General features: G+C 40.7%; 58 protein-coding genes, 1 tRNA gene and 1 riboswitch (1 of these 60 cut by a window edge). Of the genes, 43 read left to right on the top strand and 16 right to left on the bottom strand.

Annotation, left to right across the window (positions count from 1 at the left end; translation table 11 throughout):
- Positions 1 to 165, top strand: the 3' end of a protein-coding gene (gene treC, locus EP1_RS02365) for an alpha,alpha-phosphotrehalase (RefSeq protein WP_067622856.1). 1458 nt of this gene lie to the left of the window's left edge; 165 of the gene's 1623 nt are visible here — the last part of the coding sequence; the start codon falls outside the window, past its left edge; its stop codon occupies positions 163 to 165.
- A 28-nt stretch (positions 166 to 193) separates the two neighbouring features.
- Here treC and EP1_RS02360 read toward each other — a convergent pair whose 3' ends face one another.
- The 4 genes from EP1_RS02360 to EP1_RS02345 form a co-directional block, all read right to left on the bottom strand.
- Positions 194 to 700, bottom strand: a complete 507-nt coding sequence (locus tag EP1_RS02360; protein ID WP_067622853.1) for a QueT transporter family protein — start codon at positions 698 to 700, stop codon at positions 194 to 196.
- Positions 701 to 819: 119 nt separating this feature from the next.
- Entirely contained in the window at positions 820 to 1572 is a 753-nt protein-coding gene (locus EP1_RS02355; protein ID WP_067622849.1) for a 3-oxoacyl-ACP reductase, read from the bottom strand.
- Positions 1569 to 1790 carry a DUF2829 domain-containing protein gene (locus tag EP1_RS02350; protein ID WP_067622845.1) on the bottom strand — a complete coding sequence of 74 codons (222 nt, stop codon included), beginning with the start codon at positions 1788 to 1790 and terminating at the stop codon, positions 1569 to 1571. Before EP1_RS02350 ends, EP1_RS02355 begins: the two co-directional genes overlap by 4 nt.
- A gap of 211 nt (positions 1791 to 2001) precedes the next feature.
- The gene (locus tag EP1_RS02345) at positions 2002 to 4386 is read right to left on the bottom strand and encodes a transglycosylase domain-containing protein (protein ID WP_067622842.1); all 2385 of its coding nucleotides are present in this window, start codon (positions 4384 to 4386) and stop codon (positions 2002 to 2004) included.
- 329 nt (positions 4387 to 4715) lie between these two features.
- Between EP1_RS02345 and tyrS the strand changes: the two genes are divergently transcribed.
- The 3 genes from tyrS (at position 4716) to EP1_RS02330 (ending at position 7947) form a co-directional block, all read left to right on the top strand.
- Entirely contained in the window at positions 4716 to 5978 is a 1263-nt protein-coding gene (gene tyrS / locus EP1_RS02340; RefSeq protein ID WP_067622837.1) for a tyrosine--tRNA ligase, read from the top strand.
- 145 nt (positions 5979 to 6123) lie between these two features.
- Positions 6124 to 7032 carry an AEC family transporter gene (locus EP1_RS02335; protein ID WP_067622834.1) on the top strand — a complete coding sequence of 303 codons (909 nt, stop codon included), beginning with the start codon at positions 6124 to 6126 and terminating at the stop codon, positions 7030 to 7032.
- 24 nt (positions 7033 to 7056) lie between these two features.
- Entirely contained in the window at positions 7057 to 7947 is an 891-nt protein-coding gene (locus tag EP1_RS02330; RefSeq protein ID WP_067622830.1) for a deoxyribonuclease IV, read from the top strand.
- A gap of 117 nt (positions 7948 to 8064) precedes the next feature.
- Here EP1_RS02330 and EP1_RS02325 read toward each other — a convergent pair whose 3' ends face one another.
- A complete protein-coding gene (locus EP1_RS02325) occupies positions 8065 to 9315 on the bottom strand; it encodes a glutamate-5-semialdehyde dehydrogenase (RefSeq protein WP_067622827.1) in 1251 nt (416 codons plus the stop codon).
- Positions 9308 to 10117, bottom strand: coding sequence for a glutamate 5-kinase (proB, locus tag EP1_RS02320; RefSeq protein WP_067622824.1), 810 nt, complete (start codon positions 10115 to 10117; stop codon positions 9308 to 9310). Before proB ends, EP1_RS02325 begins: the two co-directional genes overlap by 8 nt.
- Before the next feature lie 242 nt (positions 10118 to 10359).
- On the opposite strand from proB, the gene EP1_RS02315 reads away from it, so the two are divergent.
- The 9 genes from EP1_RS02315 to EP1_RS02275 all read left to right on the top strand — a co-directional run bounded on the left by EP1_RS02315 (position 10360) and on the right by EP1_RS02275 (position 19734).
- Complete coding sequence (locus EP1_RS02315; protein ID WP_010740033.1) at positions 10360 to 10578, top strand: YneF family protein; 219 nt, start codon at positions 10360 to 10362, stop codon at positions 10576 to 10578.
- Positions 10579 to 10743: 165 nt separating this feature from the next.
- Positions 10744 to 11658, top strand: coding sequence for a thioredoxin-disulfide reductase (gene trxB / locus EP1_RS02310; protein ID WP_067622821.1), 915 nt, complete (start codon positions 10744 to 10746; stop codon positions 11656 to 11658).
- 177 nt (positions 11659 to 11835) lie between these two features.
- Positions 11836 to 13560, top strand: coding sequence for a phospho-sugar mutase (locus tag EP1_RS02305; protein ID WP_067622818.1), 1725 nt, complete (start codon positions 11836 to 11838; stop codon positions 13558 to 13560).
- Between the two features lie 13 nt (positions 13561 to 13573).
- Positions 13574 to 13861: an ArsR/SmtB family transcription factor gene (locus tag EP1_RS02300; RefSeq protein WP_067622815.1), complete on the top strand. Its 288-nt coding sequence runs from the start codon at positions 13574 to 13576 to the stop codon at positions 13859 to 13861.
- Between the two features lie 126 nt (positions 13862 to 13987).
- Positions 13988 to 15277 carry a homoserine dehydrogenase gene (locus EP1_RS02295; protein WP_067622812.1) on the top strand — a complete coding sequence of 430 codons (1290 nt, stop codon included), beginning with the start codon at positions 13988 to 13990 and terminating at the stop codon, positions 15275 to 15277.
- A gap of 3 nt (positions 15278 to 15280) precedes the next feature.
- Positions 15281 to 16339, top strand: a complete 1059-nt coding sequence (gene thrC / locus EP1_RS02290; protein ID WP_067622809.1) for a threonine synthase — start codon at positions 15281 to 15283, stop codon at positions 16337 to 16339.
- Positions 16336 to 17199 (top strand): homoserine kinase, encoded by an 864-nt coding sequence (gene thrB / locus EP1_RS02285; RefSeq protein ID WP_067622806.1) that lies wholly within the window; start codon positions 16336 to 16338, stop codon positions 17197 to 17199. Before thrC ends, thrB begins: the two co-directional genes overlap by 4 nt.
- A gap of 330 nt (positions 17200 to 17529) precedes the next feature.
- A complete protein-coding gene (locus EP1_RS02280; RefSeq protein ID WP_067622802.1) occupies positions 17530 to 18801 on the top strand; it encodes an O-acetylhomoserine aminocarboxypropyltransferase/cysteine synthase family protein in 1272 nt (423 codons plus the stop codon).
- A gap of 3 nt (positions 18802 to 18804) precedes the next feature.
- Positions 18805 to 19734 carry a homoserine O-succinyltransferase gene (locus EP1_RS02275; RefSeq protein WP_067622798.1) on the top strand — a complete coding sequence of 310 codons (930 nt, stop codon included), beginning with the start codon at positions 18805 to 18807 and terminating at the stop codon, positions 19732 to 19734.
- Between the two features lie 2 nt (positions 19735 to 19736).
- Here the strand turns inward: EP1_RS02275 and EP1_RS02270 are convergent, their stop codons facing one another.
- Positions 19737 to 20591 carry a pyruvate, water dikinase regulatory protein gene (locus tag EP1_RS02270; protein ID WP_067622795.1) on the bottom strand — a complete coding sequence of 285 codons (855 nt, stop codon included), beginning with the start codon at positions 20589 to 20591 and terminating at the stop codon, positions 19737 to 19739.
- 82 nt (positions 20592 to 20673) lie between these two features.
- Between EP1_RS02270 and EP1_RS02265 the strand changes: the two genes are divergently transcribed.
- From EP1_RS02265 to recO, 9 genes are all read left to right on the top strand, one after another.
- On the top strand, positions 20674 to 21111 hold the full coding sequence (locus EP1_RS02265; RefSeq protein ID WP_067622792.1) for a Fur family transcriptional regulator: 438 nt from the start codon (positions 20674 to 20676) through the stop codon (positions 21109 to 21111).
- A gap of 137 nt (positions 21112 to 21248) precedes the next feature.
- The gene (rpsU, locus tag EP1_RS02260; protein WP_002356740.1) at positions 21249 to 21425 is read left to right on the top strand and encodes a 30S ribosomal protein S21; all 177 of its coding nucleotides are present in this window, start codon (positions 21249 to 21251) and stop codon (positions 21423 to 21425) included.
- Positions 21426 to 21446: 21 nt separating this feature from the next.
- Positions 21447 to 21893, top strand: a complete 447-nt coding sequence (locus EP1_RS02255; RefSeq protein ID WP_067622788.1) for a GatB/YqeY domain-containing protein — start codon at positions 21447 to 21449, stop codon at positions 21891 to 21893.
- A 313-nt stretch (positions 21894 to 22206) separates the two neighbouring features.
- The gene (locus tag EP1_RS02250; RefSeq protein WP_067623180.1) at positions 22207 to 23121 is read left to right on the top strand and encodes a PhoH family protein; all 915 of its coding nucleotides are present in this window, start codon (positions 22207 to 22209) and stop codon (positions 23119 to 23121) included.
- 21 nt (positions 23122 to 23142) lie between these two features.
- The gene (locus tag EP1_RS02245) at positions 23143 to 25347 is read left to right on the top strand and encodes an HD family phosphohydrolase (RefSeq protein ID WP_067622785.1); all 2205 of its coding nucleotides are present in this window, start codon (positions 23143 to 23145) and stop codon (positions 25345 to 25347) included.
- The gene (gene ybeY / locus EP1_RS02240) at positions 25347 to 25820 is read left to right on the top strand and encodes an rRNA maturation RNase YbeY (RefSeq protein ID WP_067622780.1); all 474 of its coding nucleotides are present in this window, start codon (positions 25347 to 25349) and stop codon (positions 25818 to 25820) included. The genes EP1_RS02245 and ybeY overlap by 1 nt, the downstream gene beginning before the upstream one ends.
- Positions 25798 to 26193 (top strand): diacylglycerol kinase family protein, encoded by a 396-nt coding sequence (locus EP1_RS02235; RefSeq protein WP_067622776.1) that lies wholly within the window; start codon positions 25798 to 25800, stop codon positions 26191 to 26193. The genes ybeY and EP1_RS02235 overlap by 23 nt, the downstream gene beginning before the upstream one ends.
- A gap of 35 nt (positions 26194 to 26228) precedes the next feature.
- Positions 26229 to 27128 carry a GTPase Era gene (gene era / locus EP1_RS02230; protein ID WP_067622773.1) on the top strand — a complete coding sequence of 300 codons (900 nt, stop codon included), beginning with the start codon at positions 26229 to 26231 and terminating at the stop codon, positions 27126 to 27128.
- 89 nt (positions 27129 to 27217) lie between these two features.
- Positions 27218 to 27997, top strand: coding sequence for a DNA repair protein RecO (gene recO / locus EP1_RS02225; RefSeq protein ID WP_067622769.1), 780 nt, complete (start codon positions 27218 to 27220; stop codon positions 27995 to 27997).
- A gap of 27 nt (positions 27998 to 28024) precedes the next feature.
- Here recO and EP1_RS02220 read toward each other — a convergent pair whose 3' ends face one another.
- On the bottom strand, positions 28025 to 28393 hold the full coding sequence (locus EP1_RS02220) for a hypothetical protein (RefSeq protein ID WP_067622766.1): 369 nt from the start codon (positions 28391 to 28393) through the stop codon (positions 28025 to 28027).
- Between the two features lie 319 nt (positions 28394 to 28712).
- Here EP1_RS02220 and hisG point away from each other — a divergent pair, with 319 nt between their 5' ends.
- From hisG to glyS, 11 genes are all read left to right on the top strand, one after another.
- Positions 28713 to 30272 (top strand): ATP phosphoribosyltransferase, encoded by a 1560-nt coding sequence (hisG, locus tag EP1_RS02215; RefSeq protein ID WP_067622762.1) that lies wholly within the window; start codon positions 28713 to 28715, stop codon positions 30270 to 30272.
- Positions 30269 to 31549: a histidinol dehydrogenase gene (hisD, locus tag EP1_RS02210; RefSeq protein ID WP_067622759.1), complete on the top strand. Its 1281-nt coding sequence runs from the start codon at positions 30269 to 30271 to the stop codon at positions 31547 to 31549. The genes hisG and hisD overlap by 4 nt, the downstream gene beginning before the upstream one ends.
- A complete protein-coding gene (hisC, locus tag EP1_RS02205; RefSeq protein WP_067622755.1) occupies positions 31546 to 32604 on the top strand; it encodes a histidinol-phosphate transaminase in 1059 nt (352 codons plus the stop codon). The genes hisD and hisC overlap by 4 nt, the downstream gene beginning before the upstream one ends.
- Entirely contained in the window at positions 32601 to 33194 is a 594-nt protein-coding gene (gene hisB / locus EP1_RS02200; protein WP_067622752.1) for an imidazoleglycerol-phosphate dehydratase HisB, read from the top strand. The genes hisC and hisB overlap by 4 nt, the downstream gene beginning before the upstream one ends.
- A 14-nt stretch (positions 33195 to 33208) precedes the next feature.
- Positions 33209 to 33835: an imidazole glycerol phosphate synthase subunit HisH gene (gene hisH / locus EP1_RS02195; RefSeq protein WP_067622749.1), complete on the top strand. Its 627-nt coding sequence runs from the start codon at positions 33209 to 33211 to the stop codon at positions 33833 to 33835.
- Positions 33832 to 34554 carry a 1-(5-phosphoribosyl)-5-[(5-phosphoribosylamino)methylideneamino]imidazole-4-carboxamide isomerase gene (gene hisA / locus EP1_RS02190; RefSeq protein ID WP_067622746.1) on the top strand — a complete coding sequence of 241 codons (723 nt, stop codon included), beginning with the start codon at positions 33832 to 33834 and terminating at the stop codon, positions 34552 to 34554. The genes hisH and hisA overlap by 4 nt, the downstream gene beginning before the upstream one ends.
- The gene (gene hisF / locus EP1_RS02185) at positions 34551 to 35309 is read left to right on the top strand and encodes an imidazole glycerol phosphate synthase subunit HisF (protein ID WP_067622743.1); all 759 of its coding nucleotides are present in this window, start codon (positions 34551 to 34553) and stop codon (positions 35307 to 35309) included. Before hisA ends, hisF begins: the two co-directional genes overlap by 4 nt.
- Positions 35310 to 35406: 97 nt before the next feature.
- On the top strand, positions 35407 to 36039 hold the full coding sequence (gene hisIE, locus EP1_RS02180; protein ID WP_067622740.1) for a bifunctional phosphoribosyl-AMP cyclohydrolase/phosphoribosyl-ATP diphosphatase HisIE: 633 nt from the start codon (positions 35407 to 35409) through the stop codon (positions 36037 to 36039).
- A 114-nt stretch (positions 36040 to 36153) separates the two neighbouring features.
- Positions 36154 to 36981, top strand: a complete 828-nt coding sequence (locus EP1_RS02175) for a histidinol-phosphatase HisJ family protein (protein WP_067622736.1) — start codon at positions 36154 to 36156, stop codon at positions 36979 to 36981.
- A 691-nt stretch (positions 36982 to 37672) separates the two neighbouring features.
- Positions 37673 to 38560: a glycine--tRNA ligase subunit alpha gene (glyQ, locus tag EP1_RS02170; RefSeq protein WP_067622731.1), complete on the top strand. Its 888-nt coding sequence runs from the start codon at positions 37673 to 37675 to the stop codon at positions 38558 to 38560.
- Between the two features lies 1 nt (position 38561).
- Complete coding sequence (glyS, locus tag EP1_RS02165) at positions 38562 to 40640, top strand: glycine--tRNA ligase subunit beta (protein WP_067622727.1); 2079 nt, start codon at positions 38562 to 38564, stop codon at positions 40638 to 40640.
- Between the two features lie 67 nt (positions 40641 to 40707).
- Here glyS and EP1_RS02160 read toward each other — a convergent pair whose 3' ends face one another.
- The 4 genes from EP1_RS02160 to EP1_RS02145 all read right to left on the bottom strand — a co-directional run bounded on the left by EP1_RS02160 (position 40708) and on the right by EP1_RS02145 (position 45190).
- Positions 40708 to 41649, bottom strand: coding sequence for an AEC family transporter (locus EP1_RS02160; RefSeq protein WP_067622722.1), 942 nt, complete (start codon positions 41647 to 41649; stop codon positions 40708 to 40710).
- A gap of 42 nt (positions 41650 to 41691) precedes the next feature.
- Entirely contained in the window at positions 41692 to 43644 is a 1953-nt protein-coding gene (locus EP1_RS02155; protein WP_067622719.1) for a fructose-bisphosphatase class III, read from the bottom strand.
- A 92-nt stretch (positions 43645 to 43736) separates the two neighbouring features.
- Positions 43737 to 44549 (bottom strand): pyruvate, water dikinase regulatory protein, encoded by an 813-nt coding sequence (locus tag EP1_RS02150; protein WP_067622716.1) that lies wholly within the window; start codon positions 44547 to 44549, stop codon positions 43737 to 43739.
- 11 nt (positions 44550 to 44560) lie between these two features.
- Positions 44561 to 45190 (bottom strand): helix-turn-helix transcriptional regulator, encoded by a 630-nt coding sequence (locus EP1_RS02145; RefSeq protein ID WP_067622711.1) that lies wholly within the window; start codon positions 45188 to 45190, stop codon positions 44561 to 44563.
- Positions 45191 to 45390: 200 nt separating this feature from the next.
- Here EP1_RS02145 and EP1_RS02140 point away from each other — a divergent pair.
- The 5 genes from EP1_RS02140 (at position 45391) to EP1_RS02120 (ending at position 49480) form a co-directional block, all read left to right on the top strand.
- Positions 45391 to 45462, top strand: a tRNA-Glu gene (locus EP1_RS02140).
- Between the two features lie 452 nt (positions 45463 to 45914).
- Positions 45915 to 46388, top strand: coding sequence for a hypothetical protein (locus EP1_RS02135; RefSeq protein ID WP_067622707.1), 474 nt, complete (start codon positions 45915 to 45917; stop codon positions 46386 to 46388).
- A 3-nt stretch (positions 46389 to 46391) separates the two neighbouring features.
- Positions 46392 to 47597 (top strand): efflux RND transporter periplasmic adaptor subunit, encoded by a 1206-nt coding sequence (locus EP1_RS02130; RefSeq protein ID WP_067622703.1) that lies wholly within the window; start codon positions 46392 to 46394, stop codon positions 47595 to 47597.
- Positions 47598 to 48284 carry an ABC transporter ATP-binding protein gene (locus tag EP1_RS02125; RefSeq protein ID WP_067622699.1) on the top strand — a complete coding sequence of 229 codons (687 nt, stop codon included), beginning with the start codon at positions 47598 to 47600 and terminating at the stop codon, positions 48282 to 48284.
- Positions 48281 to 49480 carry an ABC transporter permease gene (locus EP1_RS02120; RefSeq protein WP_067622696.1) on the top strand — a complete coding sequence of 400 codons (1200 nt, stop codon included), beginning with the start codon at positions 48281 to 48283 and terminating at the stop codon, positions 49478 to 49480. Before EP1_RS02125 ends, EP1_RS02120 begins: the two co-directional genes overlap by 4 nt.
- A 45-nt stretch (positions 49481 to 49525) precedes the next feature.
- Here EP1_RS02120 and yidC read toward each other — a convergent pair whose 3' ends face one another.
- Both yidC and EP1_RS02110 read right to left on the bottom strand, forming a co-directional pair.
- Positions 49526 to 50458, bottom strand: a complete 933-nt coding sequence (gene yidC / locus EP1_RS02115; RefSeq protein WP_067622691.1) for a membrane protein insertase YidC — start codon at positions 50456 to 50458, stop codon at positions 49526 to 49528.
- Positions 50459 to 50563: 105 nt separating this feature from the next.
- Positions 50564 to 50836, bottom strand: coding sequence for an acylphosphatase (locus EP1_RS02110; protein ID WP_067622688.1), 273 nt, complete (start codon positions 50834 to 50836; stop codon positions 50564 to 50566).
- Between the two features lie 192 nt (positions 50837 to 51028).
- Here EP1_RS02110 and EP1_RS02105 point away from each other — a divergent pair, with 192 nt between their 5' ends.
- The 4 genes from EP1_RS02105 to efp all read left to right on the top strand — a co-directional run bounded on the left by EP1_RS02105 (position 51029) and on the right by efp (position 53924).
- Positions 51029 to 51790 carry a TrmH family RNA methyltransferase gene (locus EP1_RS02105; RefSeq protein WP_067622683.1) on the top strand — a complete coding sequence of 254 codons (762 nt, stop codon included), beginning with the start codon at positions 51029 to 51031 and terminating at the stop codon, positions 51788 to 51790.
- Positions 51791 to 51919: 129 nt separating this feature from the next.
- Entirely contained in the window at positions 51920 to 52417 is a 498-nt protein-coding gene (locus EP1_RS02100) for an HD domain-containing protein (RefSeq protein WP_067622679.1), read from the top strand.
- Between the two features lie 86 nt (positions 52418 to 52503).
- On the top strand, positions 52504 to 53157 hold the full coding sequence (locus EP1_RS02095; RefSeq protein ID WP_067622676.1) for a YczE/YyaS/YitT family protein: 654 nt from the start codon (positions 52504 to 52506) through the stop codon (positions 53155 to 53157).
- A gap of 203 nt (positions 53158 to 53360) precedes the next feature.
- Complete coding sequence (gene efp, locus EP1_RS02090) at positions 53361 to 53924, top strand: elongation factor P (RefSeq protein ID WP_067622673.1); 564 nt, start codon at positions 53361 to 53363, stop codon at positions 53922 to 53924.
- Between the two features lie 42 nt (positions 53925 to 53966).
- Here efp and EP1_RS02085 read toward each other — a convergent pair whose 3' ends face one another.
- Positions 53967 to 54866, bottom strand: coding sequence for a WaaS/CpsH family glycosyltransferase (locus EP1_RS02085; protein ID WP_067622670.1), 900 nt, complete (start codon positions 54864 to 54866; stop codon positions 53967 to 53969).
- Between the two features lie 326 nt (positions 54867 to 55192).
- Positions 55193 to 55732 carry a folate family ECF transporter S component gene (locus tag EP1_RS02080; RefSeq protein WP_115873350.1) on the bottom strand — a complete coding sequence of 180 codons (540 nt, stop codon included), beginning with the start codon at positions 55730 to 55732 and terminating at the stop codon, positions 55193 to 55195.
- Positions 55733 to 55758: 26 nt separating this feature from the next.
- Positions 55759 to 55855: riboswitch (THF riboswitch) on the bottom strand.
- A 177-nt stretch (positions 55856 to 56032) separates the two neighbouring features.
- Here EP1_RS02080 and EP1_RS02075 point away from each other — a divergent pair.
- Positions 56033 to 56797 (top strand): formate/nitrite transporter family protein, encoded by a 765-nt coding sequence (locus EP1_RS02075; protein WP_067622665.1) that lies wholly within the window; start codon positions 56033 to 56035, stop codon positions 56795 to 56797.
- Positions 56798 to 57517 lie beyond the last annotated feature (720 nt).

Below are 57517 nucleotides of genomic sequence, written 5' to 3'. Positions count from 1 at the left end.
GAACAGAGCTTGTTAGTTCTCAATAATTTTTATCCACAAGAAACAACAATTGAGTTACCGGAAGAATTTTTAACTGGAGAAATTTTGATCAACAACTATCCAAACGAAAAGTTAATTGAAAAACTAACGTTGAAACCCTATCAAACCGTAGCTATATATCGATAAAAAATGCGTGAGCGAAAGCTCACGCATTTTATTTTGTCAAATCAAGCCGTTTATTTAAGAGATAGATCAGAATACCACCAAGAGTCATTGAAAGTAGCTCACCTAAACCGATAATCAGCCAGTTAAAGAAAAAAGGTGCTTGATAAAAGAAAGTCAATTGACCAGCCACTGTAAACATAGAAAAAGCGAAAATCAAGGCGGTAATAATCATTTTTTTCTTTAAATTTTTTATTTTTTTGGTAATGGCTCGACAAAGTAGTAAAACTAGCCAAGTCGAAAGACTCCCAAAAAGGACATCGACGATTCCTAAAGGTGAGGCTAAATTAGCAATCGCAACCCCTAATGTGACTGCAATGGTATAACGTTTGTTGAAAAGGGGTAAATAGTTGAACATTTCCGAGAGTCGGAGCTGAATCGCGCCAAAGCTGATGACGGATAAAACGAGGGTGACAGCAACGTAGAGTCCGGTTACGACAGCCATTTTTGCTGTGTCAGTGGTGGTCCAGCGTTGCGCTGAACTTTTTTCAAGATGCATAGTATCATTCTCCTTTACAAGAACTTGTCTTGTTAATAACTGCGACCAAAGGATTGAAGTGTCACAGTGCGATTATTCGCTAATAATCATCATAATGGAATGAGAAAAAAATGCAAGAGCTATTTTAATAGCCAGCCACCGTCAACCGGTAAAATAGTCCCCTGAAGATAACGTGCTTCATCACTGGCTAAAAAGAGGGTGGCATAAGCGACCTCTTCAGGATTGGCCCAACGTTTTATTGGGGTTTCTTCTGCAACCCATTGGGCCATTTTCCCATCACCAGCAAAATCGGCTTGATTCATGGGGGTTTTGATTGCACCTGGAGCAATTGCGTTAACATGTAGTCCTTGTGGGGCATAGTCTAAGGCTAGTTGCTTTGTAAAGCCAACGATGGCATGTTTACTCGTGGTATAAGCGATCCCGCCACCGCCGCCCACTAGCCCGGCGATTGAAGCCATATTGATGACTGTTCCTTTATTTTTTAACAACTCAGATAAGAGGAGTTTTGTTAGTAAGAACATACTGTTTAGATTAGTCGTTAAAATCATTTCCCATAAAGATTCTTCTGTTTCGGCTAAGGGAAGATAATCATCCAGTCTACCGGCCGTGTTTAGTAAAATATCCACTGTACCGAAAACTTCATGACAGTCTGCTAGTGCGGCTTGTAGCTGGGTTTTATTTCGGACATCACCGATCATAAAGGCTAATTGTTCTGGAAAGTTTTTTTTCAGGTCTAATAAATGCTGCTCTTGGCAATCAAAAGCATAAACAAACGCATTAGCTTTTAAAAAAGCCTCAGCTTGAGCTGCTCCGATTCCCGATGCGGCTCCGGTAATAAAGACGATTTTATCAGTAAAATCAAAGGTTATCATGCGACGATTTTCCAATCTTCAGCTAAAATATCGCAAACGGTTGGCGCAAAGCTAGAGAATCCTTCATCGGCCGTTTTAATTAGAAAGTAGGGTGTTACAGGAGCACCATCAAAATTCTGTTCTTTGACTAAAGTCACATAGAGTTCAAAACCGCTCCAGCCTTCACGAATAATTTTGGCGCCTTTTTTTAATTCAGGTAAAATTTCTTCAAAAGTCATGTGTTATTCCTCCCTAAAATACGTTTTCTTTCGCTAGAATACCAAAAAGCTGGAAGTCTCACAAGAGGAGACTGAGAGGGAACTAATGGTTATGTTGCGATTAAGAAATATTGTTCGATTTTTCTTCGTTTTCTTTTGGTTGCCAGGCTAAATCAAATAAAAGATGAAAAGACCGCTCAACCTGTCAAGTTGAGCAGTCTTTTTAAACGAATTAGTCATCCGTTTTTTCTTCGTCTGTTTTATCGTCCTTATTTTTAGCATTAACCTTGTTGCGGGTATTCCAATAAGTCTTATAGTTATCCGCGTTGCCGCCAATACCAAATTCATAAGTGTTATCGGCAGGACCGTCTTTCGCCCACAGTGAGGTTGATTCGCCACTAGGCACTTGATAATTTGTCCCGTCATGACTAACTTTTCCAGGCTTCAAGCCAGTAAAGTTAGAAACTTCGACTTGTTTGACATCATCTGCTAATTCGAATTTTTGATCTTCGCCAAAAATAGTTGGGTTGACTTGATAAATTCGTCCAGCAAGATAGGCCATGTAAGTCGCTGTCCGATTTCCTGCGCCGTCATTCATCGGTTTATTGTCATCTCGACCTGTCCAGGTTCCTAAAGTAATAGAAGGGGTAGAGACCACTAGCCAGTTGTCCGCATAGTTATCGGTTGTTCCGGTTTTACCAACCCAATCGGCGGTACTTAACGGATAATTTACACCACTTAAAATAGATTTGTAAGGGGTTGTGTGCTGTTCATTGATCACACTGCGCATCATATCGTTCATGATTGATGCTGTGGCTTTTGAAAATACTTGAACAGGAGCATCTTTGTGTTTATAAATTTCTTTTCCAGTACTATCGGTAATCGAATCAATCAGATAGCCTTGTTGATAGACACCACCATTGGCCAATGTTTGAAATCCGTTGACTTCAGTCACGGTTGAAACATTGGTTGTCCCAAGTGGTGCGGCTTCCACTCCCCAGTCGTGAGAAGCAGGATAATTCATTTTCTTCAGATAGTTATCATAAGCAAATTGATCGGAGCCTTTTTTAGCCAACATGTCTTGATAAACGTGGTAAGCAGGAATATTGGTTGACTCCACTAACGCTTCCCGCGCTGTTTGGAAGGTTTTGGAACCTTTATTCTCAGCATTTTTTAGTTCTTTGCCAGCATCTTCGCCCCGTTGATATTTCATTGGGAAATCAGCAATTCGCGTGGCGCTACCTAATAGTCCTTGGTCGATTGCAGGCCCGTAAACCAACATCGGTTTAATGGATGAACCTGCTTGACGAGAAGTATCAAAGGCATGGTTATTTTGGTTAGTATTATAATCGCGACTACCAACAAAGCCATAGATTCGGCCAGTCTGATTATCCATCATAACGGTCCCAGCTTCAACCGTCGCATCAGAACCGTCATCTAAATACTGTCCGTATTCAGCCACCCCTAGCTGCATGGCATCATAAATATTTTTATCAATCGTTGATTTTACAATCAAGCCTTGATTTTGCATCTTAACTTTAGCTTGTTCAATGTAACGATTCTGAACGTCGCTCTTAGCGTATTCTTCATCCTTTACACCATCGTCTTTGGCTTGTTGTTTAGCTACGATACTGATGGCTTCATTATAAACTGTGTAATAAAGGAAGCCGTGTTGTTGCACTTCGATGTCTTGACGTGGTTGGAAGTCTTTGGCAAGATCATATTTCTGAGCATCTTCGTACTCTTTTTTTGAGATGACTTGTTCGCGATACATGTTGAACAGTACATCGTCTTTTCGATCCATCCCCATTGAGTAATCTTGCTTCAAATCGCCAGTGTTCGTGTAAGGGCTGTAGACGATCGGACTCTGCGGCAGTCCAGCAATAAAAGCAGATTGTGGTAAGTTGAGATCTTTTGCATGGATGCCAAAAATACCAATCGCAGCTTCCTCGACCCCAGCAATATTTTGTCCTTTATTATTTCGACCAAAGGGTGAAACATTCAGATAAGCAGTCAAAATTTCATCTTTGCTTAAATATTTTTCCACATCTAAAGCTAGAACAATTTCATTGGCCTTACGCTTGAAGGATGTTTCATTGGTTAAAACTTGCTGTTTAATCAGCTGTTGCGTCAGGGTGGATCCACCAGAACCAGCCCCAAAGCCAACGACCTCACCTAATAAAGCCCGAACGACCGCTTTAGGAACGACTCCTGGGTGTTCATAAAAATTTTCATCTTCAGTGGCAACTAGGGCTTTTTTTACCCAGGGAGAAATAGCATCAGAACTTATTTTTTCACGAATCGGATCCGCCTGAATCGTAGCCAACTCTTGCTCATCAGCATAAAGCAGTTTGGATGACTCCGCGATGTCGCCAACTTTTTGCTTCATTTCCGATTTTGTCGGCGTTGGTGTACCTTCAACTAAATGTGCGAAATAACCAGCCCCGATACCGACCGCCAGCATGCCTCCTAAAAAAAGCACAACAATGAAACCAAGTAGCAACGATTTGATTACTCGTAGTGAAACGTTGAGTGCAAAAAGACCGCCTAGGTTCGATCGTGCTTTGCTCTTGCCGTTCTTTTTCGGTTGCTTATTTATTTTCTTCTTGCGAGCCAAAAAGTCCACCTCTAAATTCTATTCATTTTAATTATCTGTTGAATTATAGCAAAGTTTTGCTTCTATTAACAAGCGGATACAATGTTTGTAATCAAAACTTCAACTAATTGTTAACTAATACAAAACAAACATTATTATATTGCGGTCTTTTCTTGGTCCGCTTGATTTTTATTCAGGCCGAACTTTAAAGAAATCTAGCGAATGGCTTTTATTTCCAGTTTTTTTCAGTTAATATGGGGGAGTATGTATCATTGGAAATGATACGCTTAATCAGTATCGGCCCAACTGATTATAGTAAGGGTCATTAATAAAATTTAGGAGGACAAGAAATGAGTTCAGACTTTTTTCAAGAACTAAAAGCCCGTGGCTTAATTTTTCAAGTAACCGATGAAGCAGCTTTAGAAAAACAATTAAATGAAGAGTCTGTTAAACTATATATCGGCTTTGATCCAACTGCCGACAGTTTGCACATTGGTCACTTGCTACCAATCTTGACGTTGCGTCGTTTCCAACAAAATGGTCACGTGCCGATTGCTTTGGTCGGTGGCGGAACCGGTATGATCGGCGATCCTTCATTTAAAGATGCCGAACGACAATTAAATACTTTGGATACTGTTCAAAGCTGGTCGCAAAGTATCAAGAATCAGCTTTCAGGGATCATTGATTTTGAGAATAAAGAAAATCCAGCGATCGTTGCCAATAACTATGAATGGTTAGGCGAATTGAAACTGATCGACTTTTTACGAGATGTCGGCAAAAACTTTACAATTAACTACATGATGAGTAAAGAAAGCGTGAAGCGTCGGATCGAATCCGGTATTTCTTACACGGAGTTTGCGTATCAATTGTTGCAAGCTTACGATTTCTACGAGTTGAATAAGCGCTACGGTTGCTTATTGCAATTAGGCGGTAGCGATCAATGGGGCAATATTACGTCAGGGATTGAATTGATCCGGCGGGAAGAAGGCAAACAAGCTTTTGGTTTGACTATGCCGTTGATCACTAAAGCAGATGGAACAAAATTTGGAAAGACCGAAGGCAATGCCGTTTGGTTAGATCCTAAAAAAACATCGCCTTATGAATTTTACCAATTCTGGATCAATACAGATGACCGCGATGCCGTTAAATTCTTAAAATACTTTACTTTCTTAAGCTTGGAAGAGATTGCTGCGATTGAGAAAGCATTCACTGCGGCACCAGAACAACGGGCAGCGCAAAAAGCTTTGGCGAAAGAAGTAACGGTTTTAGTTCATGGCGAAGAGGCTTACGCACAAGCGGTGCATATTTCTGAAGCTTTATTCAGCGGAGATGTTAAGAGCCTTAGTGGAGCAGAAATTGAACAAGGCTTCAAGAATGTGCCAAGTTACCAAGTTCAGGCTCAAGATGAGTTGAACTTAGTTGAAATCTTACTGACTGCCGGAATTGAAAAATCGAAACGTCAAGCACGGGAAGATATTACTAACGGAGCCATCTACATCAATGGAGATCGTGTACAGGATTTGACTTACACATTAAGTGATCAAGATAAATTAGCTGAACAATATATCGTTGTGCGCCGTGGGAAGAAAAAATACTTTGTTTTACAATTTTAATTTGCTCACAAGCAGTCGGTGGCTAATAGACCGCTCGGAGACTGTTTAGCGTAGTTGTCAGAGAGGGATTGTACCAATTGAATTGGCGCAATCCTCTTTCTATTTTTTATAGGGAAGCGTTTCAGAATACTGTGGAGGTGAAGGTTTGGGAGCAGTTTTATTAAACTCATTGGGATTATTTGTTATGATCTTACTAGGCTATCTGACTAAACGGTTGAATTTGTTTGTTAAAGAAGACGGTTCAATGATTTCAAAGATTGTAGTAAACGTGACCTTGCCGGCAGCGATTATTGTGAATTTACAGAATTTAATGGTCGAAGGTCAACTATTGCTACTAATTGTGGCCGGTGTGCTGTTGAATTTACTATTGATCGTGATCGGCCACTTTTTATCCCAAAAGCAGGAGCGAGTTGAGCGGGAATTTTTGATGTACAGCGTTTCAGGCTATAATATTGGAAATTTTGCGATACCTTTCATGCAAAGCTTTATGCCGCAAGCAATCCCGTTGCTGTCTTTTTTTGATATCGGGAATAGTATTATGTTGGCGGGTGGTTCGAGTGTCGTAATTGAAGGGCTAAGCGGAAGCAATGAAAAACGGCCAAACATCCGGAGTGTTTTTTCTCGATTAGGTAGCTCAATTCCCTTCGTCTGTTATCTAGTCATGCTATTTATCCGCCTGTTCAAACTAGATTTGCCACAGGCAATCTTTCAGCTAGCGCAACCAATTGCGAATGCCAATACCTTTTTATCGATGTTTATGATTGGTTTATTTCTTGAGTTGCGTTTGCCCAAGAAAGACCTATCGTTAATTGTCCGTTTGTTAGCGATTAAGTATGGAGCGGGCTTACTGTTAGCCCTTTTCTTTATGCTACTTCCGTTGCCTAGTGTGATTAAAATAGTTTTATGCTTAGTTTCAGTCGGACCAATCACGACTTTTGGGGTAATTAACAGCGTCACAGCTGGAATGCGAGCTGAAGTGGTTGGTTTTACTTCATCCCTCAGTTTTTTGATCAGTTTACCGTTAATGACGAGTTTACTGTTGTACTTAAAATAATAAATAATTTTTTTGGAGGTATTTATGTTAATTGGTTCTCACGTAAGTATGAAAGGAAAAGAAATGCTACTGGGTGCAGCAAAAGAGGCGGCCGGCTATCAGGCTTCAACCTTTATGATTTATAGCGGTGCCCCGCAAAATACCCGCCGTAAATCCATTGAAGAAATGAATATTCCTGCGGGGGAAGCTTTCATGCAAGAGCATGGACTGTCCAATATCGTGATGCATGCGCCATACATCATTAATCTAGGAAATACGAAAAAACCAGAAATGTTCCCATTTGCCGTTCAATTTTTGCGCGATGAAATTATGCGGGCGGAAGCTTTAGGTGCCATGCAAATTACATTGCATCCAGGGGCCCATGTTGGTGCGGGGGAAAAAGCGGGCTTGGATCAAATCATCAAAGGCTTGAATGAAGTTTTGACGAAAGAGCAACGTGCACAAATTGCTTTGGAAACAATGGCTGGAAAAGGCACAGAGCTAGGAAAAACATTTGAGGAGCTGGCGTACATTATTGATGGTGTGACCTTAAATGAAAAACTTTCGGTCACTTTTGATACGTGCCATACGAATGATGCGGGCTACAATGTCAAAGAAGATTTTGATGGGGTATTGGCAGAATTTGATCGGGTGATCGGCTTAGAGCGCTTAAAAGTGATTCACTTGAACGACTCAAAAAATCCGATGGGATCGCATAAAGACCGTCATGCCAATATTGGCTTTGGGACGATTGGTTTTGCGGCCTTGAATCAAATCGCTCATCATGAAAAATTAGCGACATTACCGAAGATTTTAGAGACACCTTATGTCGGTGAAGATAAGAAAAATCAGCACGCACCGTATGGTTTTGAAATCGCTATGTTGAAGGCTGGGGAATTTGATTCTGACTTATTGGACAAAATTCAAGACCAATAATTCTTTAGTGACTAATTTTTGAATAAGCAGATCCTCACAATAGAGCACAAAATAAGTTCGTGAAATTTAAGTTGAAAAATAGCAAGCAGCCCACGCCGTTAAGACGTGAGCTGCTTTTTAAGTACGAATTTGGCCATCACCATAAATAATATATTTACTAGAAGTCAAATGTTCCAATCCCATAGGTCCGCGCGCGTGTAGTTTTTGGGTAGAAATTCCGATTTCAGCTCCAAAGCCGAATTTAAAACCATCGGTAAAACGCGTGGAGGCATTGATGTAGACAGCTGCCGCGTCAACTTCTTTTAAAAACTTTTGGCCGTTGTGGTAGCTATCTGTCACGATTGCTTCAGAATGTTTTGAGTTATAATGATTGATGTGTGCAATCGCTTCGTCAATAGAACTAACAACTTTGACCGCTAAGAGGTAGTCTAAAAATTCCGTGGACCAGTCCGTCTCTGTTGCTGGAGTGGCGTGTTTTAAATGAACCCGCGCAAGCGGATCTGCACGTAAAGCGACGTTCTGGGAAGCCAACGCGTCTTCAATTAACGGTAAAAATTCTGCTGCAACCGCTTCATGAACCAATAAGGTTTCGATCGCGTTACAAACCGATGGACGCTGAGCTTTCGCGTTAACAACGATTTCGCGAGCCATCTCTAATTGGGCATCGGCATCCACATAAACATGATTGTTGCCAGTCCCCGTTTCGATTACTGGAACCGTCGCAGTCTCTTTGACTCGTTGAATCAAGCCGGCACCACCACGGGGGATCAAGACATCGAGATACTCGTTTAACCGCATCATTTGATTGGCGACATCATGGGAAATATCATTAACAAATTGGATCATCGCCGGATTTAATTGGCAATCCTGCAATGTTTGCTGCATCAAATTGACTAATGCTTGGTTAGAGTGGAACGCTTCTTTGCCGCCACGTAAAATTACTGCGTTCCCAGATTTAAAACAGAGACTAGCCGCATCCGTCGTGACATTTGGTCGTGATTCAAAAATAATCCCGATGACGCCTAAAGGGACCCGCTGCTGGCCAACCATCAATTGGTCTTCGGTTCGCCACATTTTTTCTACGACACCAATTGGATCTGGGAGGGCCGCTACCTGACGAATACCTTCAGCCATCTCAGCCACTCTTTCTTTAGTTAAGCGCAAACGATCGATTAGTGGGTCGGGAATACCGTTGGCCTTCGCTTGGTTCAAATCTTGTTGATTTGCTGCTAAAATGTCTGCCGTGTGTTTTTCTAAATCTTTAGCCATCTGTAGCAGACAGTCATTCTTTTGGGCTGTCGCTAATTGACCTAACTCTTGTGCTGCTGATTTACTTTGTCGTCCTAAACGAATCATCAAATCACTCATGTTGCTCCCCCTTAAATAATGTTCCGACTTCAACACCGTCCAAGATATCAAAAATTATTCTGGGAGGTTTCCCATTGGCTAGGACCATCGCGCTGTCTGCAGCCAAAACTCTTTGGGCTGCTTTTAGTTTACTAACCATACCCCCAGTACCAAAGCGGCTGCCTTCACCACCGGCTTGTTCCATCAAAGTTTGGTTGATAGTCGAAATGGTGGAGTACAAGATCGCATGTTTATTTTTTGATGGGTTATCAGAATAAAAACCATCAATGTCACTTAACATAATCAATAAATCTGCATTCATTAATTGTGCAACGATCGCGGATAATTCGTCATTGTCGCCGAATTTTCTAGTATGCTCCAGTTCATCGATCGCCACGGTATCATTTTCATTGATGACAGGAATGATTCCCATAGAGATCATCTGTTCCAATGTATTGATAACGTTTGTTCGACTTTGTGGAAAGTCTACCACATCACGGGTCAACAAAACCTGTGCCGTTTGCTGGCTATAGACTAAGAACCGTTGATTATAGATATTCATCAGCTCTAATTGTCCAACGGCGGCGACCGCCTGCTGGACCGGTATTTCTTGTGGGCGTTCAGGAATCTTAAGTTTATCCATGCCTACGCCAATTGCGCCGGAAGTGACCAATATTATTTCTTTACCTTGATTTCGAAGATCAGTTAGGACAAATGCCAATTGATCAATGCCGGAAAAATTAATCTTGCCACTTGGATGGATCAAAGAACTTGTTCCAATCTTTACGACAATACGATTAACAGATTTCAAAAATTCTCTCATATTTACACCTCTTCACTAGCCACCAGCGAGAAAGATATTGTTTTGAATTTTATCATATTTTAATCTTGATTTCATCATTTTTTTAAAATAGGTTGGAATTCTTTTGTAAAGCGTCTCTAGCACTGCTTATGGGAATAGAATTAATTTTCTATTTATGAAATTGAAGTTTCCTAAAATTACTTTTCTTTTGTAACATCTTTTAGTAAAATGAATAAGAATGTGTCAGGAAAGGAGCGGTGAAAATGGTATCAACTGGAATCGTAGTATTAATCGCAGTAATTGCTGCACTATTAGGTGCTGTTGGCGGTTTCTTCTTAGCCCGTAAATATATGCAAGACTATTTCAAAAAGAATCCTCCCATCAATGAGGATATGTTACGTCAAATGATGATGTCGATGGGTCAAAAACCTTCGGAGAAAAAAGTTCGTCAAATGATGCAACAAATGAAAAATCAACAGTAGTTTTTGAAAGGACAATCGTCGTTGGATGATTGCCCTTCTTTTTTGGTTGTCGTTTCGCACATGATTCTACTAATCTGCTAAAGTAGGAAGTAGAACTCGCAAAGCAGATTTATCGACAGATTATATTCTGGGTTGTAAAGTAAGGTCGAACGGGGGAATGACTGAATGTATGATGTAATTATTATTGGCGCAGGTCCTGCAGGAATGACTGCCGCTTTATATGCTTCGCGCTCAAATTTAAAGGTGCTTTTGATTGAACGTGGGGCACCTGGCGGACAAATGAATAATACCGCCGAGATAGAGAACTACCCAGGTTTTGAATCAATTATGGGTCCAGAACTTGCGATGAAAATGTATGATGGTGTCACTAAATTCGGAACAGAAAATGCTTATGGGATCGTTCAAGATATCAAAGATCATGGTGATTATAAAGAAGTCCTTACTGAAGATAAAAGTTATCAGGCTAAAACGATTATTGTTGCGACGGGCTGTGTCCATCGTAAACTAGGTGTTCCTGGGGAAGAATCATTCGCTGGACGCGGAGTATCTTATTGTGCAGTCTGTGATGGGGCCTTTTTCCGAAATAAACGTTTAATCGTTGTGGGTGGTGGTGACTCAGCAGTGGAAGAAGCCATTTATTTAACGCGTTTTGCTTCTGAAGTTGTGATCGTTCATCGCCGTGATGAATTACGCGCACAAAAAATTATTCAAGACCGCGCATTTGCTAATGAAAAAATTTCATTTATCTGGGACAGTGTCGTGGATGAAATCGTTGGAAACGAGATGGTCGTAACGGGTGCTCAAATCCGTAATGTTAAGACTGGAGAAGTTCATTTAGAACCAGCAGACGGTGCATTTATCTATGTTGGGTTGGAACCATTAACTGAGCCCTTCAAAAATAGCGGAATTACAAATGCTGCTGGCTGGATTGAAACCGATGCTGAAATGAGAACGAAGATTCCGGGTGTCTTTGCCATCGGCGATGCCCGGGAAAAAGATTTACGTCAAATCACGACTGCCGTCGGTGAAGGCGGAATTGCCGGACAACAAGTATACAAATATCTTGAAGCACAAAATTAATTATAGAAACGTAGAAAGAAAGGCAGAAATGTCTTTCTTTTTTTAGCGAATGGCTTTTTACCGTAAATAATAAAAGAGTGAATTTTTTGAAGCGTGATAATCTGCAAGTTTTCTTTGCTGAATATAACAGGAATGGTATACTTAATTGGTAAGAAAATTTTGAAAGAGGTGTGTTTCATGTCTTGGGAACAAGTTTATGAACAATGGATTGATTCGGATAAATTAGATGAAAAAATGCGTAAAGAATTACAAGATCTAGGTAAAGACCCAGAATTAAAAAAAGATGCATTTTATAAACCACTGGAATTTGGGACTGCCGGCATGCGGGGTGTTTTAGGTCCAGGTGTTAATCGGATGAATATTTTTACGATTCGTCAAGCAACTGAAGGGTTGGCTCGCTTTATGGACACACAAGATCCTGAAACGAAACGTCGTGGGGTAGCAATTGCCTATGATTCACGTCATATGTCACCGGAATTTGCGATGGAGGCAGCTAAAACTTTAGCAAAACATGACATTCCGTCATTTGTCTTTGAAAGTCTACGTCCGACACCAGAATTATCTTTTGCGGTTCGTTTTGAAAATGCCTTCACGGGAATTATGATTACAGCATCTCACAATCCTGCTGAATACAATGGCTATAAAGTCTACGGTGAAGATGGTGGACAAATGCCACCAGAAGATGCGGATGCATTAACGAAATTTGTGCGTGACGTGGAAAATCCATTAGAAGTGGAAGTCTTATCTGATGAAGAAGTTGAACACAGTGGACTAATCAATATCATCGGTGAAGAAGTCGACTCAGAATATTTGAAAGAAATCAAATCAGTAACCATCAATCAAGAGTTAATCAATGAAATGGGTAAAGAACTAAAATTAGTTTACACACCATTACACGGAACAGGTAAAATGCTAGGCGAAAAAGCTTTGAAACAAGCCGGCTTTGAAAAATTTGTTTTAGTGCCGGAACAAGCCATTGCAGATCCTGATTTCTCAACGGTTAAATCACCAAACCCAGAAGAACATTCAGCTTTTGAATATGCGATCAAATTAGGTGAACAAGAAGATGCGGATCTATTAATTGCGACCGATCCTGATGCTGACCGTTTGGGTGCGGCAGTTCGTTTACCAAATGGGACGTATGAAGTCTTGACCGGAAATCAAATCGGTGCCATTATGATTCGTTATATTTTAGAAGCCCACAAGCAAGCTGGAACCTTGCCGGCCAATGCAGTAGTACTAAAATCGATTGTTTCAAGTGAACTAGCTACGACGATTGCCGCTTCTTATAATGTAAAAATGGTCGATGTTTTGACTGGCTTTAAATTTATTGCTGAAAAAATCCAACAATATGAAGACGATAACTCACAAACCTTCATGTTTGGTTTTGAAGAGAGCTATGGCTATTTGATCAAATCATTTGTCCGTGACAAAGATGCGATCCAAGCTCTAGTTTTATTAGCAGAAGTTGCTGCTTACTATAAGAAACAAGGCAAAACATTGTATGATGGGTTACAAGAAATTTTTGAAGAATATGGCTATTATGCAGAAAAAACGATCTCAGTTACCTTAAGTGGTGCTGAAGGAGCGGAACAAATCAAAACGATTATGGGGAATTTACGTAACGAAGCGCCAAAAGAATTTGCTGGTGTTGCAGTTACATTAACTGAAGATTTTAAAACCGGTCAAGCAATTGATGCTGACGGAAAGGAAACAGCCATCGACATGCCGGCATCAGATGTGTTGAAATATACGTTGGCAGATGAAACTTGGTTAGCAATCCGACCTTCAGGAACAGAACCAAAAATTAAATTCTATATCGGTGTGAAGGGTGATTCTCATGAAGCGGCAGCTAAAAAAATCACCACTTATGAAGAAGCAATCCGTAAAATTGCCGAGTAAATGAGGGCTATCAATGAAGGAACATGAAGAATTTCAAGCGGTCAGTAAATTTTTTAAAATTTTGAGTGATCCGACACGTTTAAAAATTTTAATGTTTCTAAAAGAAGGAGAACGGAATGTTTCATCGATCAGTGATAATCTGGTGATGGAACAGTCGGCTGTGTCTCACCAATTAAAATTATTGCGTGACAATCGCTTAGTTAAAGCGCGTCGTGACGGCAAAGCAATGCTTTATAGTCTGGATGATCAACATGTCTTGGATGTTTTAGAGCAGACCTTCCGCCACGTTTTACATCAATAAAAGAGGGCTTTTCCAAATTTTTTGGAAAAGCTCTTTTTTTTTGGTGAAATTTTGTTATACTGATAGCTAACTATTAAAATATGATGAATTACTTTTAATACTAATGCAATTTAACGGAGGCGGATTATGGAAAAAGCAGTCAAGGTGGGGTTATTAGGCTTAGGCGTAGTAGGTACCGGTGTCTTAGAAATTTTAACAGATCATCAAGAGAAGATTGAAAAAAGTATTGGCGGTCCCTTGGTTGTAACGAAAGCTTTGATCCGGCCAGAGGAAGATAAGAGTGCTTTAGCTGAAAAGTACAATTTGGAATTAGTGACCGAATTAGCTGAGATTTTGAATGATCCTGAGATCTCTATTGTAGTAGAAGTGATGGGACGCATCGAACCGGCTAAAACATTTATCGAAGAGGCTTTGAGAGCAGGAAAAAATGTTGTCACCGCTAATAAGGATCTATTAGCCCAACATGGTAGTGAATTGGTGGATTTAGCTAGAGAACAGCAACGCAACTTGTATTACGAAGCCAGCGTGGCCGGCGGGATTCCGATCTTACGGACGATTGCCAATAGTTTAGCAGCCGATGATATCACTGAAGTTTTGGGAATTGTTAATGGAACCACTAATTATATGTTGACGAAGATGGTTCAGGAGCACCGGACGTATGCTGAAACACTAAAAGAGGCACAGGAACTTGGTTTTGCCGAGAGTGATCCCACCAATGATGTCGACGGGATTGATGCCGCTTATAAGATGGTCATCTTAAGCAAATTCGCTTTTGGAATGTCAATTACAATGGATCAGGTCAAAATCAAAGGGATTCGCGGTTTGGCCGCAGAAGATGTTGTGATTGCCGATCAACTTGGTTACACGGTGAAATTGATTGGTTCTACTGTCAAAAAAGGCGATACAATCTCTGTCGAAGTCGGTCCCGTATTGGTTCCCCATGCGCATCCATTGGCAGCGATTCACAATGAAATGAATGCGGTCTTTGTGAAAAGTTCAGGGATCGGTGAGTCGATGTATTATGGGCCTGGAGCTGGAGCACGTCCAACAGCGACTAGTATCGTGGCGGATCTAATGACGATCGTCAATAAAATGAAGAAAAATACCGTTGGTCATCGTTTTACCGGTTACACGCAACCAACAAAAATAACGTCACCGGATGAGAAGATCAGCAAATACTTCCTATCTTTAGAAATGCCGGATGAAGCAGGTCAATTTTTAAAATTGGCTGAGATCATGACCGAAACGCAAGTCGGCTTTGAGCAAGTCGTTCAAGAAAAAGGCGATGGTGAAAATGCACGAGTCGTTTTGATTACTCATGAGACATCCGAAACGAAGATTATGAAGATCCAAGAAGAAATCAAAGAAAAAACGAGCTATAAATTGTTGTCATTGATGAAAGTTATGGGGGAATAAACTATGTATGAAGGCTTATTAAAGCAATATAAAGAGTATCTACCAATCACGGAAAAGACGCCACAGATCGCATTAGCTGAAGGAAACACGCCCTTGATTCCTTTAAAAAATCTATCAAAAGAATTAGGGATTACTCTTTACGGAAAATACGAAGGTTTGAATCCGACTGGTTCTTTCAAAGACCGCGGAATGGTGATGGCTGTTGCAAAAGCGGTAGAAGACGGAGCAAAGGCGATTATTTGTGCGTCAACGGGTAATACGAGTGCCGCTGCAGCTGCCTATGCAACCCGTGCTGGAATCAAAGCGTATGTCGTAATTCCTGATGGGAAAATTGCGATGGGAAAATTGGCGCAAGCGATTGCTTATGGCGCGGATATTATTTCAATTCCTGGCAACTTTGATGAAGCATTAAAAGCTGTACGTGATATCGCAGAGACTGAAGCAGTCGCTTTAGTGAATTCAGTGAATCCTTACCGTTTGGAAGGCCAAAAAACGGCAGCGTTTGAAATTTGTGAGCAATTAGAACAAGCACCCGATGTTTTAGCGATTCCTGTGGGGAATGCTGGTAATATCTCGGCTTATTGGAAAGGCTTCAAAGAATGGCACGAGAAAAAGGGTACAGAATTACCACGAATGCATGGTTTTGAAGCAGAAGGTGCGGCAGCCATTGTCAAGGGTGAAGTAATTGAACAGCCGGAAACCGTAGCGACTGCGATCCGGATCGGAAATCCCGCTAGCTGGAAACTGGCTGAAGCTGCTCGCGATGAATCCAAGGGTTACATCGATTCAGTAACAGATGAAGAAATTTTAAATGCTTATCGTAAAGTTGCCGCTCAAGAAGGGGTTTTTGTTGAACCAGGTTCGGCCGCTTCATTGGCTGGAGTAATTCAACATGTGAAAAACGGTCGCATCAAGCCAGGAGAAACAGTCGTGACAGTCTTCACCGGAAATGGTTTGAAAGATCCTGATACGGCAATTAATGAAACGGACATTAAGATCAATAAGATGAGTGACTTGGAGGATATGCGCCGACACTTACGTGAAGGAGTGGCCGCTCTATGAAAATCCGCGTCCCAGCAACTAGCGCCAACTTAGGTCCCGGTTTTGATTCGTGTGGGATTGCGTTGTCACAATACTTAACAATCGAGATCGGACCAGAAACTAAACAATGGCAAATCCAGCATCAATTAGGAAGTGAGATTCCTTCAGATGAAAAGAATTTACTGATTCAAACGGCGCTCGATTTGGCTCCTAATCTAACACCGCATCACCTGACGATGACTTCTGATATCCCAATCGCTCGTGGGTTAGGTAGTAGTTCATCGGTGGTAGTTGCCGGCATGGAATTGGCTAATCGCTTAGGAAATCTGGGAATGACACCACAACAAAAAGTGACTTATGCAACGAAAATTGAAGGACATCCTGACAACGTTGCCCCTGCAATTTGCGGTGATTTTGTGGTAGCTAGCTACAATAATAATGAAGTGAATTTTGTCAAGCATACATTTCCTGATTGCGATGTGATTGCCTTTATCCCGGATCATGAACTACTGACTTCAGAGAGCCGCGCGGTTTTACCGAAAGAATTATCCTATCGCGATGCGGTCAAAGCCAGTTCGATTGGCAATGTCATGATCGCTGCTGTTTTAAATGGAAACTTACCATTAGCTGGCAAAATGATGGAAAAAGACATTTTGCATGAAAGTCATCGCCAGCATCTGGTCCCACATTTGAAAAAAATTCGCGAAATCTGCAAAGCTTATGGTGGTTACGGCAGTTTCTTAAGCGGTGCCGGCCCGACGGTTTTAGTTTTAACTCCGCCAGAAAATACGGAGAAAATAGTTGCGGTTCTGCAGAAACTTGATCAGAATGCACTGATTGATGTCCTTTCAGTTGAAAAAGAAGGCGTCCAAATATTTTAATTGCAGTGAAGAGAAGAGTAAAATTCATCAGACTCAACAGAAAGCTTCGGTAGCTGAAAAGAAGCAGCAGTGATGAATTTGAAGATGGCCTCAGAGCAATTGTCAGTTCGGCACGGGAATGCCCGTTACAGCAGTTCGTAGCAATACGACAAAAGTTCAGTCTTGCAAGAGGCTGATAAACTAAGGTGGTACCACGGCACTCCCGTCCTTTCAGATCTGAAAAGACGGAGTGCCGTTTTTTTACTGATTTTTTACTGAGCCAATTGAAACATCCATGCAAGAGAAAAAAAGATGAATAGCAACCGTAAAAATTTATTAGGAGGAATGGTTATGGAATTTGAAACAAAATGTTTACATGCTGGTTATCAGCCGGAAAATGGCGGGCCACGGGTCTTACCGATTGTTCAAAGTACAACTTATGCCTATGAATCAACAGAAGAAATTGGAAAATTATTTGATTTGGAAGCGGCAGGCTATTTTTATACGCGCTTAGCTAATCCGACAACTAGTGCGGTTGAAGAGAAGTTAGCAGCGTTAGAAGGCGGCGTAGGAGCATTATGTACTTCGTCTGGACAAGCGGCAACTTTTTATGCGGTATTGAATATTTTAGAGGCCGGTGATCATTTGATTTCTTCCAGTTATATCTATGGGGGAACGTATAATCTATTTGCCCATACCTTTAGAAAGATGGGGATTGAAGTAACATTTGTTGATCAAGATGCTTCAAAAGAAGAATTATTAAAAGCCGCAAAACCAAACACCAAAGCAATTTTTGGCGAGACAATCGCCAACCCAGCGGTAAAAGTATTAGATCAAGAAAAATTTGCAGCAGTTGCCAAAGAGTTAGCCATCCCATTCATTATTGACAATACCTTTGCGACACCGTATTTTTGTCGACCAATTGAATTTGGCGCAGATATTGTAATCCATAGTACGACGAAGTATTTAGATGGTCACGCGGTTCAGACCGGTGGAGTGATCGTTGATGGAGGAACCTTTAATTGGAACAATGGGAAATTCCCGCAACTTTCTGAGCCAGACGAAACGTATCATGGAATTGTCTACACTGAAAAATTTGGTCAAGCCGCTTATATCACCAAAGCGCGGGTACAATTGATGCGTGATCTTGGCGCTACGCCTTCGCCACAAAATTCCTTCTTACTAAATCTAGGAATCGAAACGCTAGCTGTTCGGATGGATCGTCATTACCAAAATGCAGAAACGGTTGCTAAATTTTTAGCAGAGCAAAAAGCCATCGCTAAAATTTATTATCCCGGACTGGAATCAGACGAAGATTACGCGTTGGCACAAAAATATGTACCGAATGGACTGTGTGGCGTCATTTCATTTGATTTTGCTGAAGGAAAAGAGACTGCGGCAAAATGGTTAGATGCGCTGGATTTGGTCTCACTGGAGGTTCACGTAGCCGATATTCGTACTTGTGCGTTGCATCCGGCAACCTCGACACATCGTCAATTAACGGATGATGAATTACAACAAGCAGGGATTTCACCAGGTCTGGTTCGCTTATCTTGCGGAATTGAAAACGTTAGCGATATTCTCGCTGACTTGCAGCAAGCCTTTGATAAATTGGAGGGGTAGTCTATGCCGATTCGCTTAGAGCCTGATTTTCCGGCAAAGTCTGTTTTAGAGGCTGAAGATATTTTTGCGATTGATAATTCTCGGGCCGAGCAGCAAGACATTCGACCATTGAAATTGTTAATTCTAAACTTGATGCCCGATAAAATCGCCACGGAGATTCACTTATTACGATTGATCAGTCAAAGTCCATTGCAAATTGATGTCGACTTTCTCAAAGTTGCCAGTCATCAGGCTAAGCATACGAGTAAGAACCATTTAGATAAATTTTATTTAGAATTTTCACAAATCAAAGATACGTACTATGATGGATTAATCATCACGGGGGCTCCAATCGAACAAATGGCCTTTGAGCAAGTCGATTATTGGCCGGAATTAGTTGAAATAATGGAGTGGAGCCAGTTAGCTGTGAGTTCGGTTGTACACATCTGTTGGGGTGCTCAGGCCGGTTTATATTATCATTTTGGAATCGAGAAGGTTCCTTTTGAGGAAAAATTATTTGGAATCTATAAACAAGACCTCCAACATGATTTTCGGTTGTTTCGCGGATTTGATGATCGGTTTTGGATGCCACAATCACGCTACACAGGAATCAATGAAGAACAAGTGGATCAGAAAAAGCTACAAGTCATTGCCAAGGATGAAGAAAATCGGTCAAGTATTTTAATCTCTGAAGATGAACACGATATTTTTCTGCTGGGGCATTTTGAATATGCCACGGATACTTTGGAAAAGGAATATTTGCGAGATCGTGAACGCGGGTTAGCGACGGCTCAGCCGGAAAATTATTATGAAGAGGGAAAGATTTATAATTATTGGCGAGCACAAGCACATTTGTTCTATCATAATTGGTTAAATGACGTGTATCAAATAACTCCGTATCGTTTAGAAATGATCCCTCAATTACAAAAAGCAAGAAAGCTGAGATCGACTTGATCTCAGCTTTCTTCTTCCATAAAGTAGTAACTGTGGTCTTCTAAATCTAAAGCACTCATAATCATTGCTGCCGTTTCTTCAATCGAAAGGGTGGCAACATTGATGATTTCGCAGCCTAGTTTGTGGTAAAGATCGTTGGCAAATTTCAGCTCTGCTTGAATTTTTTCACGATCGGAATAAGCTGTTTCGGGATTTAGACCATAGGCCCGCATCCGTTCTTTGCGGATGCCAATCAATACTTCTGGATCATTGGTCAAGCCGACGATTTTTTTCGGATCGATTTCAAATAATTGTTTCGGAATATGGGCTTGTGGAATCAGCGGTAAATTAGCGACTTTCAAATTTTTATTAGCTAAATACAGACTTAAGGGAGTCTTAGAAGTTCTGGAGACGCCTAGTAAGACAACATCCGCTTCTAAAAAGCCACGGGGGTCTTTCCCATCATCGTATTTTACGGCAAATTCCATTGCTTTGATTCGTTTGAAATAATTCTCATTTAAATGATGGAGTGCCCCGCGTTCGCCGGTTGGCTCAAGATGTGCACGTCGGCCAATTTCACTAACGACCGGATTTAACAAGTCCATCGTGAAAAGATCCTCGTTGTCAGAAAAATCTTTTGCGAGTTTAGCTAGATGCGGATCGATCAAGGTATAAATGATCATGCCGTTTTCAGCCTTGGCATCATTTAAGGCTTTCATTAATAATTCTTCCGTATGTATAAAGGTCCGACGGAAGAGACAAAATTCCACAGTGGGATATTGGGCCATTGAGGCTTGTGCTAACTTGGAAGCTGTTTCTCCAGCAGAATCAGAGATGATAAAAATCGTAACTAGCTCATTTTGTTTTTCGCTATCCATAAAAATCTCCCTTGCAATTAGTGATAATTTATTATACCATACTGTTTATTCGGAATCATTACACTTTGAAAAGAGGGATCTGATGACACAGCCGACTTTATTAGCCAAAGCCTTGTCAAAAGTAAAAGAAAATGGCTTTAAGTATACGAAGAAACGTGAAACGCTATTGGATTATTTAATTAAAAGCAATCGCTATGTCTCTGCGCGAGAAGTTTACAATTATTTAAATGAGCAATTTCCAGGACTGAGTTATGATACTGTCTATCGTAATCTTAGAGAATTTTGTGAGATTGGTTTGATCGAAGATACTGAACTGCAAGGGGAAATGAAATTCCGCTTTAGCTGTAGCGAAAATTTTGAACATCATCATCATTTTATTTGTACAGTCTGCGGAATGACCAAAGAAATTCATATGTGTCCGATGGATTTCTTTAAAGAGCAGTTAGAAGGCTGCGAGATTGAAGGTCATCGTTTTGAGCTGTATGGTCGTTGTGAAAAATGTCAAAATTTGGATGAATAATTAATAATTAAAATTCTTCAGTGCCTTGACTCAAAATACCCCATTAGATATAATGACTTATGGACGGTCTTGTTGATTGGAAGTACATTTCAATAACAAAAACGGTTACATTTAAAGCCCGGAGGGAGGGAATTTATATGTCAAAAACAGTGGTTCGTAAAAATGAATCTCTTGACGATGCTCTTCGTCGCTTCAAACGTTCCGTTTCAAAAGCAGGGACTCTACAAGAATCTCGCAAACGTGAATTTTATGAAAAGCCAAGCGTGAAACGTAAGAAAAAATCAGAAGCAGCTAGAAAACGTAAGAAATTCTAGTCTGTGAACGGAGTGATTCTATTGTCACTACTTACTACCTTGAACGAAGACATGAAGCAAGCGATGCGAGCAAAAGATAAAGAGACTTTGCAAGTGATCCGGATGCTGAAAGCTTCGATTCAAAATGAGCAAATCAAAAAAGGTCAGGATTTAAATGACGAAGAAGAGTTGACCGTTTTATCTCGTGAGATGAAACAGCGTCGAGATTCTTTGACGGAATTTGAAAAAGCTGATCGTGCCGATTTGGCTGAAAAAGTCAAAAAGGAAATCGTAATTGTTGAAAAATACTTGCCGGCTCAACTTTCCGAAGAAGAGATCCGCGCAATCGTTACAGAGGCAATTGCGACTACAGGAGCGACTTCACCGAAGGAATTTGGTAAAGTGATGGGTGCTGTGATGCCGAAAGTCAAAGGCAAAGCCGATGGCAATCAGGTCAATGCAATCGTCAAAGAACTTCTGAACAATTAAGCAATAACGAAAGCTGAGAGAAATTTCTCTCAGCTTTTTTGTTCATTCTGGTAACTGTTGTCAACGATCTGACAGAACAACTAAAAGTAGTGGTATGGCTAGTAAAATGTACATAAAAAACTTAACCGATCGTTTGCAAGCTACAGATAAAAAAACGAAATTGATAATCTTTTCTAGGAAGTTTAGACAATTTTTCTTTTAATTATTGTGTGGTATTATAAAGTGGAATGATTAACGAAGGGATGAGTGCTTGTTGAACAGCAACGATTTTGAGTCGTTAGAAATAAAGCTTGATGCCAAAGATGACATCAGTATGCTTTTAGGAACCCATGATAAACATGTTAAATTTTTAGAGGATAATACAGAAACGACCATTAATACCCGCGGTGAGACGATTCAGATCATCGGACCTAAAGAGGAAGTAAAATTGGTCGCTGATGTGTTACGAACGCTACAAGTCTTGATCGATCGCGGCATCAAGGTAGCAACACCGGATGTTATGACGGCTTTACGTTTAGGTCGTGAGAATCATTTAGATGAGTTTGTCATGATGTATGAGGAAGAATTATTAAAGGATCGTAACGGAACCCTGATTCGACCTAAAAATATTGGACAGAGCCGCTACATCACAGCCATTCGTAAATCGGATGTCGTTTTTGGGGTGGGGCCAGCCGGTACGGGGAAAACTTACTTAGCGATCGTAATGGCGATTGCGGCCTTAAAAAAGGGAGAAGTGCAACGGATTATTTTGACGCGTCCAGCAGTCGAAGCGGGGGAAAGTTTAGGCTTTTTACCAGGGGATTTAAAGGAAAAAGTGGATCCTTATTTGCGCCCAATGTATGATGCCTTGCATCAAATTTTTGGAATGGAACATACGAACCGTTTATTAGAGCGGGGTGTCATTGAAATTGCACCGTTGGCTTATATGCGTGGTCGGACATTAGATGATGCTTTTGTCATTTTAGATGAGGCACAAAACACGACGATTTCGCAAATGAAGATGTTTTTGACGCGTCTTGGGTTTAACTCTAAGATGATCGTTAATGGTGATACTTCGCAAGTGGATTTGCCAAAAGGACAAGTCAGCGGCTTGATTCATGCAGAACGGACCTTAAATGGGATTAAAAAAATCCGTTTTGTGAATTTTGAAGCGGGCGACGTCGTAAGACACCCGGTTGTAGCCGAAATCATTGAGGCATACGAGCAGGAGAACCTACGGCATCAATAAAAGGAGTCAGGAGGGAATTGGATGTTAAATCGCCCGATCAATAATTTGCTGAAGAAATTAGGTTCAAAATTTATACCAATTATTCTGGGGATTTTTTCCATTATCTTAGTTTTGACGATGCTGACTAGTGTGGTACAAAAAAGTGTGGATTATAAAGAAGGCCAAGTAGCCACTGAGAGTATTCGGGCCAATAAAACCATTGAAAATAAAGCTGAGACGAATCAAAAGCGTCAGCTTGCGTCAGAAGCTGTAACCCCGGAATATACTTATCAGGCCGATTTGGCTAAGTCACAGCATGATCGAATCAGTCAATTGGTTACGATCATTCAAAAGGCGAATAATGATTTAGATAAAAATTATCAAACGAAAGTTTCCCAAGCCAAGGACGGAGAAAAAATCCCGCAGCCAACGGCCGATGAACGAGTAGCGGCTGTTAAAAAGAATTTTGAAGGTTTAGATCCAGATACGGTCAGTTTCTATCAACAGCTACCGGAAGATTTTTATCAAACGGTCGTCCAGTTGAGTGCCGCTGACTTAACGAAAGTTGGGACGGAAAGCTTAAAATTATTGGATGAACAGATGGCGAAACGGATTCGTCAAAGTGATTTGGCGGAGTACAAGCAGCAAGCGCTTGATAAAATCCAAAGTTTAGGTTTATCTGAAGAGTCTAATCAAGCGATGCGCTATTTGTTAGAGGAAGGAATCGTTATCAACGATTCTCTTAATCAAAAAAGAACGGATGAATTAAAGGAACAGGCAAGTGATTCGGTTCAACCGGTGATGATCTATCAAGGTGAAGTGATTGTCCGCGAAGGTAGTCAAATTGATGCCAATGCTATTAATAAATTGAAATTGCTTGGGTTGACTAGCTCAAGTACCTCGATTTTTCCATTGATTGCAATGATTTTAGCGGTACTTTTGCAATGCGTCCTTTTAAGGGCTTATAGTCGGCAATTTAACGTTGAGTTTCAACGAGTTCGCTTTATTTTATTTTATAGTGCAACAATGGTTGTTGGAGTGACCATCATGAAAATCCTCCAAACCTTTCAGGGGAGTACTTCGAATAATTTAGCGCTGTTTTTCCCGGCCGCTTTTATCCCATTGATTTTGACCGTCTTTGTCAATCGACGGGCCGGAGCTTTGGCGGCGGTTTTTCAAACCGTTTTTGCTTTGTTTATTTATTATAATGCCATCGGGACCAACCTACTGCCAGTGATTCTAATGACGTATCTTTTTTCAGGAATATTAGCGATTATGGTGAAACAGCAACGCTTGTCTGATCAGGTAAAACAAGCGTTACTGTGGATCGTAGCCTTTCCGCTTATTTGGTCGCTTATTCTAAGTATCTATCAAGGAATGTCGTTTGCAGACTCACAAACTTGGGGCTTATTGTTAGGTGCTTTTGCGGCTAGTATCTTGTCTTTTATCATGGGGACGGGGTTACAGCCGTATATTGAAATTTTAGTAACGGATAGTAGTGTGATTACGTTAAATGAGTTGAGTAATCCCAATCATCCATTATTGAAGCAATTATTAGAAGAGGCGCCTGGGACTTATCATCATTCAATGATGGTGGCCAATCTAAGTGCGAATGCCGTAGCAGAAATCGGCGGACGCTCACTGTTGACCCGAGTGGCTTGTTACTATCACGATATCGGAAAGATTCGCCATGCGAATTTCTTTGTTGAGAATCTACCGACCGGGGCGGAAAATCCCCATAACTTCCTCTTACCGGAAGACAGCAAACAGATTATTTTTGGTCATGTGATTGAAGGCGCGAAGATTTTGAAGGAATACAAGATGCCGCAAATGGTCATCGATATTTGTTACCAACATCACGGCACGACGTTGATGAAGTTTTTCTACATTAAAGCAAAAGAACGTAATCCTGAAACAACTGAAGCAGAATTCCGTTACCCCGGACCTAAACCGCAAACGCGCGAAGCGGGTGTGGTAAACATCGCAGATAGTTGTGAAGCAGCAGTGCGGGCGATGGATCACCCTTCAATCGATAAAATCACTGATTTTGTTCACCATCTAATTGAAGAACGAATCAGCGATGGTCAACTAGATGATTCCGGCTTGACCTTAAAAGAAATTCGAATTGTTGAAAAATCTTTGATTAGTGGTTTAAGCTCCACCTTCCATTCCCGGATCAAATATCCGCGAATGCAATCCGAAGCGGAAAAGATGAAAGAAGAACAAGAGAAAAAAGGGGAAGAGTAATGGATATTACGTTTATCGATGAAACTGAGCGAGTTTCTGAAGAAAAAATTCAAGAAATTGATGATGTACTGCAATTTGCGGCAGATTATTTAAAATTACCGCAAGATACGGAAATGTCAGTTACTTTTATGGACAATGCAGCGATTCAAGTCATTAATCGTGATTATCGTGGTAAAGACGCACCGACTGATGTGATCAGTTTTGCCTTAGAGGAAGAGGGCGAAGATGAAGTTCCGATTATCATGGATGAGGAAGATCCTATGCCGCGTAATTTAGGCGATATCATGATTTCGACGGAACGTGCACAAGAGCAGGCCGAAGAATACGGACATAGTTTTGATCGAGAATTAGGTTTTTTAGCTATCCATGGTTTTTTACACATTAATGGCTATGATCATATGACACCTGAAGATGAAAAAGAGATGTTTGGCCTACAGAAAGAGATATTAGATGCCTATGGACTCAAAAGATAAAACGGAGAAAAATAAACATTTTATTGCATCCTTAGAGTTTGCGCTTCAAGGTATTCGTACAGTCTTTCAAGAGGAGCGCAATATGCGAGCCCACGTAGCGTTTGGTCTAATGGCGATCCTAGTAGCCTTCTTATTAGGCGTCTCTGTGTTAGAATGGCTGTGGATCTTTTTGGCGGTCTTTCTTGTTTGGATCGTCGAGATCATCAACACGGTATTTGAAAATGTCGTTGATATGGTAACGGATTACCATTTTCATCCAATTGGAAAAAAAATCAAGGATATGGCGGCCGGCGCTGTCTTATTAACGGCGGCTTTTGCCATCATCGTAGGTGTGATTATCTTTTTACCAAAAATTATCGAGCTCTTTTTTTAATCAGAGCAGCGCAAGCAAATGAAGGGAATTTTTAAATGACAGAACATAAATCAGGCTTTGTAGCCATCGTAGGTCGTCCTAATGTTGGGAAATCTACCTTGTTAAATCGGATTGTCGGACAAAAAATCGCCATTATGAGTGATAAGGCTCAAACGACGAGAAATAAAATTCAAGGTGTTTACACAATACCAGAGGCCCAAATTGTTTTTATTGATACGCCGGGGATCCATAAACCGAAGCATCGCTTAGGGGACTATATGGTAGAAATGGCTTATAGTGCCTTAAGAGAAGTTGATGCCATTTTATTCATGGTCAGTGCGGATCAAAAGCGTGGCCGCGGTGATGATTTTATCTTAGAGCGGTTAAGCAAACAAGCAGTGCCCGTCTATTTGGTAATCAATAAGATCGATACGATCCACCCAGATGAACTGTTAGCGATCATTGACGATTATCGTTCAATTATGGATTTCAAAGAGATTATTCCAATTTCAGCAACCGAAGGAAATAATGTCGAACATCTGTTGGACGTTTTAGTCGATCAAATGGATGAAGGACCGCAGTATTTCCCAGATGATCAAATTACCGATCATCCAGAATACTTTATCGTCTCAGAATTAATTCGGGAAAAAGTTTTGAGTCTGACGCGGGATGAAGTTCCTCATTCGGTAGCAGTGGTGACCGAATCAATGAAGCGAGATGAAAATGATAAAGTTCATATCCAAGCAACGATCATTGTGGAACGGACCAGTCAAAAAGGTATTATCATTGGCAAGGGCGGTAAGATGTTGAAGAATATCGGCACCCAGGCCCGTAAAGATATCGAAACACTTTTAGCAGATAAAGTTTATTTAGAACTTTGGGTCAAAGTGCAAAAGGATTGGCGTGACAAACAAACATATTTACAAGACTATGGTTATCGTAAAGACGATTATTAAAAAAAGGTGTACTAACACCGGTCTATTTTTGGAAAGGGTGTGGCAATCGTCCATAACCCTTTTTCTTATCGAAGAGAGGTGGGGATGTAATGGCACAAGTTGGTGAGACTAAAGGAATTATTCTATTCAGTCGTGACTATAAGGAAAAGGATAAGTTGATCAAAATCTTTACGGAATCAGCTGGAAAGGTCATGTTTTTTGCAAAGGGTCTGCACCGGCCAAATAATCCTTTACAGACAGCCGTTCAACCTTTCACCGAAGCGGTATTTATTGGGAATTTAAAAACCGACGGCCTGTCTTTTTTAAACAGTGCTAAGGAGATCCACCCGTTGCGGAAGCTTCAGGAAGATATTTTTTTAAATGCTTATGGTTCTTATATTTTAGGCTTAGCGGATGCAGCGATTGAAGATCACGTATATGATCCAGCTTTGTATACTTTTACCCGAGAAGCATTGGAGCAGATGGATAAGGGAGCCGATGGTGAGACGATCATGAATATTTTTGAAGTTCAAGTGATGCAGCGTTTCGGTGTTTCATTAAATTGGCAAGCTTGTGGGGTTTGTGGAAAGAAAACCGGTGCTTTTGATTTTTCTTCGAAGTATAATGGGATTATTTGCCAAGAACATTGGCAGGTCGATCAACACCGTTATCATGCAGATCCGCGGGCGATTTATTTTATTCGCCTATTCAACAGCGTGACCTACGAGAATATCAATACTATCAATCTGAAACCTGAAACAAAAAAGACGATCCGACAAACACTGGATCAACTTTACGAAGAATACATTGGCTTACATTTAAAGAGCAAAAAGTTCATTGATCAAATGAGCGAGTGGCAAGATGTCTTAAAACCAAAAGATGAAAAATAGTTTGCCGTATCGATTTGATACGGCAGACTATTTTTTTATTTGTTTGCAGAGAAATAACCAGACTAAACTGCCGGAAAAAGCTAGGAAAAGATAAAGGAAAACCATTTGACCGTTTAGCGTATTTTGGTAAATAATTGCCGAGGCAAATGTCCCAAGGATCCAAAAGTAAAAGAAATAAAAGAGTGTTCGTATTTTATCAGATAAGCCTGTTTTTTCTTCAATGAAATAGGAGCATAGCAAGAATACTAAAACAATGACGATGTTGAACATTGTTTTGACCGACCAGCCATTTGTGGATAGGTCGCGTATCCAGTCAAATAGAAGTGATCCGACAAAGACAATCAAAATAAGTAAACCAGTACCGATTTTTTTAAGTTTAGGATTTCTTTGTGTCATTGCAAAACTCCTCCAATCTTTTCAACTGATGTGTGGGGTATGAGTTAAAGTATAGCAGAAAACAGAAGTTTTTTTGAAAAACGCTCAAGAATCTCATAGAGCGATGCCTTTTTTATTTTGATGTTTTATCGAAAAGTGAGTTCTTTCACAGATTACCATTGCTAATTTATGGCAAAACGATTAATATTGTTAGAAAACACTAAGGGTTTGTTGGAGGAATTAAACGTTTTTTTGCGAATTTAGAAAAGTAATTGAAATATCGACTTTATTTTTCTATAAAGAAAATTAAATACATAAAAATGAATTAGGAGTGATAAGTGTGGAAACGTTATGGGATGTACTAAAGCCGGAAGAACAGATCGAATTAAAGTTAAGAAAGTTGTATACGCAGCATCATTTTCAGGCTTATCACTTAAATAATTTTGAAGAATATGGAAGCGATCAGCAGAACTATAATTTTTTACGGAATTCATCGATTATCACTTTTACGGGAAATGATGGTCGAACAATGGCGCTAAAGCCTGATGTAACACTATCGATCGCCAAGAATACACCAGCTGGTGAAGCTCGGAAGGTCTATTACGTCGAAGATGTTTATCGCCATGATCGTCAGGCGGGAGAATACCAAAAAATCTATCAAATCGGTTTGGAGATCATTGATGAAATTACTTGGGAGGATCAGTTAGAAGTTTTGAAGCTAGCTTGGGAGAGTTTGGCTCAAGTCGGCGAAGGGACGCTAGATCTTTCTCATATGGGGATTTTAAATGGGATCTGTGATCGTTTTCCAGAAGAGGATCATCCTAAAGTTTTGAATTGTCTGCGAGATAAAAGTTCTCATGGGATGGACGAGCTGACGGCTAAAGCCGGTTTATCGCAAGCAGAATCAGAAAATTTGGCCAAGTTGGTGCGGATGTCTGGTGACTTTGAGACCAAGTATCAGCGGGCAAAGGTCTTATTAGCCGCTTATCCTAAAGCGCAAGCTGGCTTGGAAGAATTAAAACAGCTCTATCAAGCTCTGCAAAAAGAGCAACTGTCGGATAAAATTCGCTTGCGTTTGGATTTTTCGATCATCAACGATGCAGATTACTACAGCGGTTTATTGTTTCAAGGATTTATTAAAGAAGCGCGGGAAACGATTTTATATGGTGGTCGTTATGATCGTTTAATGAGCCGGCAAGGAAAAAATCAAGGGGCCATTGGGTTTGGGATGAAATTAAACCATGTTGGTCAAAAGTTGCCTACTGATCGGCAAAATACTGAATATCTGAACATCGCTTTGCCAAAGGGGCGGATGGGAGACGCGGTGTATGATTTATTTACGAAGGCTGGAGTCGCGACTGAGGGAATCTTTGAAAAGAATCGTAAATTGATTTTTTGCGATGAGGAAAACAAATTACGCTTTTTCCTAGTAAAACCTAGTGATGTTGCAATCTATGTCGAACATGGTGCAGCCGATATTGGAGTGGTGGGAAAAGATATTTTGTTGGAAAGTAAAGCCGAAGTGATTGAGTTTCTTGATTTACATATGGGAGCTTGCCGTCTGGCAGTAGCCGCCCATAATGATTTTGTGGAAGATTTTTCTCGTCCGTTGCGGGTTTCAACAAAATACCCACAGATCACACGAGAATTTTATGAAAGTCTCGGCCGTTCCGTCGAATTGATCCATTTACACGGCTCGATCGAGTTAGCCCCGTTGTTAGGTTTATCAGATGTGATCGTTGATATCGTGGAAACCGGCACAACTTTAAAAGAAAATGAATTGCGAGTGATCCAAGAGATTGCACCGTCTTCAGCGCGCTTGATTATTAACCATGCAACCTGGCGCTTTAAACAAGAACGGATTCAAAAAGTAATTGAGAAGGTGAGGAAGCAGCTATGAGAGTGTACTCGACTCAAAAAGATTCATTAAGCGATATTTTAGCCCGAAAATATTCTGAAACAGCCGATGTTTCTGCTGTTGTCAAAAAAATTATTAGCCGCGTCCAAAGTGACGGGGACCAAGCACTTTATCAATTAATCAAAGAGATCGATCATGTTGAACTAGCTTCGTTAGCAGTTAGTCAGTCTGAGATTGCGCAAGCTTTGAAGGCAGTCTCACCAGAATTATTACAAGTGATGGAGCAGGCCAAAGAAAATATTTTATCTTTCCATAAAAAACAAGTGCGGCAAGGCTTTATTTCGACCGAACCAAACGGTGTTGTGATGGGACAGCGTATCCTACCTTTAGCTTGTGTCGGGGTGTATGTCCCCGGTGGAACCGCGGCTTACCCTAGTACGGTTTTAATGGATGTGTTGCCCGCCAAAATCGCTGGAGTCAAAAAAATTGTGATGATCACACCTACAGATAAAAAAGGCAACGTCCCAGCAGCAATTTTAGCGGCTGCTTCGATTGCTGGAGTCGATGAAATCTATAAAGTTGGCGGCGCGCACGGCGTGGCAGCTCTCGCTTATGGCACAGAGACGATTCCTAAAGTCGATAAGATCGTTGGACCGGGCAACATTTATGTTGCGACGGCTAAAAAAATGGTTTATGGAGAAGTTGACATTGATATGATCGCTGGACCGAGTGACGTCTTGATTGTAGCAGATAAAAGTGCAAATCCCCGTTGGCTTGCGGCAGATTTATTAGCCCAAGCGGAGCACGACACCTTGGCACAGGCGATTCTAGTGACGACGGAAGAAGCACTGATTGAACAAGTACAGGCGGAACTAGCACAGCAATTAGCTGAATTACCGCGTAAGAAAATCGCTGAAGCAGCCATCGAAAGCACGGGGAAAATTATCTTAGTTGAAGATTTAACGGAAGCAATTTCGATCGCCAATCAAATCGCACCAGAGCATTTAGAATTGTCTGTAGCAGAGCCTTTTGCGTTGTTAGGAAAAGTCGAAAATGCCGGAAGTGTCTTTTTAGGGCATCATACACCTGAAGTTTTGGGGGATTATTTTGCGGGCCCTAATCACACCTTGCCAACTGAGGGGACTGCGCGCTTTTATTCACCATTATCTGTCGATGATTTTGTGAAAAAGAGCAGTTATCTTTACTATACGCAAGAGGCCATGAATGAAGTGGCGTCAGGAGTGGAATTATTTGCGGAGACCGAAGACTTGATGGGCCATGCTCGTTCAATGAAAGTACGTAGGGAGAGAAAAAAATGACATTTTTAAATCGAAAATATCAAGATTTGACTCCGTATACACCGGGTGAGCAAGCCGATGAAGGAGAATATATCAAACTGAATACTAATGAAAATCCTTATCCGCCAGCCGCCAGTGTCCAAGTAGCCGTTACCAAGGCGGCGCAAAAACTAAATCGTTATTCAGATATTGCAGTCGAAATCGTGGCGAAACCACTGGCTCAATATTTGGGTGTGAAGGAAGAGCAGCTTATTCTAGGTAATGGCAGTGATGAAGTGCTTTCATTTATCTTTCAAGGTTTTACGGAAAAAGGGATCGCTTTTCCCGATGTGACGTATGGTTTTTATAAAGTTTATAGCGGACTGTATCAAGTTGATTCAACTATTGTTCCGCTGAAAAATGATTTTTCACTTGATTTAAAGGATTACGATGAGTTGCCGGGCACAGTGATTTTTGCAAATCCCAATGCTCCAACGGGAATTTATCTGCCGCAAGCAGAAATTTGTGAATTTATCGAGCGTCACCCAGAACGTTTAGTCGTGGTGGATGAAGCCTACATTGATTTTAGCGGAGAATCAATGGTGCCTCTAATTAATCAGTATAAAAATTTATTAGTCGTAGGAACATTTTCAAAATCCCGTCAATTAGCAGGGGCTCGCTTAGGTTTTGCGGTAGGAAATGCGGAGTTGATTGCAGATCTGAATCGCCTACGTTTTAGTCTAAATCCATACAATGTCAATAGCTTGACTCAAGCAGCCGGTAGCGCTGTGCTGCAGGCTCAAGACTACGTCGATCAAAAAATTCAAGAGACGATCGAAATCAGAGAGTGGAGCAAACAAAAATTAATGCAGCTTGGTTTTGAACAAACGGATAGTCAGGGAAACTTTTTATTCGTAAAACACCCGAAACTAGCGGGTGAAACACTATTTGCAGCCTTAAGAGATCAGAAAATCTTAGTTCGTTGGTTCAATCAGCCCCGTACGAAAGATTATTTACGCATCACCGTGGGCACTCAGGAACAGATGGAACAATTATTACGCACACTAAAAATAATTCTTGCAGAGGTGAAGTCATGAGAAAAGCAGAAGTGATCCGCAATACATCCGAAACAAAGATTCAGCTAACATTATCAGTTGACGGCACAGGGAAGCAGACAATCAAAACGGGAGTTGGTTTTTTAGACCATATGTTGGAATTATTTGTCCGGCATGGACGTTTCGATCTTGAGCTAGTCTGTGAGGGGGATATTGCAGTTGATGCACACCATACGACTGAAGATGTCGCGATTGCGATTGGTCGGGCTTTTTCCGAGAGTCTCGGTGAGCGCCGAGGGATTACGCGTTATGGCAGCTTCTTATTACCGATGGATGAAGCCTTGGTCATGACTGCCATTGACATCAGTGGACGCGGCATGGCGGTGGTTGAATTGGATATTCCGAGTGAAAAAATTGGCACACAATTTGATACGGAATTAGTTGAGGAATTTTTTATTGCGTTTGCGCGTGAATTAGGTGCGACGATTCATCTCCATCAAATCGTCGGTAAAAATAGTCATCATATCGTGGAAGCTTGCTTCAAGGGCTTCGGACGCGCATTAGGTGAAGCGGTGGCAATCAATCAGTTAGCACCAGATGAGATTCCATCAACAAAAGGAACGATCAACTAAGAAGGAGGTCAACTATGCTCGCAATTATCGATTATGGCGTTGGGAACTTGTTTAGTTTGTCGCGTTCGTTGGAATATCTAGGCGTGGAATGTAAAGTTACCCGTTCATTAGATGAATTGAAATCAGCGGAACGGATTATTTTGCCAGGTGTTGGCGCATTTGGTGATGCCCGGAAAAAGTTGGAGGAACTATCTTTAGTCGAACCAATCCAAGCATTAGCGGCTTCTGGCAAACCCTTTTTAGGAATTTGTCTGGGCATGCAGCTTTTATTTGATAAGAGTGAAGAATTCGGTGAGCATCCTGGTTTAGGCTTGATTCCAGGGCGAATCGTCTCTATGCGTGAGACCTTTGATCAAGCAAAGATCGATTTAAAGGTTCCGCAAATCGGTTGGAATCAACTAGATGTCCAAAATCAGGAAAGTCCGTTAGTAAAGTCATTGGGGAAAAATGATTTTGTTTATTATGTCCACAGCTATTATGCGACGGATTGCCAGGAGTATCTGGTTGCTGACAGTGAATATGGGATCTCGATTCCAGGAATCGTGCAAAATAAAAATGTATTTGGAACCCAATTTCACCCAGAAAAAAGTGGAGCTGTCGGTTTGAAGATCTTAAAAGCATTCACGGAGGTGCCGCTATGAAGATTTTTCCAGCAATTGATCTTTTAGATCAAAAAGTTGTCCGACTGTATCAAGGGGACTATCAGCAAAAAGAAGTTTTTGGTGATGATCCAGTGGCCTTTGCCCAGTCGTTTGAAAAGGCTGGCGCCCAGTATTTGCATCTCGTTGATTTAGATGGTGCCAAGGCAGGCAAGCTGCATTATTTTGAAACAGCCAAAAAAATTGTTGAGAACACCAATCTGTTTGTTGAAGTCGGCGGCGGGATCCGTGATGAAGAAACGATCGAGCACTGCTTATCGGCAGGGGTGGATCGGGTCATTCTAGGTACGATCGCTCAAAAAGATCCCAAATTCACCCAAGCGATGCTGAAAAAATATGGCAGTAAAATCGCGATTGGTGTCGATGCCAAGGATGAAAAAGTCGCCGTCGAAGGTTGGCTAGAAAAAACCGAAACGGATGCCTTTGAGTTCTGCCAGCAACTAGTTGCGTGGGGCGCTGAAACGATCATCTTTACCGAAATTTCTCGCGATGGGACGGGTGAAGGGATCAACCTGCCGCTATATGAAAAACTCAATCAGTTAAAGATTGAGATCGTCGCTTCTGGCGGTGTCGCCTCTTTAGAGGATATCGAAGGATTGAAGCAGCTGGGTGTTTCCAGCGCGATCGTCGGCAAGTCATTGTACAATGGCAGTTTGAAACTGGAAGATGTTCTAGCTGCAGGCAAGGAGGAGGACCAATGATCGCAAAACGAATTGTTCCCTGCTTAGATGTTCGCGATGGACGTGTAGTTAAGGGAGTTAATTTTGCTGGGCTGCAAGATGTCAATGATCCAGTGACTTTAGCCCGTTTTTACAACGAGCAAGGAGCAGATGAATTAGTTTTTTATGACATCACGGCTTCAGCAGAAGAACGCGGCTTGTTTACGGATATTTTGAAGGGTGTCGCTTCAGAAGTCTTTATTCCTTTGACAGTCGGTGGCGGAATCAATGAAGTTTCTGACTTTGAACGGGTCTTGAATTGCGGTGCGGATAAAGTTAGTGTCAATTCAGGTGCCATCAGACGCCCACAGTTGATCGAAGAAGGGGCGAAACGTTACGGCAGCCAGTGTGTTGTTTTGTCCGTGGACATCCGCCGGGTCGGTGATCAGTGGCATGTTTTTGCCAAGGGCGGCCGTGAAGACACCGGAATGGAAGCTTTAGAATGGATTCGCCAAGGCGAGCAGCTGGGTGCGGGTGAATTGGTCATCAATAGCATGGATACCGATGGCGTGAAACAGGGTTTTGATTTGGAACTGCTAAAAGCAGTCAGCGAAATCACCACTCTGCCGATCGTGGCCTCTGGCGGTGCCGGAAAAGGTGAAGACTTCATTGATTTATTTCAATTACCGAAAATCGAAGCGGGCTTAGCTGCATCGATTTTCCATTACGGGGAAGTAAAGATTCCAGAGCTAAAAAAACAATTGATGACGGCAGATATCCCTGTCCGGATTGTTTAGGTGATTAAGTCGACTAATTTCTTATGTTTTAGCGTAATAAGAAAATGGTATCCGGCATGAAAAATGATTACATTAATATGAATCAGGAGGGAACAACATGACTGAACTAAAATTTGACAAACAAGGCTTGATCCCTGTGATTGTGCAGGATGTCGAGACCGATGAAGTCTTGACGTTGGCTTATATGAATCAAGAAAGTTATGAATTGACATTGAAGGATCAATTGATGACCTTCTATTCACGCAGTCGTAAGGAATTATGGCGTAAAGGTGAAACTAGTGGCAATTATCAGCATCTTGTTTCCTTAAAACTAGACTGTGATCAGGATGCTTTAGTAGCAAAGGTCAGAAAAGATGGACCAGCTTGCCATACAGGAACTGAAAGTTGCTTCAATGAAATTTTGTATGGCAATGACCAGCAAGCAACAATCGATACGCTGTATGAGCTGGTTAAAGGTCGTAAAGAAATACCGCAGGAAGGTAGTTATACCAGCTACCTGTTTGAAAAAGGTATCGAAAAAATCTTGAAAAAAGTTGGGGAAGAATCAACGGAAGTCGTGATCGGTGCGATGAAGGAAGATCACGAAGAAACCGTTTTTGAAATTTCTGATTTGGTCTATCATGTTCTTGTATTGATGGTGGAAATGGGCATCGATTTGGCAGAAGTGCGTCAAGAATTAGCGAACCGCCACGTAGTCGATAAAAAAGTTAAACAAGAACCGATGCAATAAGGCTGCTAGCTCTACTTTTTGCTTTGGCAAGTTGAGTAGAGTGGTGGATATGATGAAAATCAAATTCATTTTTATAAAAAATGATTCCCTTGAAATGAATTAGGAGGTTCAGCGATGTTCTATTCGAATGCTCATACCCACAGTACGTGGTGTGATGGTAAAGCAACTTTGGAAGAGATGGCGCAAGCGGCCATCGATTTGGGTTTTACCGATTTAGGCTTTACCTGCCATTCCCCAGCACTTTTTGACCCAAGTTGTCCAGGTGTACAAAATGAAGTGGCTTATCAGGCCGCGTTACGTGAGCTAAAGAAAAAAATGACGGGCCAGTTAAATATCAGTTTGGGATTGGAATGGGATTATTATAGTGCGGGTCCGATTGATGGCTATGATTATACAGTGGGTTCAGTTCATTACTTTCCGCCACGGCAAGGGATTTTTCGGAGTGTCGATGAAAGTCCTGAAAGTCTGATGAAAACTTTGGATGAATGGTACCAAGGCGATAAACTGATGATGGTGCGCGATTTTTACGATACTGTGGTAAAGCATATCCAGCAGAATCATTCGAAGATCGTGGGTCATTTTGATCTGATTACAAAATTTAATGAAAAGAACCCTTGGTTGGATGAAGAGAGTTCTGAGTATCAAGCGATTGCTTTAAAAGCGCTGAACGATGTGATTGATATTATCCAAACCTATGATGGTATGGTTGAGATCAACACAGGCGCGATTTCTCGTAATTGGCGAACGACACCTTATCCGAATCCTTTCCTCTTGAAGCAGTTAAAGAAGCGAGACTGCCCGGTTATTATCACAAGCGACAGTCATGAGACGACCACCTTGACCTGCCATTTTCCTGAGACTGTCGAATTATTAAAAGCGATTGGCTTTACCGAGACGATGCAGTTGAAGGATGGTATTTTTCAAGCGATTCCTTTTGACTAGAACGTATCAAGAAATTTAGTTTCAGATGGCTACGATTCTACTAAAGGACACATCAGGTGATTGGTCCAATGTTCTGATCAAATATTTTGTATTATCCAGACTATGAGAAGCGTAGCTTACATAGCAGAAAGATTTGACAAAAGGGGTCTGGTGTCGCTATTATAGAAACAAGTTGAATAGGTGCGATGATCAAATTAAAAATTTGTGGAAAACACAGCGAGTCAGGGAGAGTGGGAGCCTGAAAGGGAAACAAATTTTGTTGGCGTTTGTGAGCACGTTTAGTTAAAGCTGCCAAGCATGTGCTTGGAAGTAGGGTGGAACCGCGTTGATACGTCCCTATGCCGATTATTCTTTTCGGCATGGGGACTTTTTTGCGAGTTCCACTTCCCGCTTTAGCGGGTTAGTGGAATCGTATGCAAAACGATGATAAGGACATTTTTCAAGTTTTTTTGAAAAATGTGTCCTTAATGCCAAGATAGCTGTCAGTCCAACTTTTCACAGTTTTGTATCAATTGAGAAATTTAATAGGATTTTTGTATTGAACATTGTGACAAGTCGTTTAGTTGGATGATATGTCGGCGATGATAAGTATAAATTTTTAAGTCGACTGTGAGTTCCGCTGGGAGAAGAGTTAGCCGCCCTACAAGTTAAAAGAAAAATAGACTTCAATAATTAAACAGGAGGAAACGAAATGAGCAAATTAACGGTGCAAGAAATGATTTTGACGTTACAAAAATTTTGGTCGGAAAATGGCTGTATGTTGATGCAAGCCTATGATACAGAAAAAGGAGCGGGAACCATGAGTCCCTATACTTTTTTACGGGCGATTGGACCAGAACCTTGGCGGGCAGCATATGTTGAACCATCCCGGCGTCCAGCTGATGGCCGTTACGGGGAAAATCCCAACCGTTTGTATCAACACCATCAATTCCAAGTGGTGATGAAACCGTCACCTAAAAATATTCAAGAATTATATTTAGAAAGTCTACGTTTATTGGGTGTTGATCCGTTAGAACATGACATCCGTTTTGTCGAAGATAACTGGGAAAACCCGTCGATGGGTTGTGCCGGTGTTGGTTGGGAAGTTTGGTTAGATGGTATGGAAATCACCCAATTTACCTATTTCCAACAAGTCGGTGGCTTGCAAGTCAATCCGGTGACCTCTGAATTGACCTATGGTTTGGAACGCTTAGCTTCATACATTCAAGAAGTCGACAGTGTTTATGACTTGGAATGGAGTGCTGGTGTTAAATACGGTGAAATCTTCAAGCAACCGGAATATGAGCATTCCAAATATTCCTTTGAAGAAAGTGACCAAGCAATGTTGTTAGATAATTTTGAAAAATTTGAAAAAGAAGCCAAACGTTGCATCGATGAAAATCTAGTCCACCCGGCCTACGATTATATTTTGAAATGCAGCCACACCTTTAACTTATTAGACGCTCGTGGAGCAGTTTCAGTTACCGAACGTGCCGGCTATTTAGCGCGAATTCGGAATATGGCGCGGGCAGTTGCGAAGATCTTCGTAGCGGAACGAGAAAAATTAGGCTTCCCATTATTGAATCAGGAGGGCAAATAAGATGGCGAAAAATTTATTATTAGAAATCGGATTAGAAGAAGTGCCAGCCCACGTGGTTTGGCCAAGTATCAAACAATTAGAAGAACGTGTTTCAAAATTTTTAGCAGAAAATAATTTAACTTTTGATTCAATCGAAACCTTTTCAACGCCACGGCGTTTAGCGATTCGGGTAACCAATCTTCCAGACCGTCAAGATGACGTGCAAGAAGAAGTCAAAGGGCCAGCAAAGAAAATTGCGCAAGATGCAGAAGGTAACTGGAGCAAAGCAGCCGAAGGATTTGTCCGTGGCCAAGGTTTGACTACGGATGCGATTACGTTTCGTGAATTAAATGGAGTGGAATATGTATACGTTACAAAATATATCCACGGTAAAGAAAGTAAAGAAGTCTTGACCGGACTTTTAGATGTTGTGAAAAGTATGAACTTTCCAACGATGATGCACTGGGGCGATACGATGTTTGAATATATTCGCCCAATTCATTGGATCGTAGCCTTGTTGAATGATGAAGTGATTCCATTTGAGCTATTGGATGTCCAAACTGGACGCACAACGGCTGGACATCGTTTCCTAGGAGATCAGATCGAGTTAGCAAATCCTAGCGAGTACGAAACAAAATTAGAAGAACAATTTGTGATTGCAGACGCTCATAAGCGACAACAAATGATTGTAGAACAAATCCAAGAAATTGCGGAAAAAAATAAATGGGTGATCGAGCTTGATCCTGATTTATTAGAAGAAGTGACCAATTTAGTGGAATACCCAACGGCTTTTGTCGGTGATTTTGAAGAACGTTTCCTATCAGTGCCGGAAGAAGTTTTGGTAACCTCTATGAAGGAACACCAACGCTACTTTGAAGTTCGGAACCAAGCAGGGATGTTATTGCCACACTTTATCTCTGTTCGCAATGGGAACAGTGTAAAATTGGACAATGTCATCAAAGGAAACCAGAAAGTCTTGGCAGCCCGGTTGGAGGATGCTGAATTTTTCTTTGAAGAAGACAAGAAATTATCGATTGAAGAATGCGTCGAAAAATTAAAAAATGTCACCTTCCATGAAAAAATCGGTAGCATGTATGAAAAAATGCAACGGGTCGGAGTCATCGGTCAAGTGATTGGCGAACGAATCGGCTTGTCCGCAGACGAATTAACTGACTTGAAACGCGCATCAGAAATTTATAAATTTGACTTAGTAACCAATATGGTTGGTGAATTTCCTGAATTACAAGGGATCATGGGTGAAAAATATGCCTTGTTAAAAGGAGAAAAGGCGGCTGTTGCCACAGCAATTCGTGAACATTACTTGCCAATCTCCTCAGAAGGAGATTTACCGAAAACAGATATTGGTGCCGTTTTAGCGATTGCTGATAAAATCGACAGCGTTTTAGGATTCTTTGCCGTCGATATGATTCCAAGTGGTTCAAATGACCCGTATGCCTTGCGTCGTCAAACTTACGGAATCGTCCGGATTGTTGAAGATAAAGGGTGGACTTTCCCATTCACTGATATGCAAGGAGCGATCGTGGATGCCATTAACACCGATGTGTTGGATTACGGCGTGCATTTCAATCGCGATCAAAAAGAATTGATCGAATTCTTCAAAGGCCGGATGCGTCAACGGTTGCAAATTCGAAATGTTCGTCATGACATTATCGATGCGGTCGTGGAATCCCACCAAGATGATCTCGCACAAATCTTCAAAACTGCGCAAATTTTTGATCAACATGTGACCGATGATCATTTCAAAGAAACAATGGAAGCTTTGACACGGGTGATTAACTTAACGAAGAAAATGGAAAAAGACACGATTACTTATAAAGTTGATCCAAAATTATTTGAAAATGATAGTGAAAAGGAACTCTATGCTGCGGTGAAAGAAGCAGAAGATGAATTTGCTAACCAAAGTATGGCGGAAAATTATCAAACCTTGACGAACTTGCGTCCCGTGATTGATCGTTACTTCAATGAAACGATGATCATGGTGGAAGATGAAAAAGTTCGCGATAATCGTCTGAATCAATTAGCGATTATTGCCCGGATGGCGAATGCTTTAGCAAGTATCGATAAGATCATTACGAAATAGTAAAAGTTAGATCGTCAAGCTGAATAAAGCAAAAAAGGTGTGACAAAAGTCTTGTCACACCTTTTTATTATAAGATCAATTTTAATAAGAGCGGGATATAAACGAGATAGAGTAAAACAGAATAGCCGAGTGAGGAAGCTGCAAATTGCTGATCGGCCTCGTAGGAACGTGCAAGAATCGGAACCGAATTTTGAACAGGCATTGCTGATTGTATGATGAAAACGGAGAGCATCAAAGGTGGCACGCTGATCCATTGTCCTAATCCCCAAACGATCAAAGGTGAAATCAGATAACGGCCAATCAGCACGCCAAGAATATCTTTGTTTAAGGTTAAATTTTTGATTCCGACATTGTAGACGATAATCCCAATCACGAACATCGATAGCGGTGTAGTTAAATTTGCGAGATAACTTAAAAAAGTCGCGACTGATTTTGGCACAGAAAAATTGACTAAAACGGCGACCAATCCTATTAAGAAGCCTAAGAGAGCTGGTGAAAAGATTTTCTTTAAGATTGGTACGATGTGGAAATTGATTGTGGCTTGTTCAATCTGCGGATTGTCGCGGGCGATGAAATAAATGCCTAATGTCCAAAAGATCGTCGTGTTGACAATGTAGTAAAGTAAAACATAGGGAACAGCACGTTCACCAAAAATCGCCAAATTGATCGGCAAGCCAATAAAAATCGTATTGGAACAAGTAAACATCGTAGAAAAAATGCCTTTCCGTTGGGAAGAAATTGAAAATAGTCGGCGATAAAGAAAACTGAAGCCAAAGGTGAGAAACATGGAAAGCAGAGGTATGATCATTCCGCTGACTAAATGCAGAAATTCCGCTCGGGAAAAGTTTTTCGTGATTGTGAGGAACATATTGCAAGGCAGCGCAATCTGCAAGACTAATTTGGAAAAGGCATCTCCAATTTGATTGGAGAACCATTGCTTATAGGTCAGCAAATAGCCAATAAACATTAAAACAAAAATGAAGAAAATATTGATATATGCAAAAATCATTTTTTCACCTCACGTTTACTATACAGAAAAAAACGAGCGGCATCAATTGGTGATGCCGCTCGTTTTTTCATTTTTATCTTGGTAATCGAGTAACCCAGTCAGGTTTTCAATCTGTTCTTCGATGCTGTCACCGACGGTTGTATCTTTAATCAGAACCCGCGTCAATTCTTTATCAATGACGCGTTTCAAGGAAGTGGCATCGACTTGTTTTAACAGTAGATTATCGATTGACTCAAAAGGATCATGGGTGACTAGCTGAAAACCATAAGAATTATTGAGTAATGAATAACCCGCAATTCCGGTGGTTTTCTGATAGGCCTTTGATAACCCGCCATCAATCACAAATAACATCCCTTCACCCTTAATCGGGGATTCACCATCCTGGACCTTAACCGGGGTATGGCCGTTGATGATCCGGGAGTTCGGAGAGTATAGGGCAAACTCTTCTAAGATCATCTGACAAGTCTCATGGGTATCGCGAAATTGGTAGTAAGGATTCTTAATTTCCTTGTGGGTCTTTTTGTCAGCAATAAAATAGCGTTCAAAGGTTGTCATGGCACTTTTACCAAATTGTGGCGAAATTTTACCGGTCCAACAATACCAAACCCAATCCGCTTGAGGGCTGTCGGTTTGTTGGCTTTGACAACCGGAACGAATCTGTTCTTCAAAAAAGTTCAATAAATCTTTTCCGACATAATCATTCCCAGCTACTTTTAAAGGTAAAAATGTACCGTCAGCTTTTAATGGTAGGCAGCCATGGAATAGTAGGTGTTGATTATAAACAAGATACATCGAGCCTTTTTCCAGTAATAGATCCATATGTTCCCGCATTTTGGTGGACTGTTGGAAAGAAGCCAACAGTGTATCCACTACATATTCTTCTTGTTTCGTCAGGGCGTGGACGTCTGTTTGCAAAGTTTGAAAACAGCTGCCTTGTAATGGATAATCTTTTCCCTTCAACTGGATCGTCTTTTTATCGAAATCAATTTTTTCCAATAATAAGCGATCCTCCATTTGAAATTCTGGCTGGCGTTTGATTAATTGCCCTTCTAATTTGAATTGCAGAATGGCTAAGGCTTGATGGACTTTTTCCAAACTATCTAAACTTTCAATCGAATAGCTGGCACCGCTATTTTTTTCCTTAGGCGTAAAGATCGGATTTTTTGTATAATATTCTTCAGCATACATAAAGAGTGGACGCAAGTTTAGAGCATAAGCCTGCTCAATCTCGTAAAGGTAGTTATAACGGGCAGCAATCCGCAAAAGTGTCATTAAACAAGCTCGTGATCCAGCGTAAGCCCCCATCCATAAAATATCATGGTTGCCCCATTGAATATCGATCGACGGGTGTTGACAAAGCTTATCCATGATCTTATCGGCTGCCGGTCCGCGATCGTAGATATCACCGACGACATGAAGATGATCGACGACTAGGCGCTGAATACTTTGACATAAAGCTTCAATGAAAGGTTTTCCTTGTTCCAAATCTAGCAAGTGCGCTAAAATTTGATCAAAATAAGCGGCCTTGTCTGAATAATTCGTATCAGTGTACATTAATTCTTCGATAATATAAGTATATTGCTTTGGCAAGGCTTTCCGAACTTTTGAGCGAGTATATTTCGTGGAACAAAAAGCTAACAGTTCTAATAATTGGCGAATTTTTTTACGATACCATGAGCGATCACGATAAGCATAAAACTGCTCATCTTCCAGCGCTTCTTTGGGGTAGGCGACAAGAATCGTTAATTTATCTTTTTCGTGTTCAGTCAGCCGATCACCAAAAAGCAGACTGATCTTTTCTTTGATATTTCCGGCACCTGTTCGTAAGATATGGTCAAAGGCTGAAAATTCTCCATGAATATCACTAATGTAGAGCTCGGTTCCTTTGGGCAGATGCATGATGGCTTCTAAGTTGATCAGTTCGGTCATGATGGCCTCTTTGCTTCTAAATTCCTTTTCTAACATGCGATAATATTTTTCACGGGTCGATAGCATAGATGCGCTCCTTATTTAGATTGTTGGCTTAATTGTTTGGAAAACTAACTAAGCGGCATGAAGACGGCTCCATTAAAACGCATTTAAAATTTTTATAAAGAACGATCTAAATGTTCACAAATCAAAGTCGCAGATTCTTCAATCGACTTGTCGGTAACATCTAACGTAAAAGCACCTAACTCATCATAAACATCGAGAGCATAAGCGACTTCTTCTTTGATGCGATTAAGATCTGAATAACGAGAGTTTTCAGCCAAGCCTAAAGAATTCAAACGGCTCATCCGAATTTTCTTTTGGACTTCAGGTTCAATCATCAAACCGATAATTTTTTCTTTTGGGACCGCTTTGATTTGTTCAGGTAAAGGAACTTCTGGGATCAAAGGTAAGTTCGCAACTTTCAAGCGGTTATTCGCTAAATACATACTTAGCGGTGTTTTAGATGTACGAGAGATCCCTAAAAGGACTAAATCTGCTTCTAAAAAGCCTTTAGCATCTTTCCCATCATCATATTTTACGGCAAATTCAATCGCGGCTACACGGTCAAAATATTCCTGATTTAATTTATGAACGACACCGGCTTGCTGTAATGGCGCAACACCGGTTTTTTGATGGACGATATCCATGAAAGGGCTCATTAAATTGATGTATTGTAAACCTGTTCGGTCGCCGAAATCTTCAACGATTTTAGTTAGATTGTCACTGACTAACGTCGTAATAACTACGGCGCTGTCTTTTAGCGCATCACCTAAAATGCTCTTCAATTCTTCTTCGTCTTTGGTAAAAGGAAACCGGTAAGATAAATCAAAATCCACTGTGGGAAATTGTGCGGCTGCCGCATTGACTAATTTAAGAGAAGTTTCACCGACTGAATCTGAGATCATATATAAAGGCACACGTTTGTTCATTTTTTTCGCTCCTATCGATTGGTTTCAGTTTGTTTTGCTTGCTGCATGATATAGTTGAAAATCCGTGATTTTGTAATTTTACCAATTACTTTTTTAGGATCGTCTTCGCTAACTACAGGTAAGGAATCAACTTGATAATCAAGCAATACTGCGCCGGCTTCGAGGATCGTATAATCTTTGGTACATGTTTGCAGATGGGGAGCACGAGTCATCACGACTGCGACAGGCGTACTTTGCAGGTTACTATTTAAGGATGCTCGTAATAAGTCCTTACGTGATAACAGGCCCACTAAGTGCTGCTCTTTGTCGGTCACATAGATCGAGCCGACATCGTACATAAACATATTAGTAATGGCATCATGAATCGAAGTATCCTGCGGGGTCAGTAGTGGCGACAGCATAATCTCTTCTACTTTAACTGAGAAAATTTTATCGAAGAGAAATTGCTCAATCCCAACACCTGTATAAGTATAACCAACTTTGGGACTAGCTTCTAAAATACCTGCCATCGTTAAGAAGGAAAGATCGGTTCGTAACGTAGCATGTGAGATTCCTAAATGTTCAGCAATTTTCTCACCGCTTAAGGGTTGTTCTTGCTTTACAATCTCAATGATTTTTTCTTGTCTTTGTGATAAATTCATAAGTCCTCCTAGTAAGTTCTGAAATGTTTAGTTTAGAGGTGAATTCAGAAACTTGAATACACACTCCATTATACACGTAACAACTATATAAACAACATGAATGATTAAATAAACACATATTTAATTTTTATCGGTAGCAAAGGGTAAATACTTTCTAAATCAAGAGATTAGCAGTATAATATTTTTTGTTGATGAAAGCTAACCCGTTAGTCAAGGGGTCAAGACGCCGCGTTCTCAGCGCGGAGGCACGGGTTCAAATCCCGTACGGGTTATAATAAAGAAAAGAGTTGTTAGAGTGGGCGATTTCAGCCTGTCTAACAACTCTTTTTTGCGTTGTAGCGATTCAAAATATTCTTTTTCCCATATTTATGCTCACGCTAGTTATTTTTATTCCCGTTGTCGGTCCGGTGAGAATGTCCGGCCGCGCCCTTTTTTTGCACTTTTTTTTAAACTATTGGTCGAAGTGTGCTATTTTTTTCTAGGAATGCGCTTCAAAAAAAGTGGAACTTAATAGTATAATGAGAATTATTTGTGAAATATTTCTTTAATATTGTTGCGTGAATTTCATAAAAATAATGAAAATACTTGAGATACTGTCCATTTTTCTATACGCAACTTTATCAGAATATTCAGACGTAGTAACTCAACTACAGTGTGGATAAGAGTTAAAAAGAATTGCGGCAGTACAAAAGACAAGTTAGATTAATGGAACAGGAGTGAGAAAATGGAAAAGCATTTGAAAAAAGCAAAGACGTGGAATATGGTTGTGATTATTTTGGAGTTACTTTCTCTGATCATGGGAGCAGTTGGGTTACCCAACGCTTTGAACCCCAAATTAAGTGATTATAAAATGATGGGAGAAGCAGGTCAACAAATGTTTGCTTATATGAATAGTCCACTGACGAAGGCTATTACAGTTTTATCGGTTGTGATCTCGGTTGTTTTATTATTCTTTTATTTTAAAGCCAATAAAAAATTGGCGGATGGACTTCTACCGACAAAGGTTCCTTATTATGTGACCGTTGGATGGAGTATTTTAGGCTCGGCAATCGGTTTTATCATGCAGCCTAAGATGCAAGTAGAAGGGATGGATATCACATTCGTAGTCACGATCGTGGGCGTGGTTTTTCAATTTATTTTCTTAATCCCGGCTATTTTAGTGATCGTCCATCTGTTTAAAGCCGAACCTGAGGAGTAGCTGATGAAAAAATTGACTAAAAAACAGAAAATTCGGTGGAGTATCCTAGCGGGAATCCTCGCTTTAAGCGTGTTGATTGGTACGCTAGTTTATTCGCAAAAGAAATCGAATGTAGCAGACACGCCTAAATTTCAAACAGTCACGCTAAAAAAGCTTGACCCTTTGACTTTTAATGGAATTGTCCAAGCCACGCACACACAGGATTATTATTTTGACCAATCGCTGGGGAAAATTTCTGAAATAAATGTGCAAGATGGGCAGGAAGTTGCAGAAGGGACTGCCTTGTTGAGTTATACCAATGCCGAATACCAATCGCAAGCGGATGAACAGAGTACGAATTTAGAAAAGCTTTCCTTAGCGGTCTCAAATGCTCAAGAGTCACTGGCGATTGCGCAAGACAAGCAGGCCAAAGAGCAGCAAAAATTGACCACTGCAACAGCAAATTACAACAATACAAAGAGCGACAACGAGGAAGATGCTGCTAAGAAAGAACAATATAAACAAGAAAAGGCCCAAGCTGAAAGCAGTTTAGATGCGGCCAGCGAAGCTGTTGTTCAAGCGCGACAAGCACTGGAAAGTGCCAATGTCGAGTTGAGCTCGGCAACGCAAAGTGTGGATACGATTCGCGGTAAAGTAACTTCCACCATCAATAGCGCGACTAAAGGGATCGCTTATATCAATGAAAAAGGTAAGAATGATCCTTCCGTCCCGGTAGTAAAAGTTGTCAGTAATGATGTCGCGATTGAAGCCAAAGCTTCAGAATATGATTATCCGCAAGTTCGGCAAGATGCTGCGGTGACGATTAAACCGATTACGACCAATCAAGAGATTGCCGGGACGATCACCCACGTGAGCCAGCTGCCAGATGCAGTCAGTGAGGCTAGCGTTCAAGGTGGGGCTACTGGTGCGACAAGTTCCGTTTCTAATTACAGTTTTATCGTCAAACCGGTGGAGAATTTGCAATACGGCTACAATGTTCAAGTTATCCTGACCTTAAATGAAATTCGGTTACCGAAAAAAGCTGTAAGAAAAACCGGCGACACGCAATATGTTTTTGCTTATCGAAAAGGGAAAGTCAAAGAAGTCACTATTCAAACAGAAGATAAGGGTGATTTCTTCCTCTTGAAAGAAGGACTCAAAGCCGGTGATCGCATTATTTCAAATCCTGATAAAACCTTACGTGATGGTCAGGAATTGGCGGTGGATTAAATGATCGAATTAAAAAATATCAATAAGTATTATCGCAATGATGAAGAAGCGTTACATGTGTTAAAGGATATCAATCTTAAAGCGGACGCCGGTGAGATGATTGCAATTATGGGGCCTTCAGGTTCAGGTAAATCGACTTTGATCAATTTACTGGGATTTATCGATACAAAGTTTGAAGGTGAATATTTATTTGAAGGGGAAAATTTGGGAGCGACCACGGACGATCGTCTCTCTAAGACCCGCAATCAAATGGTGGGGTTTGTCTTTCAAAACTTCAGTTTGATTGAAAATTATACCGTCTATGAAAATGTCGAATTGCCCTTGCTTTATAACGGTTATGGGTTTCACCAAACCAAAGAAAGAGTGTTGGCGGTTTTAGCTAAAGTCGGAATCGCTGACAAAGCCGACAAGCATCCCCGGCAGCTTTCCGGGGGGCAACAGCAGCGCGTAGCGATCGCGCGTGCGTTGATCAATCAACCAAAATTTATCATCGCGGATGAACCTACCGGCGCCCTCGATACCCATACGTCAACTGAAATCATGGAGCTGTTTAAAGAATTGAATCAGCGCGATCAGGCAACTATTTTTTTAGTCACGCATGATCCGGAAGTGGTTCCTTTTTGTACGCGTTTAGTAAAGATCAGAGACGGCGCTATTATTGACGATAAGGCGGTGGTTGATGCATGAAATTCTATGTAAATTGGCGGTCATCCTTAGGGTCGATTTTCAAAAATAAGAAACGCAGTGCGTTGACGATGTTTGGGATTGTGATCGGAATCGCTGCGGTCATCGCTATTTTATCGATTGGTCGTGCCTTTGAGCGGGATACAATCAAAAGTTTGACCGCCGAAGACTCAGGAAAATTGGAAGTCAATATTAATTTTACCCCTAATAACGATGCCTTATATTACTCTAATTTAGATATGATCCAACCTTCCGATTTTAGTTTGTTGAAAAATCTCGATGGGGTAGAATCAGTGGCTTATCCTAAAGTAGATCTAACGTATCTTTATAAAGATATTCAAGTAAAAGATAAGCAAAAAAGTTACCGTGTGAGTGTTTTTACCAAAAAAGGCAAGTCGGTTAAGTACGGCCGCGCGCTTACTAGCTATGATAATCAAATTCAAAATAAAGTCGTGGCAATCGATACGGTATTGGCTAAAGAACTTTTTGGTCAGGCCAGCAGTGCGGTTGGCCGGGGGCTTCAACTGGAGCAACAAGTTTTCACGATTGTCGGGGTTTTTCCTGCTGGAACAGAAGAGACCATGTTTTCGTTAGGCACCACTAAAATTGAAATTCCCCGTCAAACTTATACTCATTTTTTTGGAAATGAACAAAATACCAGCTCAGTTGTTTTAACGTTAGCAGAAGGTAGTAAGATCAATAAAGTCGCTGACAAAGCGATTAAGAAATTACAAACGGCTGGAGCGATGCGCCAACAAGGAGAGTATCAAGTCTCCAACATGGCGATGATGACCGATGGAATCAGTCAAGTATTGAGCAGTATTACGCTGTTCATCAGTGCAGTGGCAGGCATCTCACTCTTTATCGCTGGAGTGGGTGTGATGAATATGATGTATATCTCCGTTTCGGAGCGAACAAAAGAAATCGGGATTCGTCGTGCGTTAGGGGCAACGCGGGGAGCGATTCGTCTGCAATTTCTGCTAGAAGGAATGACTTTGACCCTCGTAGGCGGTGTTATCGGCTATTTATTAGGGATGATTGTCGCTTATGCGATCGGCTCAATAATGAAAATTAGTGTTTCGGTGGATTTATTTACTGTGTGCCTGGCGGTGGGAGTTTCCAGCGGCATCGGCTTAGTATTTTCGGTTATGCCGGCCTCAGAAGCAGCTAAAAAAGATTTGATCGATATTTTAAGATAAAGCAGACCAAAAAACACCATCGCCGGCTGGCGATGGTGTTTTTGCTTATTTTCGTTGTTGCTTACCGGCGTTCCGTCCACCAGCAGCATTTTTATTTTTGTTTTTTGGTTGACTGACTTGCTTAGGCTGAACAGGCTCAGCTTTTTTGATGGGTTCTTTAACCACTTGTTTTGGTGGATTTTGTTTCAAGTCTTCTTGAATCTGCGCTTTGATCCGTGGGCGCATTAAGACGTTCGTGATAAAGGTTTGGATACAGCTGAAGATCCCGCCGACTACCCAGTACAACGCAACACCAGCTGGTGAAGTGAAGGACATGAAGACGATCATCAATGGTGAAGCAATCATCATGCTCCGCATCGTTTTCTTTTGTTCTTCAGGGACACCGATTAGTGAGATGTAGCCTTGTAAAAGATAAGCCACACCGACGACTACTACTAGCAGATAGCTTGGTTTAGCTAAATCAATTCCTAAGAAAGTAGAGTGCTGAATCCCTTCTGAAAAACGAGCTGTATAATACAAGGCGGAGAAGATTGGCATTTGGATCAGCAGTGGCAAACATCCCATGCCTCCCATCATGCTAACATTATTTTCTTTGTAAACAGCTTGCATTTCACGTTGTGCTTCCATTTGTTCTTCTTGCGTGGTTGCTGCTTTTACTTTTGCTTGGGCCGCATCAATTTGTGGTTTGATTGATTGCATTTTTTCTGATTGGATCATCGATTTTTTTGATTGATTGATCCCTAGTGGCATGATGATCAGTCGAACGATGATCGTCAAGACGATGATCGCTAAGCCGTAAGACCAGTTGAAGTTTTGAACCATCCAATTAAGAAAATTCTCTAGTGGAACAACCAGCATCCGATAGACCATACCTGAAGTATCGGGGTTGCCATTCTTGTCTGAGCGTACACAGCCCGAAAGAAGAACCAGGATGCCCAAAAGACCGGAGCCTAATAGCCAATTTTTAAATTTTGTCATTTATTTCTTCCTCTACTAATAAAAATTTATACAGAAAATACTATACTAGATAACTTCAGCCTTTTCAATTGAATTCGTGAAAAGGCGGGGAACCTTGTCATTTTTTTAATAGACTACTTTGAATTGCTCGTAGTCATGAATCCCGTCATCTTCATGGTAGTTTACTTCTTTGACTTTGGCGAAAGGATTTTGTGGTTGTTTTAGTTTTATCAAAAATTGCTCTAGCTGTTCTTTTGTTCCAATTGCTTCGATCGTGACACTGCCATCGTCTTCATTTTTTACCGTACCGGTTAGGCCAAGCTCAAGGGCCAGTTGATAGGTAGTATAGCGAAAACCGACACCTTGTACACGCCCGATAACATTTGCATGAATCTTCATAAGACTTCCTCCTAAGTACTTTTATTTTTAGCTAAATTTGATGACTGATTATGGATAAATATTCTTTTTTTTGAAGATTGAATTAATTCTATCATAACGGGTTTTGCTAGTTGTGACAAACCTTCTCATGCTATAATGTCAGACGAAGCAATTTGTGACGAACCTATTTAAAAATTGAGTGAGGGAAATAACTTGAAAGAGATTCAATCAAGTAAGAATGCATTAATCAAAGAAACCAAGAAACTACAGCAGAAAAAATATCGTCAGCAAACGCAAAGTTACTTATTGGAAGGTTTCCATTTAGTTCAAGAAGCCCAAGCAGCAGAAATTAAATTGAAAGACGTCTTTATCAGCCAACGGGGATTAGCTGAATGGTCCGACTGGATTGAAGAAAAACTGAATGACTATTATTTAGTTTCAGACGAGGTGTTAAAAACCTTAGCTAGCCAACCTACTCCGCAAGGAATCATAGCCGTAGCAGAAATTCCATCAAAAGAAGCCATCGATTTTTCTGGTGCCTGGCTATTATTAGATAATGTACAAGACCCGGGAAATGTCGGAACAATGATCCGAACGGCAGATGCCGCAGGGTTTACCGGAGTGCTTTTAGGTCAAGGCAGTGCAGATCTGTATAATCCAAAAACTTTACGTAGTACTCAAGGAAGCTTGTATCATGTGACTGTTGAAACGGCAGATCTAACGGAAATGATTCCGCTTTTCAAACAAGCCGGCCGACAAGTATTCGGTACCGCTTTGGATCAGGCCGCAAAAAATTATACAACTGTCGAACCACTGAGCGATTTTGCTTTAGTGATGGGCAATGAAGGCCAAGGGATGTCCTCGGAATTATTGACCTTAACAGATCAGAATCTGTATATTCCCATCAAAGGTCAAGCGGAATCTTTGAATGTGGCGATTGCTGCCGGCATCTTAATGTTTTATTTATTTAAATAAGTCTTCACAATTTTGTAACTGTTATTAAGGAACTGTTAAACTTTATCGACAAATTGGTGGAAGCCTATTCAACCTTTTGCGGCCATGCTATAATTGGTAGCAGAAATAAGGAAAAGGGGCATTTTATCCATGGCAGAAAACTGGCGTGACGACGAGGAATATGTTTCTTATATTGAAGATTTATTAGCAACTGAAGAAGTTCAAAAATTAGCAAACTATACTCAACATATGAATTCAACTCGTTTGGAGCACTCAATCAGTGTTTCATATAATAGTTATAAATTAGCCAAACAATTTAACGGCGATGCAAAAGCAACTGCTCGTGCAGGTTTATTGCATGATCTTTTTTATTACGATTGGCGGACAACGAAATTCGACGAAGGATCGCATGCCTATATGCATCCTCGGATTGCGGTGAAGAATGCTGAAAAGATCACAGAATTGTCTGATCTCGAACGGGATATTATTATCAAACATATGTGGGGAGCAACCATTACACCACCAAAATACAAAGAGAGCTACATTGTAACGATGGTGGATAAATATTGCGCAATTAAAGAAGCCGCTGAACCTTGGGTAGAGAAATTCAGCCTTTATAAATCACGTTTTAAGAAAGAATTAAACTAAACATTCCTAGGCATCAAACAAAATCTGTTTGATGTCTAATTTTTTGCCAACTTATGTTGCGTATTTGACCAAATCCGCAGCTAACTATGAGGAAATCTTTTTATAAGAAAGAAGGGAAGAATATCAAACCGAATATCGTCAAACAATTTTTATTTGCGCTAGGAGGCACCTTTATTGCCGCTGTGGGCGTACGTCTAATCGTAGTAAGCGGACTAGGTGCAGATGCGATCAGTACACTAGTGTTAGGGATTTTACAGCATGTACCGTTGAAGTTCGGGACGGTCAGTATGCTTTTCAATGGGATTGTTTTAGTCATTATCTTCTTTTATGACCGCAAGATGATCGGCCTTGGTAGTTTGATCAATAGTTTTGGCTTAGGGTTTTGTTTAAATCTATTGGATGGATTGGGATGGCTACACACTATTCCTGAAGGTGCCGGTTATTTCGCAATCATTGCCGGAGCGATTATTTTCGGCATCGGGACGGGAATTTATTTATTAGCCGACGACGGTTCAGCAGCTTATGAGTCTCTGATGGTTTTATTAAAACGTTTATTGAAAAGTTCAGTTAAGACTGCCCGGATTATTTTAGATGGTTCTTTCTTTTTAGTCGGTTTTTTACTAGGCGGTCAGATTGGCTGGGGAACATTGCTAGTATTGCTGTTAATGGGTCCTTCATTGGAAGTTACGTTGAATCTGCTGCCTAAATGGAAGTTTTTTCAAGTACAGGAAGCAAAGTAAAGTAGTTAACGAGCTTTTTCCTAATTGTTAGTTAATTTCCCTAGTAACTAGGTAGGTTATTTGCTACAATGAAAAGGTTCATTTGATAGTAAAAGACCGTAGATTCAATGATTTCTTTGATGAATTCAGTACAGTACGGGCAGATGACGATCTATCGAAGAGAAAGATTCGAACAGATAAAATAGGAATAGGAGTGCTTATTAATGATCTCAGCAAGCGATTTACGTGCTGGTATGACTTTTGTTCAAGACGGAAAATTGATCAAAGTTTTAGATGCTAGCCACCATAAACCTGGTAAAGGAAATACTGTTATGCGCATGAAATTACGTGATGTACGTTCAGGTTCAACGTATGATACAACTTTCCGTCCAGATGAAAAATTCGAAAAAGCAATGATGGAAACAAAAGCAGTTCAATACTTATACAGCCAAGATGATGTTGCGATCTTTATGGATCTAGAAACTTATGAACAATATGAAATTCCAGTTTCAACGATTGAAGCAGAAATGAAATACATCCTTGAAAACATGGAAGTAAAAATCCAATTTTATGGGGACGAAGTGATCGGCTTGACTCCTCCAACAACGGTTGTCTTGAAAGTAGTTGAAACGCAACCTTCTATCAAAGGTGCAACTGTTACTGGCTCAGGTAAACCTGCCACAATGGAAACTGGGTTAGTCGTAAACGTACCTGACTTCATCGAAGAAGGCGAATTACTAGAAATCAATACACAAGAAGGCACGTATCAAAAACGCGCGAATAAATAAAAGTAAAACCCGCCATGATTTTATTCATGGCGGGTTTTACTTTTACAAAGCACTTTTATGTTCCATCAGCTCTGGATAATATTCGAATTCTGCGAAGAGTTTCGGGTCGTAATCCACAAAGCGTTTGACCCAGTTTTTAGTTTCAAAGAACGCGCGGATTGTTTGATTTACGGGCTGATAAGGAGCATTCAAGAAAGCAGTCAATTGACTTAGCTCGGTTTCCATCAGAAAAATATTTTTAGGATTGTAAAATCGATAAAAAGGCAGCATGGCATTAGTAGTCACTAATTTTTTTTCTAGAAAGAGTGATTCAAAGGTTCTTAAGGTGACGCCGTATTGTCCGGCACGTAAAATCTCTAGGATTCCTTTGCTGTTTTTGACAAGCTCCAGATACTGGCTGTAGGGCAAATAACCGGCTTGTTCGTTGCCGCGTTTAGGTAGGATGTGATAGAAGGTTGAGAGTCCCAAGGATGCGAAGCGGTTCTGTAATTCCAGTGCTTGTCGTTTACGCCCATTATCGCTGGCTCCAAAGAAAATATCGTACTTTGGCGGATCGGAGAAGTCCCACATGGCTGCGGTATAAAAAGAGCTATTGTGTTTGAGACCTAGATCACGTGCTTCTAATGGATCAAAATGATAAATCTCATCGATCGCCGCTTCTTTTTGTGCGGCATTTAGTTTACGATAGTGCTCCAGTTTAAAGTGATTCCAGAAAAATAGAACGATCTTGGCCTTAGTGAAGGGCCGGATATGGGCAGCCATTGCTGGCTCAAAGCCGTAGTCTAAAAAGATGATCAACTGAAAATTTTTCAAGTAGCGGTGTAAGTCCTCTGGGCTTGTGGAAAGCAGCTCTTTCCCTGAGCAAATGTCGATTTCAGTGATGGCAGGGAAAAAGTATAGGGATCGCTCTTTCGGGACGATTAAAACTTCGGTATTTTTCATTTTTCTCCCAGCTTTCGGATAAAATTTTTCCAATCATAGCGCTTTATATAACGGATAGCGACTATCATGCTTGGGAAAAATAACACAGCCAACGCATAAAAAAGAGAAATTTAAAAAAAATGTTTTGTTTTTGTACGAATAGCATCGCGCAATACTGATTAAACGCAAATACGTTATCCATTATAGAAAGCCGCTCTTACTGTAATTAACTTTGAAAAGCGCGACTGACAAAAAAGAGACTGTCTATGGGATAAGACAGTCTCCAGAAGGATCGAATGTGTGAAAAACTAAACGACAGTCACACAAATATAATAAATTCTAAAAAATTAATGTACTCGATTAAAGCGTGAGAGCCATTGTTTGTAAGGCAATACGCCACCTAAGAAATAGGTGATGATTGCTTGAGTGGGAATCCAAATCACGGTTTTAATCAGCCGTGGTGTCCAAATGATCCAACTATTCAATGGCACCTGATACATCATGGCTAGCCAAAGTGGTGTCAAGATCAAATTGATGAGGATCGTCGTTACTAACACTGATTGAATGGAGTTCTTCCAAGTGATTTCTTTCTTATAGAAGAAGTAGCCGTAAATCGCTCCTTCTAGAAAGGCGTTGATGGTGAAGCCAATAAAAAATGGTGCCTTCGCGAAAAGCGACATGCCAATAAAATCAGCGATGACTGAGCCGATACCTGTCCAAAACGGACCGAACAGCATTCCCATAATAATCTCTGGGATAAAGGTAAAGCTGACTTTGACAAATTGTGTCTCGATTCCTAATATCCGTGACAAGGTGACCATCATGGCAATCAATAGTGCCATCATTGTGATACTTCTAGCATCGAGTTGTTTCTTCATTTCTAGCATCTCCTTATAGAGTTGCTACATCTGCATGCAGCGAATGCGAAAATAAAACCGCAGACTAAGTCTTTCGTCCAGAGGACAACATCCCATCCCTCCAGCACTTAACGCTTTATTTTCTACTCTGATTATTTGGGGGATTCCCCGCAAAAATAGTAGCATAGAATGAAAGTGGAAACAATCTTTTCATCTTGCACTTACAAAATTAACGTCAAATTTTTAGAAAATTCCCTTTTACGTTTGTGAAAAAAATAGTAAGATAAAAAACGGTAATGAAAGAAAACGTTTGAGGAAAGTGGGAGTTGGATGTATACACCAAGTGAGACAGCGGATATTTGTAGTCAAAAAGGATTTGAAAAGGTTCAAAAAAATTTGATTGCTAAGCTGTTATTGGGGTTTATTGGCGGTGCCATGATCTCATTAGGTTATGTGGCCTATATGAAAATTGTTGCCATGACACCAGAAGAATTGAGTTTTTTAGGGACCTTTATCGGAGCGGCTGTTTTTCCGATTGGGCTGATCGTTATTTTGCTGGCTGGCGGAGAATTGGTTACTGGTAATATGGTGGCAGTGGCTTCTGCTTGGTTCAATAAAAAAGTGAGTGGGGCCCAAGTCATTCAAAATTGGCTGGTGATTACTTTGGCCAACTTTGCTGGAGCTTTGTTCGTCGCCTATTTCTTTGGTCATTTTGTTGGTCTGACCAGTCAGGGAAATTACTTGCATGAACTGCTTACGGTAGCCGATGCCAAACTCGCAGCGACGCCCTTGCAGGCTTTTGTTTCAGGGATCGGTTGTAACTGGTTCGTGGCGTTAGGAGTTTGGTTAAGCTATGGCTGCAAAGACTCAGCTGGTAAGATTCTAGGAATCTGGTTTCCAATCATGATCTTCGTTTTGCTAGGCTTTCAACATAGTGTGGCGAATATGTTCGTGTTATCCGATGCAATCATTGAAGGTCATATCGGGATTGCAGCTTTTTTTAGCAATATTATTCCAGTCTACTTTGGCAATATCGTCGGTGGTGTGCTGTTCGTAGCATTTCCTTATTACATGTCTTATCAGAAGGGACATTAAAAAGCCGGATGGGCTTCGCTTTTATAGCGAAACCCATCCGATTTTTATATATCTTGAAAACCACCTACTATGCGAGTGGATCCTGATCACACGAGTGGTTTTGATTCGAAGGTAGGAAACGAATAAACCAAAGAGGAGATGACAAAATTTTTGTCATCTCCTCTTGCTTGCGCATAAACGGGATTCTTAGTAGAACATTTTTATGAGTATAATGTGTTTTTTATATGAGGTAGCTAAGAGAAAGATCAGTGTTTGGATGATAAAATTCTTATATTGATTGTGAAAAGTTTGTTATAAAATTATACTGTTTTTGATAATTAAAATGAAAAGAAACGGGGGAGAGTAAAATGAATTTCTATCGTAGGTGACTTTGATTGTCAGTGACGAGAGTTTCTAAGGTAGCAAATCCATTTTTGAGCCTTTTTCGTTATCAATCTGAACTAATCATTTGATTATTTTTGGAACCGCTTAACAGATGGAAGCATTGCACCTTTAAAAACTCAAATTAAAAGATCGGTGATCTTTATCAAACAAGTTGAAATGGAGTGGTTAGGTGTTAGTAGCAGTCGCTTTTCTTATCGTATTTGGTTCCCTATATGGCTTGATTTATTTAAAACGTAAAAAATGGTCTTTTTCTAAGCGAGTCGTTACGGCTTTGGCGTTGGGAATTATTTTAGGGTTACTTTTTAATCAGTTGTTATCTAGTACAGAAGGCGTGAT

The sequence above is a fragment of the Enterococcus pseudoavium NBRC 100491 genome (genome assembly GCF_001544295.1).
GTDB classification, from domain to species: Bacteria; Bacillota; Bacilli; order Lactobacillales; family Enterococcaceae; genus Enterococcus_A; species Enterococcus_A pseudoavium.
This window is presented reverse-complemented; position numbering and strand designations above follow the sequence as displayed.

Coding starts and splice junctions, on each gene's coding strand:
- yidC (WP_067622691.1), bottom strand. CDS start 50,458: ATGACAAAATTTAAAAATTGGCTATTAGGCTCCGGTCTTTTGGGCATC.
- EP1_RS02270 (WP_067622795.1), bottom strand. CDS start 20,591: ATGGATAGCGAAAAACAAAATGAGCTAGTTACGATTTTTATCATCTCT.
- EP1_RS02100 (WP_067622679.1), top strand. CDS start 51,920: ATGGCAGAAAACTGGCGTGACGACGAGGAATATGTTTCTTATATTGAA.
- EP1_RS02125 (WP_067622699.1), top strand. CDS start 47,598: ATGATCGAATTAAAAAATATCAATAAGTATTATCGCAATGATGAAGAA.
- EP1_RS02295 (WP_067622812.1), top strand. CDS start 13,988: ATGGAAAAAGCAGTCAAGGTGGGGTTATTAGGCTTAGGCGTAGTAGGT.
- hisB (WP_067622752.1), top strand. CDS start 32,601: ATGAGAAAAGCAGAAGTGATCCGCAATACATCCGAAACAAAGATTCAG.
- thrC (WP_067622809.1), top strand. CDS start 15,281: ATGTATGAAGGCTTATTAAAGCAATATAAAGAGTATCTACCAATCACG.
- EP1_RS02150 (WP_067622716.1), bottom strand. CDS start 44,549: ATGAACAAACGTGTGCCTTTATATATGATCTCAGATTCAGTCGGTGAA.
- EP1_RS02175 (WP_067622736.1), top strand. CDS start 36,154: ATGTTCTATTCGAATGCTCATACCCACAGTACGTGGTGTGATGGTAAA.
- EP1_RS02305 (WP_067622818.1), top strand. CDS start 11,836: ATGTCTTGGGAACAAGTTTATGAACAATGGATTGATTCGGATAAATTA.
- era (WP_067622773.1), top strand. CDS start 26,229: ATGACAGAACATAAATCAGGCTTTGTAGCCATCGTAGGTCGTCCTAAT.
- EP1_RS02110 (WP_067622688.1), bottom strand. CDS start 50,836: ATGAAGATTCATGCAAATGTTATCGGGCGTGTACAAGGTGTCGGTTTT.
- EP1_RS02145 (WP_067622711.1), bottom strand. CDS start 45,190: ATGAATTTATCACAAAGACAAGAAAAAATCATTGAGATTGTAAAGCAA.
- EP1_RS02130 (WP_067622703.1), top strand. CDS start 46,392: ATGAAAAAATTGACTAAAAAACAGAAAATTCGGTGGAGTATCCTAGCG.
- recO (WP_067622769.1), top strand. CDS start 27,218: ATGGCACAAGTTGGTGAGACTAAAGGAATTATTCTATTCAGTCGTGAC.
- proB (WP_067622824.1), bottom strand. CDS start 10,117: ATGAGAGAATTTTTGAAATCTGTTAATCGTATTGTCGTAAAGATTGGA.
- EP1_RS02330 (WP_067622830.1), top strand. CDS start 7,057: ATGTTAATTGGTTCTCACGTAAGTATGAAAGGAAAAGAAATGCTACTG.
- EP1_RS02220 (WP_067622766.1), bottom strand. CDS start 28,393: ATGACACAAAGAAATCCTAAACTTAAAAAAATCGGTACTGGTTTACTT.
- glyQ (WP_067622731.1), top strand. CDS start 37,673: ATGAGCAAATTAACGGTGCAAGAAATGATTTTGACGTTACAAAAATTT.
- EP1_RS02075 (WP_067622665.1), top strand. CDS start 56,033: ATGTATACACCAAGTGAGACAGCGGATATTTGTAGTCAAAAAGGATTT.
- EP1_RS02245 (WP_067622785.1), top strand. CDS start 23,143: ATGTTAAATCGCCCGATCAATAATTTGCTGAAGAAATTAGGTTCAAAA.
- EP1_RS02155 (WP_067622719.1), bottom strand. CDS start 43,644: ATGCTATCGACCCGTGAAAAATATTATCGCATGTTAGAAAAGGAATTT.
- hisD (WP_067622759.1), top strand. CDS start 30,269: ATGAGAGTGTACTCGACTCAAAAAGATTCATTAAGCGATATTTTAGCC.
- EP1_RS02275 (WP_067622798.1), top strand. CDS start 18,805: ATGCCGATTCGCTTAGAGCCTGATTTTCCGGCAAAGTCTGTTTTAGAG.
- hisH (WP_067622749.1), top strand. CDS start 33,209: ATGCTCGCAATTATCGATTATGGCGTTGGGAACTTGTTTAGTTTGTCG.
- EP1_RS02160 (WP_067622722.1), bottom strand. CDS start 41,649: ATGATTTTTGCATATATCAATATTTTCTTCATTTTTGTTTTAATGTTT.
- ybeY (WP_067622780.1), top strand. CDS start 25,347: ATGGATATTACGTTTATCGATGAAACTGAGCGAGTTTCTGAAGAAAAA.
- trxB (WP_067622821.1), top strand. CDS start 10,744: ATGTATGATGTAATTATTATTGGCGCAGGTCCTGCAGGAATGACTGCC.
- EP1_RS02350 (WP_067622845.1), bottom strand. CDS start 1,790: ATGACTTTTGAAGAAATTTTACCTGAATTAAAAAAAGGCGCCAAAATT.
- tyrS (WP_067622837.1), top strand. CDS start 4,716: ATGAGTTCAGACTTTTTTCAAGAACTAAAAGCCCGTGGCTTAATTTTT.
- EP1_RS02085 (WP_067622670.1), bottom strand. CDS start 54,866: ATGAAAAATACCGAAGTTTTAATCGTCCCGAAAGAGCGATCCCTATAC.
- EP1_RS02250 (WP_067623180.1), top strand. CDS start 22,207: ATGCTTTTAGGAACCCATGATAAACATGTTAAATTTTTAGAGGATAAT.
- thrB (WP_067622806.1), top strand. CDS start 16,336: ATGAAAATCCGCGTCCCAGCAACTAGCGCCAACTTAGGTCCCGGTTTT.
- EP1_RS02135 (WP_067622707.1), top strand. CDS start 45,915: ATGGAAAAGCATTTGAAAAAAGCAAAGACGTGGAATATGGTTGTGATT.
- rpsU (WP_002356740.1), top strand. CDS start 21,249: ATGTCAAAAACAGTGGTTCGTAAAAATGAATCTCTTGACGATGCTCTT.
- EP1_RS02235 (WP_067622776.1), top strand. CDS start 25,798: ATGCCTATGGACTCAAAAGATAAAACGGAGAAAAATAAACATTTTATT.
- EP1_RS02080 (WP_115873350.1), bottom strand. CDS start 55,732: ATGCTAGAAATGAAGAAACAACTCGATGCTAGAAGTATCACAATGATG.
- EP1_RS02360 (WP_067622853.1), bottom strand. CDS start 700: ATGCATCTTGAAAAAAGTTCAGCGCAACGCTGGACCACCACTGACACA.
- hisC (WP_067622755.1), top strand. CDS start 31,546: ATGACATTTTTAAATCGAAAATATCAAGATTTGACTCCGTATACACCG.
- EP1_RS02265 (WP_067622792.1), top strand. CDS start 20,674: ATGACACAGCCGACTTTATTAGCCAAAGCCTTGTCAAAAGTAAAAGAA.
- EP1_RS02300 (WP_067622815.1), top strand. CDS start 13,574: ATGAAGGAACATGAAGAATTTCAAGCGGTCAGTAAATTTTTTAAAATT.
- hisF (WP_067622743.1), top strand. CDS start 34,551: ATGATCGCAAAACGAATTGTTCCCTGCTTAGATGTTCGCGATGGACGT.
- EP1_RS02355 (WP_067622849.1), bottom strand. CDS start 1,572: ATGATAACCTTTGATTTTACTGATAAAATCGTCTTTATTACCGGAGCC.
- hisIE (WP_067622740.1), top strand. CDS start 35,407: ATGACTGAACTAAAATTTGACAAACAAGGCTTGATCCCTGTGATTGTG.
- EP1_RS02095 (WP_067622676.1), top strand. CDS start 52,504: ATGAGGAAATCTTTTTATAAGAAAGAAGGGAAGAATATCAAACCGAAT.
- glyS (WP_067622727.1), top strand. CDS start 38,562: ATGGCGAAAAATTTATTATTAGAAATCGGATTAGAAGAAGTGCCAGCC.
- hisA (WP_067622746.1), top strand. CDS start 33,832: ATGAAGATTTTTCCAGCAATTGATCTTTTAGATCAAAAAGTTGTCCGA.
- EP1_RS02280 (WP_067622802.1), top strand. CDS start 17,530: ATGGAATTTGAAACAAAATGTTTACATGCTGGTTATCAGCCGGAAAAT.
- efp (WP_067622673.1), top strand. CDS start 53,361: ATGATCTCAGCAAGCGATTTACGTGCTGGTATGACTTTTGTTCAAGAC.
- EP1_RS02315 (WP_010740033.1), top strand. CDS start 10,360: ATGGTATCAACTGGAATCGTAGTATTAATCGCAGTAATTGCTGCACTA.
- EP1_RS02120 (WP_067622696.1), top strand. CDS start 48,281: ATGAAATTCTATGTAAATTGGCGGTCATCCTTAGGGTCGATTTTCAAA.
- EP1_RS02325 (WP_067622827.1), bottom strand. CDS start 9,315: ATGAGTGATTTGATGATTCGTTTAGGACGACAAAGTAAATCAGCAGCA.